Source organism: Paenibacillus sp. J22P169, from assembly GCF_059691995.1.
This window is the reverse complement of record NZ_JCAUAO010000019.1, coordinates 1-57,381: the sequence shown is the minus strand read 5'-3', so window position 1 is coordinate 57,381 and position 57,381 is coordinate 1. Positions and strand designations below refer to the sequence as shown.

Sequence of the window (57,381 nt, the reverse complement as noted above, 5' to 3'; positions counted from 1 at the left end):
TGACTCACCATTTGCCTTATTTACAGCATGCGCGTATGGCGGAATTGGCAGACGCACTAGACTTAGGATCTAGCGGGCGACCGTGGGGGTTCAAGTCCCTCTACGCGCATCAAACATCCCCAAGTCGTAACTTACGGCTTGGGGATCCCTATGCGGAAGTGGCTCAGCGGTAGAGCATCGCCTTGCCAAGGCGAGGGTCGCGGGTTCGATCCCCGTCTTCCGCTCCATTTTTAGTAAGCGCCCTTAGCTCAGCTGGATAGAGTATTTGACTACGAATCAAAAGGTCGGGAGTTCGAATCTCTCAGGGCGCGCCATTTTTATCACAATTGTATCGGGACGTAGCTCAGCTTGGTAGAGCACCTGCTTTGGGAGCAGGGGGTCGCATGTTCAAATCGTGTCGTCCCGATCAAGAAAGAAAGCATAGACTGTCAGCTTCATGCTGATGATGTCTATGCTTTTTTTGTGCATCCTAACTGCTAATAACTGGGATTCAAGGATCTGTTGGTGTATAGTAGACAAGGAGGAGGGGCTACAACATGGAAATACGCTGGAAACGGAATCTATTTATTTTATGGATTGGAGCATTCTTTTGCGCGATGGCGTACACACTCTCCATCCCGTTCATCCCTATCTTTTTACAAGAGGACTTGGGCATACACAGCGGTTTGGAGGCATGGTCGGGGATCACATTCTCGGTGAGCTTTCTGGGAAGCGCGTTAATCGCACCTTATTGGGGCTCCCTGGCTGACAAGTATGGCAGAAAGCCGATGCTGATTCGCTCAGGACTAAGCTTAAGCGCAGTCTATTTTCTTAATTATTTTGTGAATGATCCCTATATGTTTATTGTCGTCCGTGTTCTACAAGGACTTATGGCGGGCTATATTCCCGCATCGATGGCTTTAGTAAGTACGAATACCCCAGAGAAGCACGTAGGTTATGCTTTAAGTGTCATGTCAACAGCGACAGCGGCGGGAAGCATCCTAGGACCTTTGTTTGGCGGTGTTCTCAGCCATTGGGTAGGAACTAGAGAGTGTTTCCTAGCATCAGGTTTCGTCGTACTTATTTCTGCGGTGATAGCGGTAGTTGGTGTGAAGGAAGTGCATCACAAGAAAGCGGGTGCGCGTCCAAGTGTGCTTCAGGATATTAAGCAAGCGACAGCTAATAAGCGATTGTTATCTATTTTTGGATTAACCGTATTGGTAGCAACCTCGGTGATGATTCTTGAACCGCTATTAACAATCTATGTAGTTCAAATCGGCGGAAGTGCGAAGGGAGCATCATTGAGCTCGGGTATTATTTTCTCCGCTGCAGGCGTGGCGACCGTCATCATGGGCTCAAGATGGGGTATTATCGGGCAACGCATCGGCTACGACAAAACGCTGCTCATTGGCTTAATCGGTGGCGGTATTGGGAATCTGTTGCAGTTAACTGTGTATAATCTAGTAGCTTTCGGTGTGCTTCGTTTCAGTTATGGATTGTTCTTCGCTGCCGTGTATCCAGCACTCAGTGCACTTATTGTGAAATATTCAGACGCAGACTTCCGAGGACGGGCAATGAGTTTAAATCAATCGTCGAATCAGTTGGGAATGATGATCGGTCCATTGATTGGGGGATTCCTAGGCGGCTTAGTTGGGATTCATTCCGTATTTTTACTAACGGGGTGCGCGCTACTATTAGCAGCTGGCTTGTTGCAGGTTAATCTTCGGAAGCAGACGAAGCAAATATCGGCAGACTGAGGTTTTAAGGGGCAAAGATTTGTAAATAAAGAGAATACATAACTCGGTTACAGAAGGAGCGAATCTAAGGATGTTGAAGAGAACAGTAGGCCGTTTGAATAGGGAAACCTCTGTGTTGATGTTTGGTGCTGCTAGTCTAGGTCAAGTAACGCAGGAAGAGGCAGATGCCTCGATCGCTTTCGCATTGTCCCATGGTGTGGATCATTTTGATACAGCGGCGAGCTACGGCGATGCCGAGATACGAATGGGCCCGACGATTAGCCGGGTGCGGAATGACATTTTTTTAGCTACCAAAACAGGTCAAAGAACGAAGAAAGAAGCAAAGGAAGAAATATACCGCTCCTTGGAACGAATGAAGGTGGATTCGGTCGATCTGCTCCAGCTGCATGCGGTGGGATCAATGGCGGAATTAGATCGCTGTACGGCAAAGGGCGGAGCGTTGGAAGCAGCTTTAGAAGCGCAAAGCGAAGGTATTGTGAAAGAGATTGGGATTACAGGTCATGGGCATGAGGCGCCTGCTGTACATTTGGAAGCCTTGCGCAGGTTCCCATTCGCTACGATCCTATTTCCACTGAACTACTATATGTATGGCTTACCGGAATATCGTGAGGCCGTAGATGCTCTGATGGAAGAAGCGAACAAGCAGCAGACTGCGATTCGGGTCATTAAAGCCATTGCGAAGGCACCTTGGATAGAAGGGGCGGAGCGTCCGTATGCGACGTGGTACGAGCCTTTTGATCAGCAGGAGATTATCGATGCTTGTGTGCACTTCGTGTTGTCGTTCCCAAGCGTATGTGGATTTGCGAGTGCGGGGGATGTGCATTTATTTCCCAAAATCGTGAATGCCGTAGAGCGCTATGGTACGATGAGCAAGGAGGACATGGAACGGATTCTGAGTGGGATTAGCGGGTATACGAGTGTTTTTGGAGCGCCGACGTCGATAGCTTAATGTGATTAATAGGAGGAGCCTTCACCCGATTGTGGGTTGAAGGCTTTTTTGTGTCCATTTGCACGCATACGACGCTTAGTGGAAGAAACCTACGAATAACTATGAGGTACGTTAGGAGGCATGGAAAATATGTTGAAACTAAAAGCAATACCTCGGCGCTTCTGGCAAGTTGGTGTTGGTGTAGTCCTAGTCATGAGTGTTGGCGTGACGTTAATGAGCTTTTTTTACATAAAAGGACTTGATGTGTCGCTGTTAAATCAGCCGCTTCCAGAGGCATCCGTCGTGCTCGATAAGAATGGTCAAATAGCTTCCCAGTTGTCGGCGTCAAAGATCGATGCTGTTCCTTTTAAGGACATCCCACAGGTGTTGGTAGATGCCATTGTCGCGGTGGAGGATAGACGTTTCTATGAGCATAAGGGCGTAGACATGAAGTCGATCTTCCGTGCTGTAGCCCGTGACGTGCTCAAAGGGAGCTACTCCGAGGGGGCCAGTACCATTACGCAGCAATTAGCTCGTAACATTTTTCTTACTGCGGATAAAACGGTGGGACGTAAATTGCGGGAAGCTGCTTATGCCATCAAAATAGAGAGCAGCTACAGTAAGGATGACATTTTGGAAATGTATCTGAACAAGATTTATTTCGGAGAAGGCAGTTGGGGTGTGCAGGGGGCTGCGAAAATGTATTTTAATAAAAATGTGACGGACCTCACCTTGCCAGAAGCTGCGGTGTTAGCGGCTTTGCCTAAGGCACCAAGTCACTACTCCCCTTTTCAAAATGAAGATCAGGCACTGGAAAGAAGGAATACGGTCCTCAAGCTGATGCAGAAGGAAGGTAAAATATCTCAACAGGATTACGATAAAGCAGCTGCTTCAGCGCTTGGAGCCGTGAAGACGGTCAATACAGATGAGGCAAAAGGGAGAAACCGGGCTTATGTGGATGCTGTGATAGATGAGGCTGTAACTCTATATGGGTTTACAGAAGAACAATTGTTAACCGGCGGCTTGCGTATTACGACAGAGCTAGATCCTGCGGTGCAGAAAGCAGTTATAGATGTGTTTAAGAATGATAGTCTGTTCCCAGAAAGCAAGCCAGACCAGCTAATTCAAAGCGGAGCTGCTATAGTCGACCAGCAGACTGGAGGCGTTAGAGCATTAGCCGGTGGACGCGGGGAGGGGGTATTTCGGGGCTTCAGCCGTGCGACCCAGTTAAGAAGACAGCCAGGATCAGCCTTTAAGCCTGTCGCTGTGTATGGACCTGCTCTGGAAATAGGCTACAAGCCTTCAACCATGCTGTTTGATGGTCCGTTGAATATTGAAGGCTATCAGCCGCAAGATTGGGATCACCAGTCAAGGGGGCAAGTATCGATGCAAGAGGCCATTACTTCGTCCTGGAATATTCCTGCTGTATGGCTTTTACATGAGATTGGCATTGATAATGGCATGAAGTTTGCGAAGTCTTTGGGGATAACGCTACCAGCACAAGACCGGCAGTTGGGTATCGCACTTGGCGGGCTTTCTGAGGGGGTATCTCCGCTGCAGATGGCGCAGGCCTTTAGTACTTTTGCAGCGAAGGGAGTCCTAAACCCTGCACATATGATCGCCAAAATAGAGACAAGTGACGGGCATCTTCTTGTGCAAGCGAAAGCAAAGGGTCAATCGGTGATGCGTGTGGAAACGGCCAATACGATGACGGCGATGCTGCAGACGGCAGTAGCGCAGGGGACAGGGAAGAATGCGGCTATGAATCGTCCCGTAGCAGGGAAATCAGGTACAACACAGCTACCCGGTACGAAGGAGTTCGAGGGAATTGGCAGCGGAAGTGCCAAGGATGCTTGGTTTGTTGGCTACACGCCGGAGTTAACAGCAGCCGTATGGGTTGGTTATGACCGAACCGATGCGAAGCATTATTTAACAACCTCAGGTGGGGCAGTGCCTGCAGTATTATTCCGTGAGATGCTGAGTCGTGCGCTAGCTCAAACACCTGTTGTTCCTTTTGACATTCCGAAGAGTATCGAGGGACCTCAGAAGGAAAATCAGTCTGAGACTCATGCCGCTGGCCCCCCAGGGAAGCCTGAGAAAGAGCCGCACAAGCAAGCTGATCAAGGGCATGGACATGGGAAAGAGAAGAAGAAATAAGTAGGAAAGCCCTCGAAATCCGATTAAGGAGGACGAGGGCTTCATTGTTGTTCTAGTTAGTCTTGCTTATTGTCATGCTTATTGTTGTTATCGGACTTTTTCTCATTATTTTTCTCTTTCTGAGGTTTCTTGTCATCCTTTTCGTCGTCATCTTTTTTGTCTTCCTTTTTGTCATCCTTATTGTCTTCGGAATGGACGTTTAAATGAACATTCAACTTGCCGGCATCTAGATTGTATTGTTTGGCGAGTTGCTGGCTCAGTACCTGCCGTGCACCTGGTGCGGATAGGTCAACAGAACCCAGTAGTTTGGAGATCCAAGCTTGGGCTTGTGAACCCGTGAGATGAATCCTGCCGGCATGAGGAGACTGGATGCTCAGATCATATTGAGAACCATGCGCTCCTCTGGTTTGCTTCAAATGAAAGTTGAAATGCTGCCCATCTACGCTAAGATCCACATCCTTCAAGTCAGAACGACCGCCTGGTTGAGAAGCTTCTGGCTTATTCTCCACTTTGGTAGGAGAGGATGTTGGCCCCGCAGTTGAGCTGGGAGCTGTAGCTGCCAAATCAGGGACAGGAACAGGTACAGGCGATTGGCTCGGAACGGGAGATACGGACGGTTCTGGTTTAGAAGCGATCGGAGTCTCTGAAGATCCCTTCACATATGCAGCCTGTTTCTTGTTATTCAGAATGACCTCAATCTCATTCCCCGTGTGTAAATCACGTAACTGAGCTTTCTCGTCATTCAGATACACCCAGACGGATGCAGCTAAAGGAACGGTCTGATTACCAGCATCCGTATGTAAAGTAATCGTATCCGCCGTCAGGGCTGTCAGCTTACCCTGGATGGTTGTTGACGTTGTCACGCTGGATGACGTTGCAGCATAAGCGGTCCAACCACAGAGCGTCAGGGTAGCTATTACAATAGCCATAATCGTTATTTTCTTTCTTGTGAACATATAAAACACCTCCGCTAACAGCTTTCGAGCCGAAGGGAGGTTTTAGGACGGTATACAGTTATCTATCTAGCTGAAAGAAGAACCAACTAGTCTGTGTCAGACTGCAGGCGCTGCATGAATTCTTCAACTGCACTGTAGCCTTGCTGGCGTAAATACCAGCTGTTGGCGGCGGCTTCAATAAGTCCAGCAACATCGCGGCCGGGCTGTAACTGGATCTCAATATGGGGAATTTGAATGTCCATATAGTCGGTGAACGTGGGTTCTAGCTCAAGATCATTGTTCAGCGCATGTTCCTGCCACTTCGTAAGCTCGATATCGAGAACGATACGTGTTTCATCTTGAAAAGCCTTGCGGCCATAAAGCCGCGAGACATTGATGAGTCCGACGCTTCGCAGCGCGAGGAATTCCTTCGTTTTGCCATTATGCGTGCCGAGCAGTGTCTCAGGGCTAATCTTCTTGAGCACCACGATATCATCGGCGACTAGACGATGCCCTCTGCGGATCAGCGTATGGGCGGTTTCGCTTTTGCCAACACCGGATTTCCCGCGCAGCAGGATGCCGATCCCCGAAACATTGACGCAAACCCCGTGGACAGCGATCTCCTGGGCAAGTGATTTGCTCAAGAATAAATCGACTAAGTCTTGAAATTTACTCGTTGGGGCACTGGTGCGGAGAAGGGGGATTCGTTCTTCTTCGCAGTATTTGGTTAAGTATTTCAAGCCTTCTTGGTTTCTCGTTACGACGAAACAAGGCGGGTGATATTTCACAATATTACCAATATGCAAATTTCTTTCATTTTCGCTGAGCTTATGTAAATAAGTGATTTCTTTGCGACCTAGGAGCTGTACATGTGCTTGTGGAAAATATTCAAAATAGCCGACGAATTCCAGACCAGGGCGGTGTGCCTTCGTTTTGGTTATAGGACGGTGGAGCTCCGAATGGCCAGCAAGAATTTCGAGCGAAAAGCGTTCAACTAAATCTTTCACAATGACGGACTTCAAACGGGAGATCCTCCTTCGAGTTAAGCGGTAGTAAAGTAAACCTAGCAGTAAAGATAAGCTCTACATGATATGCCTATCTATCTTAATAAATTCTCTTTAACCTAGTAACAATCCTTTATTGAAAGCGCTTGAACACGGGATACGGAAGCATTTCTTGCCAATGACAAGCTTTTCGTTACTTTTGGATGTTATGTTGGTATGATGAAGGGAAAAGCTTTAGGGGGATTGAATGAGATGGATGTTGCCTATAAGAACTGTCAGAGCTGTGGGATGCCTCTTGCTCGGGATGAGCAAGGTGGCGGTACGGAGAAATCGGGTGTCAAGAGCAAGATGTACTGCAGTCATTGCTTTAAGGATGGGGCGTTTAAGATGCCTGATCTAACAGTTGAACAGATGAAAGAATTAGTTAAAGGGAAATTAGTGGAGTTCGGCTTCCCAAGATTTCTAACGGGGCTATTTACGAGAAATATCCCTAAACTGAAAAGGTGGTCTTCTCATGAGTAAACCGAATAATGTGCAATCTTTTGCTGCGATGAAAGAATGGCTAGCGATTCCGGAAGCAGGTCGAGCGCGCCTGTTATCGAATGTTTTTTGCGGGAATTGTGGGGACGTAACGACAATCATCGACTATGCGGTAAATCTCAATAAGGCAGGCATCGTGCTGGAAGGCAAATGTAAAAAGTGTCTTCAAAAAGTAGCCCGTGTCATAGACTAAAAATAAACAAATAACGCTCTGCACCTCGTGGTGTAGAGCGTTTTATAGTTAATCCTTGTCTTAAACCACCTCTCTGTATGTAAAAGCAGCTATCTGTGAAAGCCGCATTTTTTGGCAAGTGTTGGCCATGTCGAGAGAAACATGCTTTCCCACCTGTCTTCAGGTAATACGAGGATCCATCTAGCGATTTGATCCAAGCCCATTTCGTAAAGCGTGTGAAGCACTTCTTCTTTTTCAGAACCGGTTTTTAATGCTAACATCTCAAAACCACCTCAATCGAATGTATTCAAACAATTATGTATATGCGAATTTTTGAAAATATGTGACGGTTATTTTCAAAATGCTCGTTCGTAAGCCTAGGGACAAGCACGTTCTTTGTACCATTTGGAAATAAAAGGGCATTATTTAGGATAGGCTTGTCAAAGAACTGGAGGAGAACGCGGGTATGATACACATTAGAATGGAGCAAAGTTCTGATTACGAGCAAGTGTTTCAGTTGAACTATGAGGCATTCGGGCATAGAGAAGATGAATCCAAATTGATCGAAAGAATCCGATTGTCTGCTGGCTTTATTCCGGAATTATCGCTTGTTGCGGAAGAGCAGGGGCAGATTGTTGGGCACGTTGTATTGAGTAAAGCGGAGGTTGTTGAAGGCGGGGATAGGCAGGAAGTCATTGTGTTAGCACCGATTGCTGTACGACCGAGTCATCAAAAGCAGGGAGTAGGAACTAGACATATTCAAGCCGGATTACAGCGTTGTGAAGATCTAGGGTATGGATATGTTTTCTTAATCGGACATCCTTCGTATTATCCCAAATTCGGATTTAAGCCAGCGAGAGCATGTGGTTATGAGTTGAAGCAGTTCCAAGTGCCGGATGATGTGTTTATGGTATGTGAATTAAAACAAGACGATCCTGCCCAACCGATCAGGGGTGAGTTGGTATATCCGAGGACTTTCTTAAACTAGGATGCTTCACTTAAAGGAGCGATCAACACAAAAAGGTATCCTCGTGGGTGAGACGAAGGATACCTTTATTAAGATCACTTCAACTGATTCCGAATCGTCGGATCAAGGGTTTGGAGCACTTGAGCAAGCTCTTCGTCAGTAACCTTCTCACGTCCGTATCGCACCCGATTATACGCCTTGGTAAGCGCGTGGACGGAAGTTTCTGCAATCTGTGTTTGATGCGTGAGCTCCCAGCCTGTTTCGTTGGGGGTTAATGCGCGTTTGAAGGTGTAACCGCTCTTGCTCGCCTGCCCAATCAACACACGGTACAGATAGCGGATACGCTCCTGATTATTTGGTAATTGTGACCAAGACCGCTCGCGATTGGACGTTGGCCACAAGGATGAACTTGCTTTGCGCCACCATAGATGAGGAAGCCCTCTCCAGTCGAGTAGGGTTTCTTTCTCATCGGTATACCCCTCGGCCGAATCTCCTTGTTGACGCCGCAGCGACTGCTTCCAAAAGCGCCGAAGGAAGGAGAGAAGAGCTGGTGCTAGCTTCATCAGGAGCAGATAGAGGCAGCAAAGCACGAGTGCAATGACCAGCACATAGCCGATAACCTGCACGATAACACTCATGAGCACACCAAACCAACCGGGTTCATGCGGTGTAGCTGGCGGGAGCCCCATAGGAGGGGGGGCCGATGGGCTGGCCTCGGGCACATCAGGTGGTGCATCGGAGCTCATGAGTCCTAACAGCCAAGCAATGATGCCAAGTAGAAGGTGCGTTAGGCCTTGCTTAACTTGCTGAAAGTAACCGACAGCAGCGATAACCGCAATGAAGGCGATTAACCAAATGCGACTGGAGCGTTTCACGGTTTGCGACAGTGACGAGGCGGCAGCACGATCATTGCCTGCTAAGGTGGCGATAAGGAGCTGCGCGCGATTCGTAACAAAGAAGTAGAGGATCAGAGTAGCGAATCCGAGCCCGTTTAAGGCTATTTGGTATGGATGCATAAGCTCCGCACGGGTCATGATGGGTACACCAATGAAGTACATCACGCCTGAGATCACGAAAATACCAGGTGTATAAAGGGAAAGCCATCCGTCCTTGGTGTACCGTATTCCCCGATAGACGAGAAGTGCTCCTATGGCCGCACATAGCGCAACGTGCAAAGGAGACAGTTGAAATAAATAGGATAATCCATAACCCGCAGCTAGACAGACAAGGAACTCGTACCCTTTGCGAGAGAGCCATGTTAATTGTCCGAAATAGGCACCGATCACAAAGCAGAGCAGTAGTTGTATACAGGTCAAACCAAGCGCGCTATCGGACACATAGACCTGAGCTAACGTAACGAGCGGGGCAAAGATAACAAGCTCGACGATACCAAATAAAAGTGCAAGGCTGTATGTACGTAAGAAGTCGTATAGACGATTAGGCCCAGAATTCGTTTGATTAAGCAAGGGCTTGAGCATCGGATGGAGCCACCTCCTTATCGCTGAGGTTCAGAAGGTTGTGCTGTAAGGGAACGATGAATACGGAATGTCCTAAGGCTTCTAGTCGTTCGATGCTGCGCGCGATCCCCTCAGAAACAAAGGCTGTCACTAGAATGATATCTAGAGCCTCGCCTACCGCTTCAATGCCGTAATCGAGAAAATCCTCACAGGAGCGGGCACAAGAGATGGCGAGCTTCGCCATCGTTTGATAAAGATGCTCTAATTGTCCCCAGCCGCCATCTGGTGCACAGTACACGGGAACGCCAGGTTCATTCAGCAACCAACCGTTGTAGCCAAAGCCGACAGGGACACCTCGGCTGACAGCATGTTCGGCTAATGTTGCTGCGTAGGAGAGAGCTTTCTCGACGAGCTCGGGATCGGTTACGGCATCCCACATCGTTTCGGTGACTTGGCTGTTAACAACGATAAGTAATCGGGGATCTGCGGTGAATTCCCGGTTGTAAACCTGAAGCCGCCCACTCCGAGCCGTCGCTTTCCAGTGAATACTGTTCATCGTATCGCCATAGCGGTATTCCCTTACACCGGATACAAGAAACGGATCCGGCATGATCCAGCGTTGAACCGTCACGTCACCTTGCCACCGACTGGAAAGGAGTGGTATGTCCTCGCGATTAACCAAACGTGGGTACACCAGTAGCTCGACTTGAAGGCGATGGGTGGTGGATGCTGCTTGCACACCGACGAAATCACCTATAGTCGCCGCAATGGTTTCCAGCTTGTACCAACCGCGTTTCGCTGCACGTACCCCATGGCGTCGGACGATACGGGTATAGGGCATGAGGCTGAACAGGCTGCGGTGATTTTGAAAAAGGGAGCCGCTGCTCACTTCCAGATTATTCATCCGAGTGAAATGAAGCCCCGCATGGATTGTTGATTCCAGGCGCAGCCAGGGAATCGGTGCGAGCTTACGATTCACGATGGTCTCTATCATCTGAATATCATCGCCGACATGGCAATGTGTTTGGTTGAAGGTTCGTTCGATACGAAGTCCGCGAAACCCCCAGCGGGCAAAAAACTGAAACTGGAGGAAGAAGAGAGCGGCAGCGATAATCACAATCCAGCTTATGCTCATCGTTACCCCAGCTTCACTTCCGTAGGAACGGGGGTAGCGGCAAGTATGCTAGTCAGCAGCGCAAGCACTTGCTGATCCTGCTGGCGCGAGCGCGTGCGCAGCATAATGCGGTGCGCCCAGACGGGCGCAAGCAGCGCCTTGACGTCGTCCGGCAGCACATAATCGCGGCGGCGCAGCGCTGCATAGACCTGCGCCGCCTTCATCAAGGCGCGCACACCGCGCGGGCTGACGCCGAGCGCGGCATCCGCATGCGTGCGCGTCGCTTCCGCGAGCTGCACGATGTAGTGCAGCAGCTCATCGCTGACGCGCACCTGCGTGAACAGCAGCTGCGCTTCGAGCAGCTCCGCGCGGCTCACGACCGGCATCAGCTGATCCAGTGGATCCTGCTGCTGGTAACGCTGCAAGATCAAGACCTGCTCGGCTGCCGTTGGATAGCCCAGGGACAGCTTCATCAGGAAGCGGTCGAGCTGTGCTTCCGGCAGGGGAAAGGTCCCCTGATTCTCGACAGGGTTCTGCGTGGCAATGACGAGGAACGGCGCTTCCAGCTTGCGCGTTTCCCCGTCGATGCTGACCTGGCGCTCCTCCATGCTCTCCAGCAAGCTGGACTGCGTGCGCGGCGTCGCGCGGTTAATCTCATCGGCCAGCACGATATGTGCGAAAAGAGGGCCGGGGCGGAATTCGAATTCGCCCAGCTTCTGATTGTAGAAATTGATGCCGCTTACATCGGAAGGCAGCAAGTCGGGCGTGAACTGGATGCGCTTCATGGAGCCGTCCAGGGAACGGGCTAGTGCTTTGGCAAGCTGAGTTTTACCTGTGCCGGGGACATCTTCGAGCAGCACATGTCCTGATGCAATCAGCGCGATGACCATAAGCTCGACGGTGTCGTCCTTGCCTATAATAACGTGACCAACGTTTTCTTTGATGAGGGAAGCGATGCGTTCGATAGGTGCGATATTCAAGTGATTAACCTCCTAAATAATGAATGATATGAATGAAATGATACAGCAGAACAATAAGGGTGCTAATGAGATGATGTGAGGCTTCAAGGAGGTTGGCTTATGCATCTGGGTTCACCAGACTAGAGGTGTCAAGATTTACATATGCTCTCTTCTAATTTTAACACTCCGCAGGGGATTTTTACCAATGTTTCCTTGGACAGCTATCGATGCTATTTGTATGTTTCCTCGGGCAGTGATCAATTCCATTTGTATATTCGATGGGCAGTGAGTACAATGGTGGTGATATTAGAATTGCTACGAGAGATGCTTCTAAATTGGGGAGCCCTAGGAGGTCAGGCATGTACAAGCTGCTGTTAGTGGATGACGAAGAGGATGTGCGCGAAGGCGTCGTCCGTGAAATAAATTGGGAAGCCATTGGCTTTGAAGTTGTCGACAAGGCGGAGAACGGAAAAGAAGCGCTGGAGATGGTCGAGCGTTTGCAGCCGGATGTGGTTGTGACGGACATTCAAATGCCTTTTATGAATGGCTTGCAGCTAGCTGAAGCAATTAGAGAGCGCTTTCCCACCATTAAGCTCATCATCCTGACAGGGCATGATGAATTTGAGTACGCGCAGCGGGCGATTAAGCTGCATATTGATGAATATGTGCTCAAGCCTTTTTCAGCACAGGAACTCGTGAATGCCTTGTTAAAGGTGAAAGCCCAAGTGCAGGAAGAGGTGGCTCATCGCAAGGATGTGCAGCTGCTCAAAGAGCATTACCGCAAGAGCATGCCCGTGCTCAAGGAAAATTTCTTAGCGACATTAATGAATCGTAAGCTCCCGCGGGACGAGGTGTTTGAGAAGGCGGCGAATTACGGGATCGAGCTTAGCGGTAATAGCTATGTGGTTGCTGTATTGAGCATCGATGGGGTCTTTATTTCGGAGGAGGATTCGGAGAATCGGGAGGAGCTGTCGAAGTCGCTCTCTTTGAAGTACTCGGAGGATCAAGCGCTGAAATATTTCGCTCTCTTAAATATTACCGAAGAGATAGCCAATAAGCGGGGGCTCGGACTCGTTTTCATGCATGATGATCAGGTTGTCTTGTTAGCGGCGAGAGAGACTAGAGACAAGGAAGTAGCGCTGCAAGAAACGATGCGAGTACTGGAAGAAATTCGGCAGAGTGTGGAAAAATATTTGAAATTCACCCTGACTGTCGGGGTAGGCAGTGTGATGAAGGATGTCACGAAAATCAGCTATTCCTATGAAGATGCTGTGCTTTCCCTTGACTACAGACTTATTCTGGGCAGCAATCGCATGATTTACATTGATGATGTGGAGAAGCGCAGCGTTGATAAGATTCGATTTGACGATGTGAAGGAACACGCGTTGACTCGGTGTATTAAGGTAGGCACGGTGCAAGAGATTAGGGAGACGATGGATGAGTTATTCCAGGGTATTGAGGCCGGCGTGTCGGTCAAGGATTATCAGATTTATTTGCTTGAAATTCTTACGTGCATTCTGAAAGCAGCGAAGGATTCGAGCCTGAATGTCGACGAGGTGTTTGGCGAAAGTTTCATTCCTTTTACGGAGATTAATAAGTTCACCTCCTTGGAGGAAGCGAAGCATTGGTTGGCCGAGCTGTGTGCAAGCATGATGAATCATATTGCAACGGATCGTCAGTATACGTATAAAAACCTTGTCGAGCTGGCGAAAGATTATACGAAAAGCCATTATCACGAAGGCGATATTACGATTAATAAGGTGTGCGGACATTTACATATTAGCGCGGGGTATTTCAGTTCTATTTTCAAAAAAGAAACCAAAATGACCTTCGTTAACTATTTGAACCACATTCGGATGGAAGCAGCGAAGGAGCTCTTGCGCTCTACGGACATGAAAGCGTTGGAAATCGCCGAGAAGGTGGGCTATGCCGATGCGAATTATTTCAGCTTCTCATTTCGCAAAAACGTTGGCGTTTCCCCAAAGGAGTATCGCAATAACAGCGACAAAGGGCTGTAGGAACTAGAAAAGGGGAGAATCGCTTTGAAACGCAGAGTGAGCACGCTGCTGAAGGCTTTATATAACGTTTTGCTCGATACGATGCGGGTAAAAAGTATTCAGTTTACGATTACAATGTCATTTATTTTTATTACCGTAACGGTCATGCTTATCGTTTCCTTGGTCCTTTATAATAAATTCGCCAAAACGGCAGAAGAGAGCGCCTTTCTGAATACGGCACAGGTGATTGAGCAAGTGCAATTCAACTTGGAGCAGTATATCAAGGGGATGTCGGATACATTTGAGGTCGTGGATGCCAAAATTGCGAGAAGCCGCGGCATCCCGTCGGACAAGCTGCTCGAACAGCTAGACACTATCGCTAGTACGCGTGAGGATATTGTGTCTATCCATCTGTTTACAGCGGATGGCGGGTTAGTCACAGGTGTGCCAACGACAGAGATGCGCAAAAATACACGGCTGCTCGAGCAGCCGTGGTTTCGGTCTGCCCTCGATAATCCGAACCATCTTACTTTTTCCTTACCGCATATCCAGAACCTATTCAAAGATCCATACAAGTGGGTGGTTTCCATGAGTAAAGGGGTCACGATCGAACAGAATGGGACTATGGTGGATGCGGTTATTTTGGTGGACATTAATTTCAAGACACTGGACGATGTGTTCCGTACGGTTTCGCTAGGGAAGAAAGGCTATGTCTATATCATTGACGATTCTGCTGGCAGCATTGTGTACCATCCGCAGCAGCAGCTTATTTATATTGGTCTAAAGTATGAAAATGTGGAGCAGGCGCTCAAATTTTCGTATGGCCGTTATATGGATATGAGCGAGGGGGAGTCGCGGTTAAACGTAGTGCGGACGGTCAATAACATCGGATGGAAAATTATTGGGGTGTCCTACCTCGATGAGATGGTGACAACACGCAAGGAAATCTCAACCTTCATGATCTGGCTGCTAGTGATCGTACTACTGTTTATTTTGTTGATTTCCGCCTTCATGTCTGCGCGTATTTCTCAGCCCATTAAACGATTGAAGAAGTCGATGGAGATGGTGGAGAAAGGACATTTCGACACCTATATTCATGTACGAGGAGCGGACGAGGTCGAACAGCTGTCACGGCGATTTAATTTGATGGTTTCCAGAGTCCGCGAGCTGATGAATCAGAGTATCGAGGAACAAGAAATAAAGCGGAAAAACGAGTTAGAGGTTCTCCAATCGCAGATTAATCCGCATTTTTTATACAATACACTCAATTCGGTCGTACGTATGGTTGGCAATGGGAGGAACGAAGAAGTTGTGACGACGATTACGTCGCTGTCGAAGTTTTTCCGTATCTCGCTGAGCAAAGGTAAAAACATTATTACCATCGGGGAAGAGATCGAGCATATTCGCAACTATTTGATCATCCAGAAGATGCGTTATAAGGACAAGTTTGAATACGAGATCCGCGTCCCAGAAGAGGTGCTTCCGTATAAAACGCTAAAGCTGATTCTTCAGCCTTTTGTGGAAAATGCGCTCTACCACGGGATCGAGTATATGGTCGATGAAGGATTGATTGAGATCATTGTCACGATGGAGAAAGGGAAGATTCTCTTCGAGATTCGAGATAATGGTGTCGGAATGTCAGAGGAAACCCTCAAGAGCATTTTGTCCGGGCAGGTAAAAAGTGAAAAGGGCTCCGGCGTCGGATTGCGAAATGTCCATGAGCGTATTCAGCTTTATTTCGGCATGGACTATGGGGTCCACGTGACTAGTGAGCTTGAGGAAGGAACCGTCGTTCAAATTACGATTCCAGCCTTACTGGATGAGGAAGGGGGAAGTGAAGGATGAAATTGAAACCACTAATGATCGCAATTCTCGTCGCTCTTCTTTCGATTTCCTCCTGCACCGAAAGTGTGGAAACCTTGCCAACCGAGCAGAAGAAACATCTGGAGGTCGTTCTCCGAAGTCAGGAAGGCGACTATTGGAAGACAGTAAAGTTGGGTGCAGAGGTCGCGGCGAAGGAATTTGATGTTGCACTGGATTTTCGGGCACCTGGTGATATGGCGGATGTGAAAGGGCAAATTGCCCTTATGGAGCAATCCATCTCGAGCGGTCCAGATGCAATTGTATTGGCAGCCAACGATTATAAAGAGTTATCTGCTGTCGTTGATGAAGCGGATAAAGCGCAAATTCCCGTCATTACGATCGATTCCGAGGTCGAGACGAAAAATGTACAGAGCTTCATTGGCGCAGATAACTATGAAGCGGGTCAGTTAGCGGGGAGGCAGCTGATCAAATTGATCGGCAAGAGCGGGCAAATTGCGATCGTTAGCTTTAAGCAAGGGGAGCGTAATACCGAGCTGCGGGAGAAAGGCTTGCTGGACGAAATTTCGAAGTATCCCGATGTCCAGGTGATCGAGAAGGTGTACAGCTTGACCGATCGTGAGCTTGCCGCTCAACTCACCTATGAGATTATCGATAAACATCCGGAGTTAGACGGGATCGTAGCGATGAGTGAAATTTCATCAAGTGGCGTCGCTAGCGCGGTTCAGAGTCGGGATTTGCAGGAAAAAGTGAAAATCATTACTTTTGATAGCACCTCCGAAGAACTTGAGCTTCTGCAAGAGGGTGTTATTCAAGCGACCATTATTCAAAATCCATTTAGTATCGGGTATTTGGGAGTGAAGAGTGCTGTTGAAGCTGTCCATGGTAAAAGTGTTCCAAAGCGTGTGGAGACAGGGATTAAGGCGATTGACCTAAGCAATATGTTCTGGTCGGACAATCAAAAGCTGCTATTCCCATTTATTAAGTGATTAAAAGTGATGAGAATTTCGATAGAAGACATGAGGATATTGCATTTGTTTATGTTCTTTGAACCATTATAGTAAGGAATGTAAACAAACAACATACCTTTTAGGGAGGGTCTTATCTTGAAAAAATTACTTACACTTGCCGTAGCAGGCGCATTGGTTGCAACCGTTGCAGGTTGTGGAAATAAAACAGAAACTCCAGCAACAACAACTTCCCCAGCAGCTTCCACAGGTGCAGCAGCAACAACAGCTCCAGCCGCTGGTAAAAAACCAACAATCGGTGTTGCGATCTATAAATTTGACGATACGTTCATGTCTGGTGTTCGTGCAGCAATCTCCGATGCAGCAAAAGATAAAGCGACTGTTGATATCGTAGATAGCCAAAACTCCCAACCAACACAAAACGATAAAGTTGACCTTTTCATCACGAAAAAAGTAAATGCACTTGCGATCAACGCAGTTGACCGTACAGCAGCTGGCGTTATCATCGATAAAGCAAAAACAGCAAACATTCCAGTTGTCTTCTTGAACCGTGAGCCGCTTGCTGACGACATGAAGAAATGGGACAAAGTTTACTACGTAGGCGCTAAAGCTGAGCAATCCGGAACTATGGAAGGCCAACTATTGGTTGACTACTTCAAAGCTCACCCAGAAGCTGACAAAAACAAAGACGGTAAAATCCAATACGTCATGCTTAAAGGCGAACCAGGACATCAAGATGCTGAGCTTCGCACGAAGTTCTCCATCCAAGCGATCACAGATGCTGGTATGGGTGTAGAAAAAGTAGCGGAAGATACAGCTATGTGGGACCGCGTTAAAGGTCAAGAGAAAATGGCAGCATTCCTAGCTTCCAGCGAAAGCAAAATCGAAGCTGTTCTTGCGAACAACGATGACATGGCGCTTGGTGCAATCGAAGCTTTGAAAGCAAAAGGCTATTTCAAAGACAACAAATTCCTTCCAGTTGTTGGTGTAGATGCAACAGCTCCAGCTATCCAAGCACTTACGGATGGAACGCTTCTAGGAACAGTTTTAAACGATGCGAAAAACCAAGGTGCAGCAACGACAAGCGTAGCAGCAGCTCTTGCAAATGGTCTTGTACCAAGCAAAGAAACAACTGGCTATGATGTAACTGATGGTAAATATGTTTGGATTTCCTACAAAAAAATCACAAAAGCTAACATGAACGAAGCGAAGTAATTGTGAGAATGGGCAAGAGAGGCGATATGTGAGTAACAATCGCGCTTTTGCCTTCCTTTTTTGGAAACCCGTGCAAAGATAAAGAGAAATAAGCTTCGAATTAAGGCTTCACTTTGTGGGGATTATCGTGAGCTGTAGGGGGAGTTACCATGACTGTACATGACTATTTATTGGAAATGAATCAAATCTCCAAAGAGTTCCCCGGCGTCAAAGCGCTGGATAACGTCACCCTCAAAGTTCGTCCAGGAAGCGTACATGCGCTGATGGGAGAGAACGGTGCGGGTAAATCGACGCTCATGAAATGCTTGTTCGGCATTTATAAGCCCGATGGTGGAGAAATTAAGCTTAATGGAGAAGTAGCTTCGATCACGAACTCCAAAGATGCATTAGCGAATGGTATTTCCATGATTCATCAAGAGCTACACCCCGTTCCACATCGCAATGTGATGGAGAACATTTGGTTAGGCAGATTCCCGCTAAAAGGTATCGGACCTTTGAAATTAGTGGACCACAAAAAAATGCGTACAGATACAGAGAGTTTGTTCAAACAACTCCAAATGGACATTAAGCCGGATACACTGGTCGGTACCTTATCGGTATCTAAAGTGCAATCCATTGAAATCGCCAAGGCTGTTTCTTTCAATTCGAAAGTCATTGTTATGGATGAGCCGACTTCATCACTTACGGGTAACGAAGTTGAGCAGTTGTTTCGCATCATTCGCGATCTGAAGAGCCGCGGTGTTTCGATCATCTATATTTCACATAAAATGGAAGAAATTTTGGAAATTTCGGACGAAGTAACGATTATGCGTGATGGTACCAAAATTGGTACATGGGCATCTTCCGAACTTACTACAGATATGATCATCTCGAAGATGGTTGGACGTGATTTGAAAGAGCGTTTCCCTGAGCGCAGTAATGTGCCAGAAGGCGTATTGATGAAGGTAGAGGACCTGACTTCGGTCGTTCCTAAATCGTTCAAGAATGTGTCTTTTGAGTTGAAAAAGGGTGAGATTCTCGGTGTTGGAGGCCTTGTTGGGGCACAACGGACTGAGTTGATTGAATCCTTGTTCGGGATGAGAGGTATTGCTTCAGGAAGTATCTCCATTCACGGAAAGCCGGTGAAGCTGAAATCGCCGATGGATGCGATCAAGCAGAAGATTGCTTTGCTGACGGAAGAGCGCCGAGTGACAGGTATTTTCCCTGTTTTATCGGTTTTGGAGAACACGGTCATTGCCAATTTGGGACGATACATGAATCCATTAGGCTTCATTCAGGAAGCAAAACGCAAAGCAGAAGTTAAACAAAGCATCGAAATGCTACGCGTGAAAACGCCGAATATGCATGCGCTGATTAAGAATTTGTCCGGTGGTAATCAACAAAAGGTTTTGCTGGCCAGATGGCTGTTAACAGAACCTGATGTACTTCTTCTCGATGAACCAACTCGGGGAATTGACGTAGGAGCGAAATTTGAGATTTACTCCATCATTGCTGACCTTGCGAAGCAAGGAAAAAGTATTATCATGATCTCTTCTGAAATGCCCGAGCTTCTTGGGATGTCAGACCGAATTATGGTTATGTGTGAGGGACGTCTTACGGGCATTGTAGAAGGAAATAAAGCAACAGAAGAAGAGATTATGCGCCTTGCTGCACAGCATATGGCATAATGGAGGGGGCCTAGAACCATGACTACAAAAACAGAAACATTGAAATCCAGAGACCTTAGCGGGTTCATTACCAAATACGCAATCTACATCGTACTAGTTGTTCTAGTTATTGGGATCGCGATTTATGATCCACGCTTTTTATCCGTAAGTATTCTGCGTGATATCTTATTGCAGTCTTCCACACGTGTCATTATCGCGTTGGGTGCAGCGTTCATTCTTATCACGGGCGGAACGGATTTATCCGCAGGGCGAATTGTTGGTTTAACCGCGGTAATCTCCGCTTCCATGCTACAGACGCAGGAATATGGCAGAAGATTTTTCCCAGACTTGCCGCACTTGCCATTGTTTGTTCCAATCATTATCGCGATTATCGCAGGTCTTGCAATCGGTTTGATCAACGGGATTGTCGTTGCGAAGCTTCGCGTTCCACCGTTCATCGCAACACTAGGAACGATGGTAGCCGTTTACGGAGCGAACTCCTTGTACTTCGATATGAAGCCGAACCAATCACAACCAATCGGTGGTCTTCGTCCTGACTTCAGTAGCCTAGGAACAGGTTCCATTGGTTCAAGCGCCACTTACTCGATTCCATACATCGTAATTTTCGCGATTGTTGTTTCGATCATTGTGTGGGTTGTATTTAACAAAACAAAACTTGGCAAATACATGTACGCTATCGGCGGAAACATTCATGCTGCAGTCGTTTCTGGTATTAACGTAAACCGTTACTTGATCTACATCTACGGTATTGCTGGTGCTCTTTACGGACTAGCAGGGGTGTTGGAAGCAGCTAGAACGGGCGGAGCTACGAATAACTACGGAAACATGTACGAGCTTGATGCGATCGCGGCTTGCGTAGTCGGCGGTGTGTCAACTTCCGGTGGTATCGGAACGGTGCCAGGTGTTCTTGCAGGGGTATTGATTTTCAGCGTTATTAACTACGGTTTGACGTTCATCGGAATTAGCCCATACTGGCAGTTGATTATCAAAGGTGTGATTATCGTTGCTGCGGTAGCGTTTGATATGCGGAAATATATGAATTCGAAGTAGGTTATGGAGGCTGTCGATTTTCTCGGCAGCCTTTTTTACTGAAAATATTGTAAGCGTTTACGTAAAAGTGGGGGGATTGACTATGAATACAAATCACAACAGGCCTGACTGGAAGAAGCGCCTTTTATTTATTTCGTTACAAACGAAGCTGGTGGGGGCTTTTGTTCTCGTCTCCTTGCTGGTTGGGATCACGAGCGGATTATCTTACATGTACATAAAAAAAGTGGACAACTCTTACACGGAGCTGCTCGATAAGAATGTGAGATTGCTCCAAGATGTATCAGAAATTAAAGAAAAAACACAAATGCAAACAAGTTTATTGTTTGGTTATGTGCTCGATCCGACGAAAGACAGGGAAAAGCGTCTAACGGATATGAACGCGACGCTCACTTCGATCATTACCAAAATGAAAGATACAGATGGAAATGAGGAGGAGCAATCCGCTGTTGGGTCCATGCTGGAGGCGAATCAAACCTTCGCTAGACTGGTTCAAAAGGTGATTGCTTACGGAGAAAAAGGCGATGCCTCCCTAGCGAAAGCGGAAGCTATGCAGTGGGCGATTCCAACAACGGAAACGCTGACACAGGCAGCGGCTAAAATAGAAGAGCTAGAGGCGGTCATCCAGGCTGATGCTTCTGCTCAAAATCATCAAACCGTTGTATCCACGATAAAGACGCTGATTTGGGTGAGCGGAGCAGCGTTAGTATTCGCATTAGTGATAGGTCTCTTGGTCTCGCGTTCTATTGTGGTGCCAGTGCGCTCCATGGTGAGAGCGGCAGAGCGAATCGCGAATTGCGATTTATCTGTCGGTGATATTGGGGTGAAAAGCCGTGACGAGCTGCGTGATTTGGCGACTGCGTTCAATCAGATGAAGGGCAATCTACAGGGCTTGATCCGCCAAGTTGGCAGCAGTGCGGAGCAGGTCGCTTCGGCTTCGGAAGAGCTTAGCGCAAATTCCAATCAGGTTAGTGAGCTATCGGAGCGGATCACGGGAACGATACAGATCATCTCGCAAGGGACCAATGCGCAGGTAGGCAGTGTACATCAAGGTGTTGCTATCATGGAGGAAATGTCAGCAGCGGTTACGCAGATTGCAAGTGTGACGCAAACGGCGAATAAGCAGTCTTTGTTTGCGCAGCAGGAGGCTGGGGAAGGTACTGCGGCGATTGAAACTGCAGTAACGCAGATGCAGGCTATTTATGGAAAGATGAAGGAGCTCGCTATCTCGGTCGATCGTTTAAGCGGTCGTTCGGAGAAAATCGTGAATGCGAACGCGATGATTGCTGGTATTGCGCGGCAGACGAATATGCTGGCGCTCAATGCTTCGATTGAAGCGGCACGCGCAGGCGCTGCAGGCAAGGGGTTTGCCGTGGTTGCGGAGGAAGTCCGCAAGCTCTCCATGCAGACCGGCGCAGCGGCGGAGGAAGTGGCTTCTCTTGTGACGAGTATCCAAGAGGAAACGAGGGGCGTTATGCGCTCCACCGAAGCGGGCAGCCGCGAGGTGGAGACGGGGCTTGAGGTTGTCGGCGAAGCGGGAGCGACGTTCCGCCGTATTCGTTCTGCGATGGACGAGGTCGCTCGTCAGATCGAGGAAGTGGCAGGCTGCTCGGAGGCTATCTCCGAGAAGACGCTCGTCGCTGTTGGCGTGATTCGCGCCATCGACGAAGTGGCGGGGCAGACCGCTGCGGGGGCGAAGAACGTCTCCGCTAACATCGAGGGGCAGTATGCGAGCATGGAGGAGATCGTGTCCTCTGCGACTGTGCTGAGCAGCATGGCTGCGGAGCTGCAGGGGTTGATTGGGCGGTTTCGGGTGTAAGGTAGGGGCTTAGAGGGCGTAAGAGCTGGAGTTCTTCCAGTTAATTTCCATGCAAGCTAGACTGCTCGGCTCAGTGAAATAGGCCAATCATAGACACGAAGGAAGTGTTGTGCAACAGGAAAAAAGGGCTGTCCTCAAGTAGATTAAATCTACTATTGAGGGACAGTCCTTTTTTCAATTTGTTGGTACAAAAGCGCTTGTTAGCTTTGGGGAAGAGAGTTTGGGTTGAGGCTAAATCACTCATGCAAAGCTATTCTTAGCTCTTTAGAATGAATAATCAATCCCGCAGATTGAATGAAATCAAATCCAAGAATGCCATCAATCGACATGCCGTAGTTCATCTCACCAATCTCAACTTCGAATCCTTGTAATGAAATATCCCCAATTCGAACAAAATCAAAACGTTTGGAATAGACAACCTCTACACCATCAACGCCTCTTATTGTACTTAAGAAATCTCCAGGTTCCACGTTAACTCCAATTGCATCTACAATATCTGCATTGAAAATAGTTCCTGCAGAGCCTGTATCCAGTAAAACATGCTTTAATATAAGCTCTTGACCTTGATAGCAAATGGTCACCGCTACAAATGGTAATCCATAGATCAGATCAATATTCATCTAGGTCCTCGTATGCCAGACCATTTTTCACGTAGTTGCAAATTTTCTCGTGAGGTGTGAAAAAAACCATATTCGCGATTGGGTTTCTCCCGATGAAGCTCGTAGTAGCGTTTCATAGCGATTTTTGAATCATCAAATCGGTCAATAACGGCTACTTCATCAATATACCAATAGCCTTCTTTTGAATGTGATACCAAAGCTTCACAGACTACCCATTCATCTGGGTATCGTTCTCGCACTTCTTCCCAACGCATCGTCCACACCTCCATTACATTCTCTTTTTTCATTATATCATAACTAAAAACGCATTTGAGATATGAACAAGAGTAAACAGATATGTATCATATGTTCTGCATATAATCCTATATGAATGGAGAAGAGAGGAGTTATTCCCTTTGATGGAAACCGCAAGTAAACTAATGAAATTATTTGTGATAACGAGTGGGGTCGTTGTATTTGATATTTTCATGCTTTCACCCGGATTTCTAGGCTTAGGAATCGGACGGAGTCCACTGCAAACGGCGTTCGCCGTATCCATTCTACTGGCAAGTACCCTAGTATTACTATTTGGCATTTACAACGTAGTCATGAAGCCAAACGTTCGACTCCCTGCGAAACAGATGAAGAGTCCAGAAGATCTGGAGGGTGCATTAAAACAATGCAAAGGTGTGAAATCTCTGGCCCAAGAAATCGCACTTGCCTTACACCAATTGGAGCGAATGCGCAAGAAACAAGAGACGCTACGCAGTGTTATCAGCCAGAGATTTGAACCGAGCGGACTCAGTTTTCAGAAATTTGCTTATACAACACAAGAGGTGGAGAAGTTATTTTTTCACAATATCCGGAGTATGATAAACCGTCTCCATGTGTTCGACGAAGAGGAGTTTCAAAGTATCGCCAAACAGAGCACAAGTCAGCTATCCCCCGAGCTTCTTCAAGAAAAACGAACCGTTTATAAAGCACATATTTCATTTATTAGAAGCGCCTTACATATGAATGAAGAAATTCTGCTCAAATTGGATAAGTTGCTGCTAGAAATGTCTCGATTGGATAGTTTAGAGGTTAAAGATATTGGGCAAATGCCAGGTATGCAAGAGATCGACGCTTTGATAAAGCAAACACAATTCTACAAATCGTAGAGGTGGTGCTCAAAAGATGAACAAAATGAAGTTCTTCCTGATCTCGTGCCTTTTTGTGGTTATTGTATTTATCGCCGTCTACGCTGGCGTTGCTTTCACGGCTAATTTGGGCAAATCCCCAAGTGAAGTTACAGCGGAGAATGCTGCAAAGCAATTGAACAAGATTTATGAGAAGATCTCAGTGGTGAACGGAACCCCGGTCAAAGGCCAAATTGATATTAATCCTGCAGATGTTGCTTCATCCTTGCCGGATATTTCGAAATTTCCAATAACCGTGAGTAATACGACAGATAATTTTGTGGAAATTTTCTCATCAACGGAGAAATCAGGCAGCGGTGTGGATGGTTGGTTAACGGATGTAGCCAATGAATTTAATAAAGCGCAAGTACTGGTAAACGGAAAGCCCGCATCTGTGAAAATACGAAATATTGCCTCAGGGACAGCGACGGACTATATCAAGTCAGGGAAATATGTGCCGGATGCATTTACACCTTCAAATGAGCTGTGGGGAGAGATGATTAAAGCAGGTGGACCGAAAATACAACTTGTCACGAAACGTCTTGTCGGTAATGTGCCAGGCATTGTGATTTCGAAGAAAAAATATGACGCCCTCGTTGCAAAATACGGATCGATCAGTGTAACTACAGTAACTCAAGCTATTTCAAATAATGAATTTGCTATGGGCTATACGGACCCTTTCGCGAGTTCAACCGGTCTCAATTTTCTTGTAACGGCACTAAGTACATTTGATAATAAAAATCCAATCAGTGAGAAGGCTGTTCTAGAATTCGAGAAATTCCAAACGAACGTGCCTTTTATCGCATCTACGACGATTCAAATGCGAGATGCGGCTAAGTCAGGAATGCTGGATGGCTTCGTGCTGGAATATCAGACCTTCCAGAATGCAGCGGAGCTCACGAATGACTATGTCTTTACTCCTTTTGGCTACAGACATGACAGTCCGCTCTATGCCATCGGTGATCTACCGGCAGCGAAGCTTGATGTAATTAAACAATTTGCAGAGTTTGTTACACAGGCAAGATATCAACAAGCAGCCAAGGATAAGGGGTTCAATGGGCTCGAAAATTACAAGAGTGAGCTCGCTGCCATAGATGGAAACACACTTTCTTCAGCGCAAAAGGTCTGGAAGGAAAAGAAGAATGGAAGCAAACCATTGGCAGCTGTTTTTGTCACGGATGTATCAGGCAGCATGGATGGCAAACCACTTAGTCGATTGAAAGAATCCTTGCTCAAAGGTCAGAAATACCTTGGAAAAGAAAATAGAATTGGTCTTGTGTCCTATGCCAATGGGGTGACGATCAATTTGCCAATTGCCAAGTATGATACCAATCAGCAATCGCTGTTTGTAGGTACCGTAGGTACTCTCCAAGCGGGAGGAGGTACAGCAACATTTGATGCTATCGTCGTTGCTATGAAAATGCTGGAAGAGTATATGACAGCAGACCCTAATGTTAAACCACTTATTTTCGTATTAAGTGATGGGGAGACCAATGCAGGTCATTCTCTGAAAGACATTAGATCGTTGATTGAGAAGTATCAAATTCCCATTTACACGATTGGTTACAATGCCGATATTCAAGCACTTCAGAGTATCTCGAGTATTAACGAGGCAGCGAGTATCAATGCGGACACGGATGATGTTGTTTATAAAATCAGTAATCTGCTTAACGTCCAGATGTAGGTTAACTTACCTTTTGAGGGGGAGCTACGATGTCATTCTCGATGGAAATTGCAGGCGACGAGGTGCTTAAAGCGGTTGTAGAGGAACAAGTGAAGCCAGTGCCAGAAGAAGTTGTGAAACTGAAAGCACAAGCAGAACATAATGTACAAACGATTATGGGGTTAGATTTGGATTCGCTGGAGAAGAAAAAGCATATTTTGGCGACAGTCGAAAATTTCGGCATCGAGACCATGCGAGCATCCTCACAGAAAAACGCTTTGCTCCAAGTAACGATTGGGAAACTTTCGAAGGCTGGCGATGAGGGAGGGATTGTTGCCAAAGGGCTGGGTGAACTTCAGCTGCAAATGAAGGATCTCGATCCTAGCGGGATCGACTTCGTTAAGCGCGGGTTTCTTGGAAAGTTTTTCAACCCACTGCGTTCCTATTTCCATCAGTTCGATAAGGCTGATATGGTTATCGCTGAGATCATCGAAACGCTGAATCAAGGGAAATTGGGCTTGAAGGATGACAATACAACACTACTTCTCGAACAGCATGCACTTCGCGAGCTTACCAAAAAGCTCCGTAAAGAGATTCAGTTAGTTTCCTTTATGGATGAGTCCATTGAGGCTCAGATCGCGCTCGCCAAAGCACGAAATGATGAACCTGAGAGGATTCAATTCATAACAGAAGAGGTGCTATTTCCACTTCGTCAGAGGACGTTGGATATGCAAGCGATGATGGCGGTCAATCAGCAAGGTTTCATTACCTTTGAGGTTGTCATCCGGAATAATAAGGAACTTATCCGTGGTGTGGATCGTGCAAGTACGGTAACGGTAGCAGCTCTACGCGTCGCAGTTACAGCAGCGAGTGCATTAGCCAATCAGCGAGTGGTGCTGAAACAACTTAATGCCTTGTACAATACTACAAATACGTTTATTGAACATACTGGGCAAATGTTGAAGCAACAAGGTGTGGATATACAAAAAGGCGCCATTGAGGCCAGCATTTCAGCAGAATCACTCAAAAAAGCATTCGCTGACAGCTTTGAGGCCTTGCAGGCGATCAGTACCTATAAGCAAGAAGCGCTTCCGAAAATGCGTGAAACGATTACCCAATTCCGAGAATTAGCGGAAACCGGAGAGAAACAGATTCTGCGGCTAGAAAGAGGCGCCGCTGTGGGGCTATAAGGGAACAAAAGGAACCTCAGACTTATAAAGTCTGAGGTTCCTTTTTGTTGTTTGAGATACTTACTGTGGATAACTTGAGTTATCTTTTAAAGAATTGAATCCTAGTCGCGGATTTCAACGATCAATTCAATTTCCACAGGCGTGTGGAAAGGAAGATCACTAGTACCGATCGCGGAGCGGGCATGTTTGCCGTTTTCGCCAAAGATTTCAACGAGGAAGTTAGACGCGCCATTGATGACATAAGGCTGGTCGCCAAAGCCAGGAGCGCTGTTGACGAAGCCGAGCATTTTTACGATTTTGACTACACGATCTAAATCACCTAAATAGCCTTTCATAACAGCCAAGCAGTTGATGATCGTTTGACGAGCTGCCTCTTGACCTTGCTCAATCGTGATTTCGCGGCCGAGTTTACCTTCATACATCAGCTCTCCGTTGATACGGCAATCTTGGCCAGACAAGTAAATCAAATTCCCTGTTTGGTTACATGGGAGATAAGTGAAACGTGCTTCTGGTGATGGGGGAAGCGTGATTCCAAGCTCTTGCAAACGTTGTTCAATAACGGACATATGAATGACCTCCAAGTCAAAGTTAGGTTTAAGTTTCGTTCTCATTTTCGTTCAAAAGATTAATGCCGGCAGCAATGCTGGGCGCGAATGAAACTGCCTTCCCGAGCATGTGTGTGGTGACCGCCGGTCAAAGATAAGGCGCCATTCACGACAACTTGCGAGATGCCATCCGGATATTGTCTCGGATTCTCGAAAGTCGCATGATCCTGAATGGTATCCGGATTAAACACCGCCACATCGGCGATGTAGCCAGGCACAATCAGCCCCCGCTTACCAAGCTTGAAGCGCTGGACAGGGAACGATGTCACTTTGCGCACCGCCTGTTCCAGGGTCAAGATGCGATTCTCGCGAACATACTTTGCAAATACACGAGGGAACGTCCCATATAAGCGTGGGTGCGGCTTCCCGGTATCACAAGTGAGACTATCGGATGCGATGAGCGATTTATCGTAAGCAACAACTTGCTTCACATCTTCGTTAGACATATGGAAGTAGACGATGGAGATTCGACCTTCTTCTTCCAAAAGGAGATCCATCATACATTCCGCTGGGTCTTGCCCGCGAATTTCGCTGATCTCGGCAAGGTGCTTGCCTTCGAGATGGCGATTGCGCTCCGAGTGCATAGCCGAAAGGAAAACACTTTGCCAACCTGTGGAACAGATCAGATTGTCCCACGTCGTCTGCTCGTGGCTCAATTCTTCGCGAACACGGGCGCGAAGTGAGGAATCGCGAAGCACTTCAAGCGCGCTCTCAATCCCGCCTTCGAGTACCCACGGAGGGAGAATCGTCGTTAATGAAGTAGATCCAGCGTTATACGGATACACATCACAAGTGACATCCATGCCACGAGAGCGTGCATCCTCAATCAGCTCCAGCGCATCAGTGATTTGGCCCCAATTGCGCTTGCCGGCTGCTTTGAGGTGAGAGATGTGAAGGGAAACGCCAGCTTTTTCGGCAATCCAGATAACTTCCTTTACAGATGGGAGCAGGTTGTTCCCTTCGCCACGAATGTGCGTGGAGAAAAGGCCGTTATACTTCGGCAAAACGGAGCATAGCTCCGCAATTTCTTCTTTGCTCGTGTAGCTGCCTGGCGCGTAGAGCAGCCCGATAGAGAAGCCAATTGCACCAGCCCGCAGGCCATCTTCGAGCATAGCCTTCATCTGTGCGATTTCTGGCTGGGTTGCTGGCCGATTGGCGAAGCCCATCACCGCAATACGCAATGCGCCATGCGCCACATAGGTAGCCATATGCTCAGATGGACGCGAGTTCGCGACAGCATCCATATATTCGGCAACCGATTCCCATGGCCATTGCCATTTGGTTTGACCTAGCACCGGCTGGACATAGCTTTGGAGCAGCTCAGCTTGAGAAGGAACGAAGGGAGCAGGAGCAAGTCCGCAGTTGCCTACGACCTCGGCCGTAACGCCTTGACGCATTTTGATTTCACTATGCGGGTAATCGAAGATCATCAGATCGGAATGGCAGTGACCATCTATAAAGCCAGGCGAGATCACTTGTTTGTTCACATCGATGACCTTCAAAGCATCCTCATGAAGCTGACCAACAGCGACGATCTGGTTGCCTTGGATGCCGACATCACCAGTAAACCAAGGATTTCCAGTGCCATCGACGATGCGTCCGTTTTTCAAAATAAGATCCAACATGATGGGGCACCTCCCAAATTTATTCCAGCTATTCCAGCATGCCTCGTGCAAGCACAGGCACGCGTTCAAATGTGTCTCCACGCTGCATGACAACATGATTATGCAGGTTAACCGTACTGCAAATATGATTCGGAATAATACGCAGCTGGTCGCCGACTTGCAGGTTGGCCGCTTGAGCCAGTGGGCCAAGCTCTACCATGCCATGCTCTTCGGTCATCCGCACGAGCAGGGCATCTTCCATGCCATGAATATGGCCGAACCCGCGCAGCTGCAAGGGATGCGTACCTGGCTGCACGTCGGTCGCGAAGGTTTTGCTGCCGCCGTCCACGATCGCTAGATCCACCGAAGGGCGGCTCACGACCGTGACAAGCATGCTGCCGGCGCAGTCCTCGAGCTCGCAGATGCCAAGCTGCGCCTGCATCCGGTCTTGATAGACGTAGGTGCCGGGGCGGACCTCCGTCACGCCTTCAACAGCCGCGGCATACAAGGCCGTCGGTGTGGAGCCTACGCTGACATCGGCGATGGCGATGTCAGCGGCTCTAAGGCGGTCAGCGAGGTCAACCATGAGCTGACCTTCTTCCCAGCCGGCGGCCGCCACGTCGAGCGTGGGCTTGCCGGCCAGCAAGGCGCCGCGGAACGTGTAGATGCCGGTAAGCCGTAGGTGCGGCATTTCCGCAATCTCCGCGGCGAGCGCGACTGCCGCCTCGTAAGGCACGCCGGTTCTGCGCAGCCCGGTGTCGATCTCGAGGCGAACCTGGAGCGTATGCCCATGCTTGGCCGCGGTCTGATCCATTAGTTGGGCGCCAGCTAAGCTGTCTACCCCAACAATTAGCTCGATCTGCTCGCTAAGGCGAATGGCGCGTTCAATTTTGCTCGTGGTCACGAGGGGATAAGCGATGAAAATATTGTGAATCCCGTACGCAGCCATAACCTCGGCTTCTGACACTTTTGCCACGGTTATGCCAATCGCACCGGCGTCAATTTGTTGCTGAGCAACAGAAGGGAGCTTATGTGTTTTGGCATGTGGACGCAGTTTTACACCATTTTGCCGAACACGTTCTGCCATGGTTGCTATATTCCGTGCCAAGATATCTGTATCAATAAGGACGCAAGGCGTTTCTAGGGAGATAGTCATAGGGATTCACTCTCTTTCGCGTTACTTTTTCCTTCTTCCAGATGGCTGTATAGGGTGTATTTGGAGATGTTGAGATACGTGCAAATTTTCTCGCCGCCTTTTTTAATCAGAAAAGCACCCTTGGCATCGAGAAGCTGAATCATGCGCATCTTATCCTCTTTGGTCATGACAGCAACGGGTTTGCCGATGACTTCCTGCGCTTCTTGAATAAGGGCATCCAGCAGGTCACTAACACTCGTAACGAAGGATTCTTTGATCTCCGTTTGCTCACCTGGGTTGATGAGGTTTTTCAATGTTTTCTCGGCGACCATGAGATCCGTGATGTCCATGTTGATGCAGAGTGAACCGATGATTTTGCCTGCTTTATTTTTCATATACATCGAGCTGGAGCGCAGAATGCGGCCGTCCTTCGTTTGGGTCAAATAGTTAAATTTGTTGCCGTTTACATGATTGCCTCGCAGCAGCTCAAGACCTAGATTCGTGCCGGGATCTCCGACTTTGCGTCCAGTGATGTGACCGTTTGCAATAGCCACGATGGTGCTTTCGTAAGAACCTGTCAAATCATGCAGTACGACCTCGCAGTTCTCACCGAATTGAGCGGCAAGCCCTGTCACCAGATCGCTCAAAAATCCGAATTCATCCTGAATGGATTCCATATTGGTTATCCCCCCTTACAGGTTGTAGGTTATTCTGAGCAAAATGGTAACACAAACTTTTCGATTGTCAAACAAAAAGTTTGTTAGACTAAAAAAAAGTATGATTTTCAAGTAGGGCTCATGATACTATGTTAAAAAGATCATGGTGTGTGGCATGCTAAGTGTTGCCAGAAGATGGATGACTAGAAGAATGGAGGATCTCCCATGAAACGGTGGTTTGCCAAATCACTTAATCGCAAGCTCTCATTGCTAATTTTATTCGCTGTTGTTTTGCCACTTCTTACGATGGGAACGGTCTCCTATCGGATTGCAACCTCGGTGACGGAGGATAAAGCGAAGCAATCAGGGATGAACACCCTGAAGCAGATGACAGATAAGCTTGACTTTGTTATTCAGGACGTCGAGAACATGTCGATCTTTCTGATCGGACAGCGGGACGTCCAGGCCTACTTGGGCAAAGAAGAAAGCGATATCAATCTGTATTCGCAGCTTATCGGGACCCTATGGAACTTATCCTATTCCAAAAAGTATATTGCGAACATTACGATTACGCCGAAAAACAGTAATCCTGTGTTATATACAACGACGATTACGAATTCAGGCTTAGCGCCCCTTTTGCAACAGTACGAAACTACGAATAAATCAGCACCCAAATGGTGGTCGCCGCTCTATGACATTCAAACCTCCGACGGTTTACGAAAGGTGATTTCACTGGTCAGACCGATTCGGGATTTCAGCCTATTCAAAACATTGGGCATCGTATCGTTCTCCCTAGATCAATCGGAGATTGAGCATTATTTGACGGATGCAGGCTGGGAAACGAGCGGATTTGTGGTCTTGGTAGACGCGAATAATCGCATCATTGCTGGCGGTGATCCGAAATGGTTAATGAAGAATATGGCCGATGTATTCCCCAACCTGCAGGGACTTACGGATACAAGCGGTGTGTCGAGTGTTCTGCAAGGAATGCATCCGTATACGGTCCTCTACAACGGACTACCACGTGTGGGTTGGAAATTAGTCGGATTCATTCCGACTGAAATTTATCAAAAGCAAAATGGATTCGTTCTGACCGTAACGGCTGTCACCATCATCATTGCGCTCTTGCTGGCGATGGCTCTAGTCATTTATTTCTTGCGATGGGTAACGAATCCGCTCATGAAATTGACCAAATATCTAAAAGATCTGAATCCTGACGAGATGATTCCGACGTTTGAAGTGAAAAGCGTGGATGAGGTGGGTCTGCTTGTTCACAGTTACAATAAGCTAAGTGACCGTATCAGCCGTCTGAAGGACCAAGTCCAGCTCAATGAGGCGATGAAGAAGGAAGCGGACATTATGGCGCTGCAAGCACAGATTAATCCGCACTTTTTATATAACACATTGTCGTCTATTCACTGGATTGCCTTGATGAATAAGGATCGACAAATTGCCGAGATGGTCGGTGCACTCAGTGATTTCTTGCGTTTTAGCTTAAATAAGGGGGAAGAGTATTGTGTCGTTCAGCAGGAGGTTTCCCATGCACGGAATTATGCGTACATTCAGGCGATTCGATTCCCTGATCAGTTCGAGATAGAATTCTTTATCGACCCTGAAATGACGCAAAATGTGATGTTGAAGCTGCTGCTTCAGCCCTTGATAGAGAACAGCTTGATTCACGGCATTCAGAAGAAGAAAACGAAAGGACACATTTATGTGCACGGCGAGCTGCGGGAGCATGATATGAAATTCGTTGTGGAAGATACGGGGATCGGGATGGATGAATTGAAGCTGAGAGATATACATGGACAGCTGGCTTTGGCTAATCAGAAGCTAGGTATCCGAAGTGAAGCGGATGAAGAGAGGAAGAAGGTTGTGACCAGTTATGGACTCATTAATGTGCATCGCAGGTTGCTGCTGCATTACGGTGCGGGGTCGGGCCTTGTTCTGGAGAGTACGCTGGGTACAGGTACCCGCATTACATTCACTATTCCTCGTGAGATTGGAGAGTCATCAGTATGAGAATTTTAATTGTGGATGATGAGGTTATTATCCGAACGGCCCTATGTACCGTTATCGATTGGAAAGAGCTTGGCTTGGAACTGCTGCCTGCCGCTTCTTCCGCGGAAGAGGCTTTAGAGCGCATTCCGCAGGAGAAGCCGCATATTGTATTAACCGATATTCGGATGTCAGGGATGGACGGCATCGAGCTTGCCCGGGAAATAAAACTCATTTTACCGGATACGGAGATCATTATTCTCACAGGGTATGACGACTTCAGCTATGCACAGCAAGCTTTGCGCGGCGGTGTAACGGACTATTTGCTGAAAACAAGCCGTCCTGAGGAGATCATCAAAGCGGCTTTGAAAGCGAAGCAGAACATCATGGATAAATGGGAGTCGGTGAAGCAGGATAACCTCCAGCAGGCTGCTCTTCGTTCACAATTGCTAGATAGGGCTTTGAATCGTGGCTTACACGATGATGAGGAGTCGCGCACACAGCTTCACCAATGGTTTCGCAAAAATGGCGTCGACCCCTCAGAGGATGATGGTGCGGGGATTGCAAGGCAGATGCTTCTCGTATCCTGTTCAGGCTGGGTGACGTTCGCTGATCTTCTACAAGGAGCCGCAGAGAATATGTTGTACGAGCTTCTCCCTTGTGTGACGCTGATGAATAAGGATCATTTCGTCTTGGTCATCCGATACGAAGCGGGTGTAACGGATGCCGAGGGACTAAGTAAAGCGCTCCAGCGTGTCACCGAAACGCTGAAATGTGCGGTTTTTGCATCGCTTGGGCCTGTTGCACACGATGATGAAGGGCTGCGTGAGTCCTATCGCGCCGCCAAGGAGGTTTTCGCCTACCAGGGTCTGTTAGGCTCAACAGGGCTTTACACCCCCCAAGATATTCGAGATCGAAGCGGGAGCCGTACGGTTTGCACGGAGAAAGAGGAGACGGAGCTTGCTGCGATCCTTATGAATGATAACGCGACGGACCTTAGGCACTGGGTTAATCTAAAGGTTCGTACACAGCTCGAGGATACTGCGGCTACACCGCTTTCTGTGCAAGGATACTTACAGTCCATGGTGGTAGCCGGACATCGTTGGTTAGAGAGAGCCAGTACTTCACAGCAGGACCTGTCGGCACTAAGCGCACTATCCAAGCTTGATGGAGAGGGACGTCCTGAAGAAGAAGTATTCAAGGTGCTGTCAGCGATTATGAGCATGTTCCACCAGGGGCTCGATCAGAATAAATATGCGTACATCCATAAAGCGATTGCTTATATTCGAGATAATCTACATCAACCGATTTCACTGCAGCAAGTGGCAGGATTCGTGCATATCAATCCTAATCATTTCAGTGAGGTATTTAAGCGGGAAACTGGTTGCACGTATCTAGAGTTCGTTACACGGGAACGTATGAAGTTAGCAACGGACATTGTGCAAAGCACGCAAATGAAAGTAAGCGATATTGCTAGACGAGTGGGCTATGAGGATATTAAATACTTTACCCAACAGTTCAAAAAGCACACGGGAAGAACGCCGTCAGAATATCGACAAGGAGGTAAAGACTGAAAAATGTCCCCCTTCGCGCCGAAGTCTCTCCCGTACCTCATCAGTGGAATGTCCCCTATACTGAAGGAGTAACGAAGAAAGCTTGCAAGATGAGGGGCTAGTTGCTACGAAACTTTTAGGAGGTCCGAACGAATGAAAAAGTCATTTATCGTTACAATGGCGGCTGCGATGTCACTTTCGCTGTTAGCAGGTTGTGGGTCGAATGGAACAGATGGGGCGAAAGAAAGCACGGCACCAACTAAAACAGAAACAGCGAAACCTGGTGAAAAAGTTAAGCTATCTATCTGGCACAACTATACAGGCGAAGATACACGTGCCAAAACGATGCGCGAATATATGGAAAAGTTCAAGAAGGATCATCCGAATGTGGAGCTGGATATTCAAGGGATTCCACCCGATGGGTACCGTCCGCGTCTTAAAACCGTAGCAGCAGCGAATGAAATGCCGGACCTATTCGTTATGTGGCCAGGTGTGATGACGAAGGAGTTCGTCGGTGGCGACTTGATCCAACCGATCAATGAGCTGCTTGATAGCAAAGCGGAGTGGAAGGGCAACTTTATGCCAGGTTCCTTCGATGATTTCACGATTTCTGGCAAAACCTACGCAGCACCAATGGCCTTATCGCCAACATCAATTCTTTATTACAACAAAGAAATCTTCAACAAATATAACGCACAACCACCGAAAACATGGGACGACATGATGAAGCTGGTGGATACGTTCAAAAAGAATAACGTAACGCCAATCGCGCTTGGTAACAAAGCGGCATGGGTTGCACAATCCAGTATTCTAAGTTCACTAGCGGACCGTGTAACAGGAACGGAGTGGTTCTTGAAGGCTGTTGATCAAAATGGTGCGAAGTTTACGGATCCTGAATTCGTTCAATCCTTAACGTACCTGCAACAGCTTGGCAAAGCTGGCGCTTTCCAAGAAGGCTTCAACAGCATTGATAACACACAAATGGAGCAAATGTTTGCGCAAGGGAAAGCAGCGATGATGATCGATGGCGGTTGGGCACTGCCTAACTTAGCAGCGAGCGCCTCCAAAGAAGCACTAGCGAACATGGCAGTTGTGGTATTGCCATCCGTACCGAATGGTAAGGGTGATCCGAACACACTATCCGGTGTTGTTGGAACAGGTTTAGGCATGAGTAAAAAAGTAACTGGCGCGAAAAAAGCAGCTGCTTATGAATTGATCTATGCTTTGTCAGGTCCTGAAGCACAGAAAGCTATTTTGGAAGGCAATCAGCTTGTAAGCTACAAAGTAGCTTTGGATACTACGAAAGTAACTTCCCTTTTCGCAGAGGTTTACAAAATGATGGGCACCGTGAAAATGACGCCTGTATATGACGGCAGACTGAGCTCATCAAGTGCAGACGTGGTGAACAATGGACTTCAAGAGCTTCTGATGGGCGCTAAGCCAGAGGATATTGCTAAGAAAGTACAAGAAGCACAAGCGAAAGCTATAGGTAAATAAAGAAAGGCCAAAGGACTCCAGCCTCAGTTCGGCTGGAGCCTTTTTTCCAAAAAAAGCTTACAAGGAGGGGCATCATGAACGTGTCCGCAAGAATGAGAGGATTCATCACCATAGGGCTCCTTCCAGCCTTAATCATCTATTTGTTTTTTGTTGTCGTTCCACTGTTTTGGTCGGCGTACTATGGCTTTTTTGATTGGAAAGGCATTGGCGCAGCGAAGTTTATTGGTATGGATAACTATTTCGAAGTATTTACGGATCCGATCTTCTGGAAAGCTTTTAAAAACAACATGCTTATCGTTGCCGCTTCTGTCTTTGGGCAAGTACCGATAGCCATGATTCTAGCGCTTCTCTTGATGCGCAGCACGCCATTTCAACGTATTATTCGAGCTTCTGTCTTCATGCCCATGGTATTGTCCTCTGTCGTTGTCGGGATTATCTGGGGATACATTTACCACCCGCAAATCGGTATTCTGAACTTCTTGCTAGATGGTGTCGGCCTTGATAGCTGGAAGAAAGCTTGGCTTTCCGATCCGAAAGTATCGATGTTCGCGCTCATGGTGCCGATCATCTGGAATTATATTGGTCCTTACATGATTATGTTCATTGCTGCATTACAAAATATTTCTCCTGAAATTGAAGATGCTGCCCAGCTGGATGGCGTCGGACCGGTACGTAAACTTTTTGCTGTCACACTGCCTATGATTTGGGATACGGTGAAGGTGGCGATCGTGCTTTGTATTTCGGGGTCCTTGAAGGCGTTCGATCTGATTTATGTCATGACAGGCGGAGGCCCTGCACATTCCACGGAATTGCTGGCTTCCTATATGTATAACAGTACCTTCAATGTGTATCGTTTCGGATTCGGTAGTGCCCTTTCCACGGCGATTATTATTCTTAGCCTGCTCTTGATTGTGGGCAGTCAGTATCTAATGAAGCGAGACTATCGTTAATACCAATAATTCGTTCAGGAGGGACATCTATGAAGCAGGTTGTAGTGATGCAAACGGGTTTTCCCGCTGGAGCTAAACAACGTAAAATATGGACGCGCGGTGCCATCAATGCCGTTCTTTCCTTATATGCACTGGTCACGTTGTATCCATTAATATGGTTATTTATTAGTGCCGTTAAATCAAATGAAGAGTTCTATTCCCGGCCTTTTCTGCTGCCAACCGTATGGAAGTGGGATAACCTGGTCCGCGCATGGAAAGTTTCGGGAATGGGACTCTCCTTATGGAATTCTACCGTAGTTACGGTGGCTTCCTTAGTGCTAACGCTGATTCTAGGCGCATTGGCGGCCTTTGTTATCGCGCGGTTTGAGTTTAAATTGAAGGCATTTTTCACCGGCTTGTTCCTGCTAGGCATGCTCATTCCGATTCATAGCACGCTCGTACCACTCTTTATTATCATGAAAAAAATAGGGCTGTTGAATACGTATGGTGCACTTATTTTGCCTTATGTCGCATTTGAATTGCCATTAGCAATCTTCATTGTAGCTGCATACTTAGTCAGTATTCCAAAAGAAATCGAAGAGGCAGCGCTGATTGATGGTACGGGCTACTGGGGCATTTTCTTCCGCATGATGCTACCGCTAAGTGTACCTGCGCTATCAACTGTTGCCATTCTGGGCTTTTTACGGTTTTGGAATGACTTCGCATTTGCCCTTGTCTTCATTAGTAAGCCTGCACTCAAAACCGTACCACTTAGCTTATCCGCCTTTGCAACGGGCTACATGACCGATTACGAATTAACGATGGCTGCACTAGCGATTGCTGTGCTTCCAACGATTATTGTGTTCTTGCTGTTCCAAGAGCAGATTATGAAGGGCATGACGGCTGGTGCTGTGAAAGGGTAAAGGGCAACCACCGGCATCTCGATGCCGGAAACTCCGGAAATCATGGGAACACGGTGACTCTGGTACCCCGGCAACCCAGGCAACCCAGGAAACCCGGTGACCTCGGCAACCCGGAAACCCTGGCCTCCCCCCCGCCAAAACCCACTCTGTGGTGATAAAATTCATCACTACAGAGTGGGAAATGCGAAGAACGTTACGTTAGTGATGTCAAACAGGCATACAGATGCAACATTGCATCTGTATGCCTGTTTTTTTGAAGTAGAAGAGGTGGCAAATAAGAACATGGAACACAAGTGGAGCAGAAGAGCGAGAGTGCGGTTAGAGTAGAAGGTAGAAGGAGAATAGAAGAGTAGCAAGTAAAGTAGCAAAAACAACAAGAATAAGGGACAGTCGCTAGCCACGAAATAACTGGAAAATATCCAGCTATTTCTCCCCAATTTCATCGAAAAAGCAAAATAACTGGAATTTCTCCAGTTATTTTTACCGTTTTCGATGAAATTCCAATAATCGAATAAATTAGATGTACTTTTTCCATTTATTTCACTTTTTCAGCCAAATCGCATGAAATTAGATGTAGTTTTTCCAGTTAATTCGCCAAACGAGTACTTCCGCAGGGGATCGATGTGACCCGAGTTAGTCGGAGAAATCGACTAACTCACGTGCCGGAGTAGCAAGCTGCTAACTGCTTTAGAGCTACGATTTCCCCTTGCGAGTCATCTCCGCAAGCGAAACCCACTGCTCATCGGTCACCTCGAGCAGGTCGTTGAACTGCCCGGCGCCTTGCAGCCACTCGCCGCCGTCAATCGTGATCACTTCGCCGTTAATATAGGCGGCGAAGTCCGAAATCAGATAAGCGGCGAGGTTCGCCAGCTCATCTTTTTCCCCAACGCGCCCCAGCGGAACGCGGTTCAAGAGCTTCTGCGACAGCTCGGGCGTGGGAGCCAGTCGGCTCCACGCGCCGTCGGTCGGGAACAGCCCCGGCGCGATGGCGACTTGCCGGATCCCGTACCGCGCCCACTCGACGGCGAGTGAGCGAGTAAGGGCAAGCACGCCGGCCTTCGCGGCGGCGGAGGGCACAACAAAGGCGGATCCGGTGGAGGCGTAGGAGGTGACGATGTTCAGCATCGTACCGCCTACACCTTGCTCGATCCACCTTTTACCCAGCTCCAACGTGGTGTAGAACGTCCCGTGGAGCACAATGTTCAGCACCGCATCGACCGCTCGCGGTGACAAATTCTCGGTCGGGCTGGCAAAGTTGCCCGCCGCATTGTTAATCAGCACGTCGATGCGGCCGAAGTGCTGCTCCACCGCAGTGATCATGGCAGCAACCTGCTGCGGATCACGCACATCACAGGGATGGTAGAACACATCCCCGCCGCCAACGCTCATTTCTGCCGCGGTTTTCGCGAGCACTTCTTCACGTCTACTCGTGATAGCCAGCTTAGCTCCGAGCGACAAGAATTTCTCACCCATCGCGCGGCCAAGACCCGTGCCGCCGCCAGTAATCAGTACAACTTTATCCTGGAGTAATGCTCCATCGAACATAGGACTCACGCTCCTTTTTACCTCATGGATATGGATATTAAGCTCATGAAGGGTTTATACCATTAATGATTGTAGATAATAGTCTATATCTTTAAATATAGACAGCGCTTACATTAAAGCTGATAACTCATGGTCGCATACAAATAACCCTACTGTCTAGTACTAATAGAAGCATTGGGATGCTGCACAATCAATGGACTTCATGTTGTGCGGAATCCCAATAACAGTTGAAATTGACCGTTGTAATGTTGTATTCTAGTGAATAAAAATTAGAGACAGAGGAGTGGCCAGCGTGGAGATTAAAGTGGATGATTTATCGGGTCCTGAAGTAGTAGCGCTCATTATGGAGCATCTTCTACATATGCAATCATTATCACCACCGGAAAGTACACATGCCCTAAATTTGGATGGGTTGAAAAAACCAGATGTGACATTTTGGAGTGGTTGGGAACAAGGAGAATTAGTTGGTTGTGGAGCACTCAAAGAGCTGGATAGTCAACATGGCGAGTTAAAATCAATGCGAACTTCCTCTGCGCATCACAGAAAAGGAGTCGCTAAGCGAATTCTTGAACACATTATTAATGAAGCGAAGCGACGCGGCTATACGCGAATAAGCTTGGAAACGGGCTCAGATGAAGCTTTCAAACCTGCAAGAAAGTTATATGAAAATTTTGGGTTTACCTACTGTGAGCCGTTCGGGGATTACACCCTAGACCCGAATAGTTCCTTCATGACATTGGCATTATGAGATCATTTTTAAACGGAGACCTTCAGCGCGTTGCTGGTGGTCTTTTTTCATTCCCTTGGAATAAAGTGTGATAAGAAACGGAATCCGAAAGGAGGAGTGAAGGGATGACTTATTTTATTTATCCATATATCGGCTGGAAGCAACAATGTACCAACGTTCCTATCGTCTTTCCGCCACAGCATCAAGATCGACAGCCAGGTTTTGAATACGTCATGAACCCGCGCCCATTATTCGAGAATCCTACCTATGTAGGCAGTGGTAAGTTGAAAAATAAGGTGGCGATTGTGACCGGCGGAGACAGTGGGATCGGACGGGCTGTTGCGATAGCTTTTGCCAAAGAGGGGGCAGATCTAGCCATCGCTTATCTCGACGAACACCAGGATGCGACGGAGACGAAGCAAATCATTACCAATCTAGGTCGGCAGTGTTTGCTAATTCCCACGGATCTAAGGGAGGAGGCAAATTGTCATGCTGTTGTGAACACAACGATTCAAACCTATGGGAAATTAGATATTTTAGTTAACAATCATGGCGTACAGTTTCATCAAAAAAGTATTATGGATATTACCAGAGAGCAGCTAATGAATACGTTTCAAACGAATATTATTTCTTTTTTTGATATGACCAAAGCAGCATTGCCTCATCTTCGTGCAGGAAGCGCCATCATTAATACGACTTCAGATACCGCCTTTTCTGGAATGGGCTTCATGATTGATTATACGGCTACCAAAGGAGCTATCGTTTCGTTTACACGTTCTTTATCCCTCTCGCTGGCCGATCAAGGCATTCGAGTTAACGCTGTAGCGCCGGGACCGACTTGGACGCCATTAATCCCCTCCGCATTTACAGCTGAAGAAGTAACGACATTCGGAACCGAGGTGCCCTTGAAACGCCCAGGGCAGCCATTTGAATTGGCTCCAGCTTATGTACTGTTGGCTTCTGATGATGCTTCCTACATATCTGGTCAAATTTTTTTCGTCAATGGAGGCTCGATCGTTACCTGAGGTTTGTAAATCAATTCTTTTCCGCCAAAATGAAAAAGAGGAGGTCTTATTCGACCTCCCCTCATCGCATTCCCTTCACTTACTCCGCCAAAACAAACGTCTCCAGCACATGCCTCACGCCATCCTCGTTATTGCTCTTCGTCACGAAGTTCGCCAACGCTTTAAGCTCGGGCAGCGCATTCTCCATCGCCACACCAAGGCCTGCGACTTCAAGCATTTCACGGTCATTCCATGCATCGCCGAGTGCAATTACTTCATCTAATGTACAACCGATGTGCTCAGCCAGGAACGTGATCGCATGCCCCTTCGTACCTTCCTTATGCATGAACTCCAGATAGTGGGGCTTGGACTTCGTAATGTGCAATTGGTCTCCCAGTAGAGGGAGCAGCTCCTCACGGATTTGGTCACAAACCTCAGGCTTATCAACAATCAGCATCTTAGGCTGCGGTATATGGATCCACTGACGAAGATCCCCAATGATATAAGGCGTCTTGGACAAGCTTACGTAGTTTTTAATCTTATCGTTATCTTCAGCTGCATAAAGCTCGTCCCCATGGTAAAGCTGAAGATGATAGTTGTTTTTCTCACAGTAATCGAGCAGGAAGCGGGCGCTCTCTACAGGGACCGTGCGCTCATAGAGCACTTTTTCGTCTAGCAAAGTTTTGATCAACGCCCCTTGGTAAGTAATAATGGGCACGTTGAGTCCGATACGATTGGCAATCTTAGCAGCGGAAGGGAAGCTTCTTCCCGTGGCGATGGTGACCATAACTCCTTTGGCAACGGCTTTATGCATAGCATCAACCGTCTCTTGTGAAATCGTCAAATCATCACGCAGCAGCGTATCATCTAAGTCAGCAGCAACTAATTTATACGTCATGTTTCTCACCGATCCTATTCGTCATCTCTATTAAAATTCTGCTAATAGCATACCCGAATTGCTAGAGAATTGCTACAATAAAGCGCATAGAAGATAGCTAAAAGGAGGCATTTTCACGATGACATCAGCTTACACGAATGACTTGGAGAAATGGCTTAGAGCCCATGCGAACGCGGAGAATGCACCTAGCATGGAAGCTTATATGAAGAATCATTTTCCTTTCCTTGGTATCCGTAATCCGGAACGTGTTGCACTGACCAAGCAATTCACGAAGGAGCATGGCTTTCCGAAAGGGGAGGAGGCAGTTCGTGTCGCCCAGGAGCTATGGGAATTGCCCGAGCGCGAGTTTGCCTACACGGCTATTATGATGCTGTTGCAAGTGAGGAAAACAGTAGATGCTGAGCATATTGAGGTGTTGGAGCATTTCGTCGTAACGCAATCCTGGTGGGACACCGTAGACACGATTGCTGATCATTTGATCGGTTTTCATCTGCAACGATTTCCCGAGCTAATTCCCGCTTATGTGGAGAAGTGGTTGGCTTCGGATAACATGTGGCTGCAGCGTACCGCGATCTTATTTCAGTTGAAGTATAAAAAGAAAACCGACGTCCCCTTGCTGTTTCATTGCATCACGACGATGGCTCACTCGAAGGAGTTCTTCATCCGCAAAGCGATTGGATGGGCGCTGCGCGAGTATTCCAAGACAGATGCGACAGCGGTACAATCCTTTGTTGCTAGCCATGAATTATCACCTCTAAGTGTACGGGAAGCATTGAAGGTAATTCAAAAACAACCAAATGCTGGAACGTAGCTGAAAGTTTCCTGAAAACGTTTGACATTGATAATCATTTTCATTATTATGTACTGAGAATCAATATCATACATAGATATTCAGGAGGGTCCACCATGTTTCATTTTAACAAACAAAAAACAACTAAAGTCTCGTTCACTGTCCTTTCAGTGTGTATGGCAGCACTACTCGTAACAGCTTGCGGAAGTGATAAAGATGCAGCAAGCACAACAACACCAGCAACTTCAACTGCCCCAGCAGCTACGGCAGCGGCTACAGCAACACCGGCTCCAGCTGTTGATAAAGTTGTTAAAGATAGCATGGGACATGATGTTAAAGTTCCTGCAAGCCCGAAAGCCGTTATCGCTTCCTACTTGGAGGATCCGCTTCTTGCACTTGGCGTTAAACCAGTTGTTCAATGGTCCGTGAAAGGTTCAACTGTTCAAGACTACCTACAAACACAACTTGCTGGCGTGCCAACGATTGGTTATGATCTTCCAGTTGAATCTGTCTTGAAAGCTACTCCAGACTTGATGATCGTAGGCAGTGAGTCTGCTGTTGAAAAAGGTCTTTACGAGCAGTACTCCAAAGTCGTACCGACATTCGTATTAGGCAGCGAGGTAACAGCTGACTTCCGTAAGACGCTTTTGAAAATGGGCGAAATTCTTAACAAGTCAGATGCAGCGAATGCCGCTTTGAAAAAATATGATCAAAAAGTAACAGATACAAAAGCGAAACTTGCAGCAACTGTTGGCGATAAAAAGGTTGCGATCCTTTGGCTAACAAACAAATCATTCTTTGTTGTTAACGGTAAAGTAGCCAGCGGCGCAGTTGCTTACGGCGATCTTGGTTTGAAAATGCCTAATATTCTAGCTGTCTTGCCAGATGCGAAAGCGAACTGGACACCAATTTCCCTAGAGAAGCTTGCACAATTGGATGCAGACTACATTTTCTTGGTTAACAGCGATAAAGGTCAAGCTGGGAACCTGGAAGATCCGCTATGGAAGAACGTTCCGGCTGTTAAAGCAGGGAAAGTATTTGAAATGGATACGAAGAGCAGCTGGTTGTACAACGGTGTAATCGCTGGCGAGCGCGTGATGGACGATATCGTTAAAGTCATTAAGTAATTGGGGGCTATGGTATGACGGGGTCAAAAAGCCAAGTTCCCTTAGCCAATCCCTCATTGAAATCGCGTCCGCTAGCTGCGTTAGTCATTATTTTAGGCGGTTTGGCCTTGTTGCTGATTAGCTTGGTTGCCTCTATTTCGGTAGGGGCAGCTGATATCTCCTTCGGTGAGGTATGGCAAGCCATCTTTCATTTTAATGCTGATTCGACAGAGCATTTAATCATTCAACAACTAAGACTTCCGCGAGCAATCGCGGGAGCGTTGGTTGGGTCTGCATTTGCTGTAGCAGGAGCGATTATGCAAGGTGTAACACGCAATCCGTTATCCGACCCGGGTATTCTCGGTATCAACGCAGGTGCAGGCTTTATGCTTGCCCTGTGTTTTGCCTTTTTACCGCAGCTGCCGTTTCATTATGTCATTCTATTTTCTTTTCTCGGTGCTGCGATAGGAACGGGGCTCGTATATGGGGTTAGCGCGATGGCTAGGGGAGGCGTTACGCCTGTTCGAATCGTCTTAGCGGGGTCAGCTGTCAGTGCTTTGCTGCTGGCGCTTAGCGAAGGGATTGCGATTTCCTATCATATTGGTCAGGATCTCGCTTTTTGGTTTGCAGGAGGGATTGCGGGTACGAAGTGGTTACAAGTTGATATTATGGCACCATGGATTCTCGGTGCTTTACTATGCGCTTTTTTCATCTCACCTTGGATTACGCTGTTAAGCATGGGGGAAGATGTTGCAACAGGCCTCGGATTACGGATAGGGCTTGTTAAGCTAGCGGCCTTCGTGCTAGTTCTGGTCCTGGCGGGTGCGTCTGTGGCAACGGTAGGAGCGATTGGATTCATTGGTCTTATTATTCCGCACGTTGTTCGCTATCTAGTTGGCGTTGATTATCGTTGGATTATCCCAACCTCAGCCGTATTAGGCGGGTTGTTGGTTGTGGCGGCTGATATCGGCGCCCGTATGGTTAACCCTCCTTTTGAGACGCCAATAGGTGCTATCATCGCGCTGATTGGTGTACCTTTCTTCCTCTATCTTGCGCGTAGAAAGGGGAGGGACTAGGTATGACAACCATGCAGCATGGAAGCATAAAGAAACCGAGATTGTCTAAAGCAATTACGGTTATGTCGATTTTAACGGTACTCATTGTTATCGTTTTTATTATTAGTATGAATACAGGCGTGATTCGGTTGACTCCGCTTGAGGTAGTGCGAACGTTCTTTGGAGGCGGGACAGCGAAGCAGGGGATTATCCTCTTTGATTTTCGGCTTCCGCGTATCGTGATTTCGATTTTGGTTGGAGCGGGGTTAGCGGTTTCCGGAGCCATCTTGCAGGGAATTTCGCGAAATATGCTGGCTGACCCAGGCATTCTGGGCATTAATGCGGGAGCGGGACTTGCGATCATTCTGGTCGTATCTTTTTATCCTAATAATGCTGCGGGTCCATTGTTCTTCATGCCCATGATTGCTATGTTGGGTGCTGGCTTGGCCGCTCTGCTGATATATACCCTTTCGTATATCAAAGGCAAAGGCATCTCGTCATCTCGTCTTCTCCTTGTGGGGATCGCGGTATCTGCGGGCATTGCTTCACTGATGATGGTATTAAGCATTCGCTTAGATCCGACTGATTTTCAGTTCGTACAGATCTGGTTAGCAGGCAGTATTTGGGGAACGAATTGGAAGTTCGTTCTCGCTTTATTACCGTGGATTGTTGTCCTCATTCCTTACGTCATGTTCAAAGCGAATGTGCTGAATGTGTTGAATCTAGGGGAGATGACGTCCATCGGTTTGGGGATAAGGATGGAACGGGAACGGCTTGGTTTGCTGGCTGCAGCTGTTGCGCTTGCTGGCGCTTGTGTCGCTGTCGGCGGCGGGATTGGTTTCGTAGGATTGATAGGTCCCCATCTAGCTAGAAGGTTAGTTGGACCCAAGCATCAATATTTGATTCCAGCCTCAGCACTTACCGGCGGCTTACTTCTTATCGTTGCGGATACGATAGCACGGGGGATGTTTCAGCCAACGGAGGTTCCAACAGGCATCGTGGCCGCAGTTATCGGGGCGCCATATTTTCTGTATTTATTAGTTCGAACGAGGGCTTCGTAAGAGGCCGTACATAGACATCCACAATGGGCTCCATAGCCTGTTGTGGATTTTTTTATTTGTGGCTGTTTATTTGTAAATGTTAGATAATGTAACGCATATACTAATAAAATAAAATAATTGTCATATATATTGACATAATACTTACATTGGTTTAAAGTAATTAAAATTCTTCTCGAGCGCGCTGGCGCCATGGAGAGGCAAAGGGAGAGATGGGAGATGGCTCACATGCGAACAAATGATTTGTTAGCTAGATTACCAAAGGTGGATCTTCATTTACACTTGGATGGCAGTGTGAAGCCCGAGACGATTTTGGAGCTCGCTCTCCAACAAGGCATATCACTTCCTGTTTACGATACAGATGGGCTGATCCCACATATGCGAGTGACTGACAATTGCGGCAGTCTGATTGAATACTTAGGTAAATTCGATTTTACAACACGCTTCCTACAAACAGGAGCAGCTTTAGAACGTGTAGCCTATGAAGTCGTTGAACAATCCGTTGAGCACAATTGTCGGTATGTGGAGGTCCGTTTTGCGCCACAATTGCACCGCAATAGGGGGTTAACACTGGAGGATACGTTCCACTACGTCACTCAAGGATTGAAGCGTGCGCAACGCGATTTTGGAACGAGATTCGGTGTTATTGCCATTTGTATGCGAAATCACGCTTGTGCAGATAATTTGGAAGTCATTGAAGCAGCGGCTAAGTTTGTAGGAAAAGGTGTCGTTGCCGTTGATTTAGCTGGGGATGAGGCGAATTATCCACCGGAATTTTTCCGTGAAGTGTTCGCTAGATCACATAAACTAGGTATTCCTGTTACCATTCATGCTGGTGAAGCCGCAGGTGCGGTAAACGTCTACGAGGCGGTTACAAATCTGGGAGCTACGCGAATCGGGCACGGTGTAAGACTTCGGGAGAATGCGGATATATTGGGAATGATCAAAGATCGCCGTATCCCACTGGAAATGTGTCCAATCTCTAATATCCAAACGAAGGCTGTGGCTTCGTGGGAGGCGTATCCGATCCGGGAATATTTAGATCAAGGACTGATTGTAACGATTAATACAGATAATCCTAGCGTGTCAGGTACTAATATTACGAAGGAGTATCGGGCGATCGCCGATCGATTCGCCTTTACAACACCAGAGCTAGTGAAGCTGATCATGAATGGTGTGGAAGCCGCTTTTATGGAGGAACAGGATAAGGTGATATTTAGACAAGAGATGGAAGCTGAGCTTAGCAGATTGGGTGTGTATAATTGAATTTGAAGATAGGACCTGTTGCGATGCGCAGCGGGTTCTTTTTTTGTTCAAATATAAGCGTATAAGTTTGACATGACCGCATAGCCGTTTATTTTCTTCATAAGAATGCCAGAAATATGTTAAAATTAGAGATATTTTCAATTTCTTTCGGTCGGAGGCATGGCTATTATATGGAGTATTATAAGCAGCTTAGGCAGTTCGTTGGACACAAGCCGATCATTTTACCTGGCGCAGTTGTGATTTTAGTAAATGAGCTTGGACAGGTTCTCTTACAGCAAAGACCGAATGAGATCTGGGGGCTGCCAGGAGGACTCATGGATTTGGATGAGTCTCTCGAAGATACAGCTAGGCGCGAATTTTTTGAAGAAACAGGTCTTGCGCTAGGAGATTTGGCATTAGTCGATGTGTTCTCTGGCCCTAAGTATCATTACACCCTTTCGAACGGAGATGAGTTTTACGCTGTAACTGCTGCCTATATGGCAAGTGAAGCAACAGGTGAGTTAGTTATAGAAGCTTCCGAAACCAGGGATTTGCAATATTTTGATATACACCAGTTGCCTGAAGCGATGGGTGAAGTATATAGGGATTGTGTAGCGGCTTATGTGACAAGAGTATTAAATCGCTAAGCTTTTTTAACAGGATAATTACAGGGGAGGAAAGGTACTAGTAGGAGGAGGCGAACAACGTGATGGTCCCGTATATGATTGTGCTTGTGTATGTCATATATATGTTATTGAAGTGTTACAGATCTAATAAAGCTAAGAAGCGGATTGGAACCGTTACGCTCGTTGGATTTAGTGACTACAAGAAAATATTTATGACGCTGCTGAATCTTTTTTTCTTTCCTTTTGTTATCACGCTGGAGAGTAATGGCAAGTATGCCTTGCTATTCGTTCTTATTTTACTTGTAGCCATGCTTGATCGTGTTTATATCGGGGATAAGGGGATTAAGGTGCATGACGAATTTATCCCGAAAGAGGATATCCTGCATTACTATATGGTCGATGGAAGAGTCAATCAATTCGAGCTCTTTGTTAAAGGGAAAGTAGACGTATTAAGAATCACCATCAATAAGCGGAAATTGGGAAGTCAGTTCAATGAGATTTTAGCGGAATGGAAGTCTGTGAGCTAGCATCATGAATAGGAGTGTTGAAATGAAAAAGTTTATTTTGGGCTTAGCATGCGGGATTGGATTGACTGCGGCCACTGGCGTGTATGCGTCGGATATGGTGCAGACATATCTTTTTCCAGCGAAGTTTGTCATCAATGGTGAAGTGAGAAGCGCGGAAGGTTACCAAACATTAAACTATGAGGGACATGTGTATGTTCCTGTACGTTTTATAGCAGAAAACACGGGAAATAAAGTGGTCTACGAAGAGGCAACACAAACCATTGTCGTTGATGACGGTTTTCATATTATGGATATTAATAATCCTGGAATGAGTGCGGGGCACGTATCTGTTGAGAAAGAGGGCACCCACTCGGTCATTAAGGGGCAACTCTTTATTGGACATGATGCATGGGACTACAAGTTTATTACGGCCTATCAGTCCATAAATCCAAGTCTCGACTTGACCAAAACAGATGCAGCAGGTAACCTTGCTTTCTGGAACGATAAGGGAGAGTTGATGGAGAAAGTGCCCTATGTGATTAACCAGATACCGACACTCACGGAGCAAATCATCTCGTTCCAAACAACGAGTCAAACAGATATTTCTGGTTATAAAATGGTTACCTTAGAAAGCAACACGCCATCACCTGCACGTATGCCGGGGTATACGGCGCCAACATTCATACAGGATGCAACCAATAAGGTCGCCTTTGGTCTCGTTGATGTGCTGCGAAGTGGGGAATACACAATTGTCAGAGGCTTTTTAGATAGTGTGGTGGAAAAGGAAGTGCCTGCAAATACGCCGATCGTTGTTACTTTTTATGATGAAAAGGGCGGTGTTTTGGGTACAGCAACCACGAAGCTTGGAGTGGAGAAACCTCGGGGTATTATGCCTTTTGCGGTGTTTGTGGGCAAAGGGGATTTCACTACGTATAAGTCAGTTAAGGTTGCATTGGGTTCGTAGTGAAGGGGGAGATACACATGGATACTTACATCATTACTGGCGGTTCCAAAGGCCTGGGCGCTGCCATCATCCGGCAGCTGCTAGAGCAAGGTGCTGCGGTCCATTATATTTCCCGCAGCGAGAACGAGACCTTGCGCCAAGAGGCGCTGCGCGTGGAAGGTCAGCTGACCTTCCACGCTTACGACTTGGCGCAAACGGAAGGTCTAGATTCGCTCCTAGAGCGAATCCTCTCGAAGCCCGATGGCGTGGCCTCGGTCACGCTCATCAACAACGCGGGCATGCTCGAGCCGATGACGTCGATCGGCCGAGCAGCCCCTGACGACCTGCAGCGCAGCCTGCAGGTCAATCTCGTCGCACCCGCGGTGCTGACGAACAGCTTCATTCGGCTCACGCAAGCGTGGCCGATACTGAAGCGGGTCGTCGGCATCTCCTCGGGCGCGGGGCGCAAGCCCTACCCCGGCTGGGGTGCGTATTGCACCGCCAAAGCCGGGCTGGACATGCTCACGCGCTGCGTCGGCGCCGAGCAAGCGCGTGAGCCACACCCTGTGCTGATCTGTTCGGTGGCACCGGGTGTGGTAGACACGGATATGCAGCGGGAGATTCGCGCTGCATCCGAAGAGGACTTCCCGCAGGTGAGCCGGTTCGTCCAGCTCAAAGAGCAGGGCGAGCTGCGCTCACCCGAAGATACCGCGAAGCAGCTGCTTCGCCTGCTGCAAGCGAATGCGTTCGAACAAGGCGAGGTCGCCGACTTGCGTACGAAAGAGCCCGTGTCGTAATCCGACACGGGCTCTTTCTATCAGCGATCTATTGAATGCTGCCGCTAACCTTGCCTCCAGCTGAAAGCTCAGAGGTACAGAACTTGCAGCGTGAAGCCTGTGCAGGTATTTCAGATAAGCAATGAGGACAATCTTTGGTTGTTACCGCCTTTTCCTTCGGTGCTTCCTTCTTACGGAATTTGCCGATTTGACGAACAACCATGAAGATAACGAATGCCACGATCAAGAAATCCAAGAAGGTTGATAGGAATTGGCCATACCTAAAGACAGCGGTGGCCTTGGAAGCTTCATCAAATGTTGCGTAATGTTTCCCATCCAAGGCAACATACAAATTATTGAAATTCACTTTTCCAATGAGCAAACCAACGAGCGGCATGACCAAATCATTCACAATGGAAGTAATGACTTTACCAAAAGCGCCTCCGATAATAACCCCGACAGCAAGGTCGAGCATGTTCCCTTTGAAAGCAAAATCTTTGAATTCTTTTAGCATGATGTACCCCCATGAGACTATGATTGATAGCATTGTACCATAGTTGATAGAGCCCAAACAAATGCGATCTCACCGCTTAAAGGGATGATTTTATTTAAAGCAGAGTGGGGTTCATTTGTGCCTTATCTATATTTTTACTGTGCCTTATCTATGCTTTATCTGTGTTTTAGCTCTGCCTTATCTACGCCCTCACAGCAATAATCTCCTTCAAAGCTTGAACAAGCACCGCATTCTCTTCGGAAGTTCCAATTGAAATCCTTACATGGTTCGGTAGATTCCAACCTCCGCCGTAACGAACAATCACCCCACGACGCATCAAATTATCATAGATGAGTTTAGCTTGTGCCCCTAGATCGACGAGTACGAAATTACTCATACTTGGCGTGAAGGGAAGTGCAAGGGTACGCAATTCGGTGTAAAGCTCTTCCCGCACCTTGGCATTATTAGCACGTGTTGCCTCAAGATGCTGATCATCCTGGATAGCAGCAGCGGCGCCAACCTGAGCGAGTGTATTTACATTAAAAGGCTCTTTAACCTGGCGAATCCGTTGCAGGATACCAGCATCTGCAATGCCATAACCTACGCGAATGCCTGCCAAACCGTAGATTTTAGAAAAGGTTTGCAGGACGACAACGGGATAGCCTTCTCGGACTAGCGCAAGACCATCACAATAATCATCAGCGGTAACGAAATGGCTATACGCACCATCGAAGATTACGAGCACGTGCGAGGGGAGACTCTTCACAAGTCGGTGTAAGTCCGTTTTGGTCATATAAGTGCCCGTCGGATTGTTTGGTGAGCAAATATAGAGCATTTTGGTGCGTTCCGTTACTGCATCGAGAATAGCTTCTACTTCGTAGCGGTAGTTCTCCCCTAGCGGCACGTTAACAATATGGGCTCCAAGTAAATTGGCTCCGAATTCGTACTCGCTGAACGTCGGAGAAGGCACAATGACCTCATCACCAGGTTCTAAGTAAGTTTCGGAGAGGAGTGTAATCAGCTCGTCGCCTCCATTGGTAACAAGGATTTGATCAGGCGAGAATCCGCGTTTCTTTGCAATAGCTTCTCTAAGATTGACTGTCTCTGCATCTGGGTAGCGATGAATTTCTGATATATAAGCTTGAATCGCCTCCAGAGCAAGCGGGGAAGGGCCTAATGGATTTTCATTGGATGCCAATTTGGTAACCGCTGTGAGCCCGAATTCGCGTTGAACCTCCCAGATGGGTTTGCCGGGTGTGTAGGGCTTCATGCGTGATAAAATGCTGCGTGGATTGATATTTTCAACACCTGGACCTTCCATATACAACACTCCTTATCAAAAACACTTTATTTAAATACTACATTAACTTGGTAAAGTAGTAAAGTGAAAAGTTTGCGTACCCTGTGTATGATAGTTTGGTATATGATACAAATGATAAGCGTTTACATAATAGAGGGGACGGCAGTTGGATGAAGAAAATGAGATTCGGTATTCGTGCCAAAATTATGATTGGATATGCATTCATCATTTTCTGCTTAACCCTTTCATTTTTACTTGTTAATCAGCAGTTAGCCGCTATGCAGAGAGATCGCAATTATGTAATTGAGCACGACTTCGCCGTGAATAGGGAGTCGAATCTTCTTGAGAAATATGTCATGGATATGGAAAACGGGCAAAGAGGCTACTTACTCACGGGGGAAGTCAAATATTTAGAGCCCTATACGACTGGACAGACCAAGTGGAGAGATTCCTTTAATCATCTGAAAGAATTAACGAATGATAATCCTGTGCAGGAGAAAAATTTGGTTACTCTTAAGCAATCTATCGAAAGTTGGCTTGTACAAACAGGCGGCACGATGCCAACGATGAGGAATGGTCTCGAGAATGAGAGTTATTTTAATTTCTCCTTTTTTATCACTCACCAAAATATTCTAGATATTCGCTCGCAATTGAGTCGATTTCGCAGTCTTGAAATGGGCTATGTGAAGGAGAGAGCGGCCCATCTAGATGCTCAAAATGAAATGCTGACCAACTCCTTATTTGTCATGCTGGGTGTGGTGCTCATCTTTTCATTGCTTGCAGCACTACTTATTTCGAGATCGATTGTTGGGACCATTAAACAGGTTACCAAGAGCATCATCAAGCTGAGCTCGATGAAGCGAGATCGTTCAAAGCGCATTCATGTCACGATGAATGATGAAGTAAAGGATTTGGCTGATGCAACGAATGTTTTATTGGAGAGCCAAGAAGAGATCGAGTGGCAGCAGCGGAAGCTGACGGAAGTGGTCCATATGCTGCAAGGCATTTCCAATTTAGAAACGCTAGGCACTTCCTTTATTCGCAAAGCGGCTGAATTGTTTGGAGCTTCCTTCGGGGTTTTTTACATAAGAAGTGTACACGAATCTAAAGATTGCATGATGAGGTTGGCGACTTATGCGGCAATGGGGGAAAGTGCGCAGGCGGGGAAAGCTTATTTTCTGCTTGGGGAAGGCTTACTTGGTCAATGTGTGATTGAGAAGCGAATTGTACATCTTACCCATGTTCCTGAAACATATATCTCTTTAACATCAGGACTGGGGTCAGCCGGCGCGCAAAGTGTACTCATCGTTCCGATTATTCATAATCAAGAAGTCATTGCCATCATGGAGCTGGCTTCTTTTGATAAATTCACGTCGCTTCAACTAAGTCTATTGGATGATATTTTAGAAGTGTTAGGCACGATCGTACATAGTGTGCAAACGCGTGTTGAGGTTGAGCGTCTGCTAAAAGAGTACCAAGCTATGACAGAGGAGCTTCAAAGTCAACAAGAAGAATTACATTTAACCAACGAACAATTAGAAGAAAGAAATCGCTATGCGGATGAAAGGTCGCGGGAGCTGGAGCATATGAAAGTTTCCTTTGAAGAACACGCCATTCAATTGGAGATGAGCTCACGGTACAAATCGGAGTTCTTGGCGAACATGTCTCATGAGCTGCGAACGCCGCTGAACAGCATATTGATCCTTTCCCAGATGCTTCTGGAGAATAATAACCAAACCCTAACGCATGATGAGCAAGAATATGCCCGTGTTATTCATTCTTCAGGGAATGATTTATTGCTCCTCATCAATGATATTTTGGATTTGTCCAAGGTTGAAGCGGGTAAATTGGATATTCACATTGGTGAGTTGCATACAGATTGGCTCCCCGAGTTGTTGCAAAGTCAATTTGAGAAGGTGGCTGAACAGCGAAAGCTTGCTTTTCGAATCGAGATGGATGCTCAAGTGCCGACCATTTTCTATACAGATGAACAGAGGCTTAGTCAAATTATCAAAAACTTACTTTCTAACGCGTTTAAATTCACTCATCACGGCTCTGTACAGGTGGAATTTAGCATGTGCAAGGTTGAACAAATTGTGGAGCTATTGCCTTCAGTTACCCATACGCAGGTTATGGCAGTTTCCGTTAAGGATACCGGTATAGGTATACCGAAAGACAAGCAAGAAGTCATATTCGAACCATTCCGGCAAGCCGATGGGACCACGAATCGGAAGTATGGAGGGACTGGACTTGGCTTATCGATTAGTCGCGAGTTAGCTCGACTCCTTGGAGGCTGCATCCATATGCATAGTGAGGAAGGCAAAGGGAGTGCCTTTACCTTATATGTGCCGTCATTACCTCATCTGATCGGAGTAAGCAATACGATGCACAAGGAAGCAGCTGCGGCATCGACTAACACAGTTAATGAATATTTCCTGCGAGAAATAAGTAAGAAAACCCCTGAGCTGGAGGTTGGCAATAGCATTCTTTTTAAGGATAGAAAAGTGCTTGTTGTAGATGACGACGTACGTAACGTATTTGCGCTATGCAATGCTTTTGAGCAAGAAGGCATTATCGTGAGTGTTGCTCAGAACGGACAAGAGTGCTTAGACCTGTTGGCAAAGGATTGTCATATTGAGCTTATCCTCATGGATATCATGATGCCGGTCATGGATGGTTATGAAGCTATGCGTCTCATTAGGAAAAATAGTCGATACGCGGATGTTCCGATTATTGCGCTTACCGCGAAAGCGATGAAGCAAGACAGGGATATCTGCTTGCAAGCGGGAGCATCCGACTATATTAGCAAGCCGTTGCATGTCAGTCAGCTTCTCGCGCTTATGCAGGTTTGGCTGAGCAAATAAAGCAGAAAGACCTTTGACTACCTTCCAATAAGGAAGACGTCAAAGGTCTTTTGCGTCATAGGACATTTCGTTCTGTATGAACTTCAAAATGGTAAATGGTGTTGCGCGTTAATACACGGAAATCCACGCCGTCTTGATCAATCGCTTGCACACGTGTTGTTTTGAATGGTGTATGTTGTCTAACCCCTGATAACGTCATTGGACATCCTACTTCGGTCGGGTTCACTTCGCGAAATGTTTGCCCTTGAATCTCATCGAAATCGAATCGATCTGATCGATGTTTAGGGGTAATCCCATCCACCTCATAGATTTGCAGTAGCTTTAACAACCTCATTCTGGACCCTCCCACCTTTACTTTCGTATTCATTATACACGGACACCTCAAATTTGGCGAAGTCTACAAACCTAACATAATCCTAAAGAAGTCTTCATACTTTCCTAGCTTCCCAAAGATACAATTGTTATATCTGAATCGGGGGTGTTGCGAATGCTGCACACGAAAGTTGTAATCGGGGAAAAAGAAGTTCTTATTTTCTTTGAATCCATGCACCAAGAGTATTCATATCGAGCGATTGAAACGATAACGAAGCATTTAAATAATGCTCAGGTCAGGGAAGTATTTGATAACCTGGGATTAGTTCATACAACGAATACAGAGGTAACGCTCTTCTCGTTAAATGGAGAGATGGAGACAATACTCATGACCTGATCCGCGGTCTAGCCCTTTCCTTTATTTTTAGCTAAAATGGAGGATGTTAGAACAAGGAGGTAGATACATATGGCAGTTGTGAAATTGGAACATGTAGGTGTCATGGTAGCAAATTTAGAAGCATCTATTGCATTCTATGAAAATGTGATCGGACTTAAGCACAAAGGTACGTTGCTCCATACGAATGGCGTCATTCGGCTTGGCTTTCTTGGCTTTGGGGTGGGACATGAAACAGAAGTTGAATTAATTGAAGGCTACAATTCGAATTTGCCTCAAGAAGGTAAAGTGCATCACTTGGCTTTTACCGTAGATGATGTAGAAGCCGAATTCGCAAGAATTCAAGGCCTTGAGGTTGAGCAGTTGGATACGGAAATTACAACACTCCCGAACGGCTCCAGGTATTTCTTCTTTAATGGATTAGATGGCGAGCGAATTGAATTCTTTCAATCTACGCGTGGATAGGTTTAACATTTGCTAGATACGGGCATCCTTTTACTAGAGTCATAGATTCTAGTGAAGAGGTGCTTTTTTAATGTCGAAGCGGTGGACACAAATAATGATAGGTGTACTCATACTTGGCTTATTCTTCGGGTGGATTCGTCATGTGGATGCACAGGCCGAACAAGATGCACAGCTATTATTAAATGTGGCAAAGCCGGTTATTCAAACTAATCAAAAAATCACCTTCAAATATACAGGTTATTTTGGTGCATGTGGCGGTGTGGATACCAAGGTTATGGCAGCCGGCGAAAGCTTATCGCAAGAGCTGGGCTTCAAATCTAAGGATAATGAGCAAATTTCCTTACAGCAGGGTATCTATACAGTAAAATCAGAAGTAGCCGCTGGCGCAGTCATGACATTAACGGTTGCCAGTCCGGTGGGCCAGTCAGCTTGTTATGCCGTAATACGATTGGATGCTTCAGGAAGTGCCGAACAAGACCTACTGTTGAAATGGCAGGAGCAAATGAACACGCGGCTGACAAAACAGGGTATTCAAGGCAAGTGGAATGTGATGATCCAAGGTGTTGCTGCTGATGACCTCATTTTGAGCAATAGCCCCAAGGAATTCTTAACGGACCTAGTTCGTTCTTATAAAGGATATGTCGTTGAGAGTTATGAAGATACGACAACATTCAGTATATCGCTGGCATCATCTGAATTCGAAGCTTCTATACTTAGCGGCAGTCAAAAGGTGAATGTCCAAATCGCGCTTCATCTAGATACGACTTCTGGCCTCTGGCGCTTGACTGTAGGAACACCGATTATCACAATGGAATATTAAGTTGAAAGAGGGTGCAGTGGATGCATCCTTTTTTTTGTTGTGTACTTGTAGGAACAATTCAAAACAATGGCAATAATGGAACTTTTCCAAAGGGGTTGTAATTGATTTCTAGGCATGGTACATTAGTCCTCGTTGTTCTGAAGCAAACAACCACGAACGAAATGAAAGTGGACTTGCTTTCCGGCAATGAGGTATGGTAAGATGACTTTCCGACAGACACCGACTTAAATAGACAAGAAAAATAGTGCTTGCAATTGAGAAACGATCTGTGGTATATTACTTCTCGCTGCTTCGGTAACACGGCAGTGAGCGAAAGAAATTGATCTTTGAAAACTGAACAACGAGTGAGTAAGCACAGTCGAGTAATCGACTATAAAAGAGATTGCAAAATCTCGCTAGCTTCAAATGAGCAAGTCATCTT

52 protein-coding genes, 4 tRNA genes and 1 pseudogene are annotated in these 57,381 nt (G+C 46.9%); 40 read left to right on the top strand and 17 right to left on the bottom strand.

The features are described 5' to 3' along the window. Nucleotides 1-29: 29 nt before the first annotated feature. The 7 genes from AC58QG_RS35875 to AC58QG_RS35845 all read left to right on the top strand — a co-directional run bounded on the left by AC58QG_RS35875 (nucleotide 30) and on the right by AC58QG_RS35845 (nucleotide 4,821). Nucleotides 30-109, top strand: a tRNA-Leu gene (locus AC58QG_RS35875). 43 nt (nucleotides 110-152) lie between these two features. Beyond that, nucleotides 153-227 (top strand) — tRNA-Gly (locus AC58QG_RS35870). 10 nt (nucleotides 228-237) lie between these two features. Further along, nucleotides 238-314, top strand: a tRNA-Arg gene (locus AC58QG_RS35865). Between the two features lie 18 nt (nucleotides 315-332). Further along, nucleotides 333-406: transfer RNA gene (locus AC58QG_RS35860), tRNA-Pro, on the top strand. Between the two features lie 130 nt (nucleotides 407-536). Further along, nucleotides 537-1,736, top strand: coding sequence for an MFS transporter (locus AC58QG_RS35855; RefSeq protein ID WP_497366730.1), 1,200 nt, complete (start codon nucleotides 537-539; stop codon nucleotides 1,734-1,736). 70 nt (nucleotides 1,737-1,806) lie between these two features. Beyond that, entirely contained in the window at nucleotides 1,807-2,685 is an 879-nt protein-coding gene (locus AC58QG_RS35850) for an aldo/keto reductase (protein ID WP_497366729.1), read from the top strand. 129 nt (nucleotides 2,686-2,814) lie between these two features. Further along, entirely contained in the window at nucleotides 2,815-4,821 is a 2,007-nt protein-coding gene (locus AC58QG_RS35845) for a transglycosylase domain-containing protein (RefSeq protein ID WP_497366728.1), read from the top strand. 56 nt (nucleotides 4,822-4,877) lie between these two features. Here AC58QG_RS35845 and AC58QG_RS35840 read toward each other — a convergent pair whose 3' ends face one another. Both AC58QG_RS35840 and hprK read right to left on the bottom strand, forming a co-directional pair. Further along, nucleotides 4,878-5,777 carry a hypothetical protein gene (locus AC58QG_RS35840; RefSeq protein WP_497366727.1) on the bottom strand — a complete coding sequence of 300 codons (900 nt, stop codon included), beginning with the start codon at nucleotides 5,775-5,777 and terminating at the stop codon, nucleotides 4,878-4,880. A gap of 86 nt (nucleotides 5,778-5,863) precedes the next feature. After that, nucleotides 5,864-6,778: an HPr(Ser) kinase/phosphatase gene (gene hprK, locus AC58QG_RS35835; protein ID WP_497366726.1), complete on the bottom strand. Its 915-nt coding sequence runs from the start codon at nucleotides 6,776-6,778 to the stop codon at nucleotides 5,864-5,866. A 198-nt stretch (nucleotides 6,779-6,976) separates the two neighbouring features. Here hprK and AC58QG_RS35830 point away from each other — a divergent pair, with 198 nt between their 5' ends. Together AC58QG_RS35830 and AC58QG_RS35825 are read left to right on the top strand one after the other, a co-directional pair. Continuing rightward, nucleotides 6,977-7,282, top strand: a complete 306-nt coding sequence (locus AC58QG_RS35830) for a zinc ribbon domain-containing protein (RefSeq protein WP_497366725.1) — start codon at nucleotides 6,977-6,979, stop codon at nucleotides 7,280-7,282. Beyond that, nucleotides 7,275-7,493, top strand: coding sequence for a hypothetical protein (locus AC58QG_RS35825; RefSeq protein ID WP_497366724.1), 219 nt, complete (start codon nucleotides 7,275-7,277; stop codon nucleotides 7,491-7,493). Before AC58QG_RS35830 ends, AC58QG_RS35825 begins: the two co-directional genes overlap by 8 nt. A gap of 89 nt (nucleotides 7,494-7,582) precedes the next feature. Here the strand turns inward: AC58QG_RS35825 and AC58QG_RS35820 are convergent, their stop codons facing one another. Continuing rightward, the gene (locus tag AC58QG_RS35820; protein ID WP_155993910.1) at nucleotides 7,583-7,753 is read right to left on the bottom strand and encodes a hypothetical protein; all 171 of its coding nucleotides are present in this window, start codon (nucleotides 7,751-7,753) and stop codon (nucleotides 7,583-7,585) included. A gap of 185 nt (nucleotides 7,754-7,938) precedes the next feature. On the opposite strand from AC58QG_RS35820, the gene AC58QG_RS35815 reads away from it, so the two are divergent. Beyond that, nucleotides 7,939-8,460, top strand: coding sequence for a GNAT family N-acetyltransferase (locus tag AC58QG_RS35815; protein WP_497366723.1), 522 nt, complete (start codon nucleotides 7,939-7,941; stop codon nucleotides 8,458-8,460). A 74-nt stretch (nucleotides 8,461-8,534) separates the two neighbouring features. On the opposite strand, the gene AC58QG_RS35810 is transcribed toward AC58QG_RS35815, so the two are convergent. The 3 genes from AC58QG_RS35810 to AC58QG_RS35800 form a co-directional block, all read right to left on the bottom strand. Next, nucleotides 8,535-9,917: a DUF4129 domain-containing protein gene (locus AC58QG_RS35810; protein WP_497366722.1), complete on the bottom strand. Its 1,383-nt coding sequence runs from the start codon at nucleotides 9,915-9,917 to the stop codon at nucleotides 8,535-8,537. After that, nucleotides 9,898-10,890 carry a DUF58 domain-containing protein gene (locus tag AC58QG_RS35805; RefSeq protein ID WP_497366721.1) on the bottom strand — a complete coding sequence of 331 codons (993 nt, stop codon included), beginning with the start codon at nucleotides 10,888-10,890 and terminating at the stop codon, nucleotides 9,898-9,900. The genes AC58QG_RS35810 and AC58QG_RS35805 overlap by 20 nt, the downstream gene beginning before the upstream one ends. A 143-nt stretch (nucleotides 10,891-11,033) precedes the next feature. Next, nucleotides 11,034-11,990: an AAA family ATPase gene (locus tag AC58QG_RS35800; RefSeq protein WP_497366720.1), complete on the bottom strand. Its 957-nt coding sequence runs from the start codon at nucleotides 11,988-11,990 to the stop codon at nucleotides 11,034-11,036. A 338-nt stretch (nucleotides 11,991-12,328) separates the two neighbouring features. Between AC58QG_RS35800 and AC58QG_RS35795 the strand changes: the two genes are divergently transcribed. The 7 genes from AC58QG_RS35795 to AC58QG_RS35765 all read left to right on the top strand — a co-directional run bounded on the left by AC58QG_RS35795 (nucleotide 12,329) and on the right by AC58QG_RS35765 (nucleotide 22,503). Beyond that, nucleotides 12,329-13,987 carry a response regulator gene (locus tag AC58QG_RS35795; RefSeq protein ID WP_497366719.1) on the top strand — a complete coding sequence of 553 codons (1,659 nt, stop codon included), beginning with the start codon at nucleotides 12,329-12,331 and terminating at the stop codon, nucleotides 13,985-13,987. 81 nt (nucleotides 13,988-14,068) lie between these two features. Beyond that, the gene (locus AC58QG_RS35790; RefSeq protein ID WP_497366733.1) at nucleotides 14,069-15,811 is read left to right on the top strand and encodes a sensor histidine kinase family protein; all 1,743 of its coding nucleotides are present in this window, start codon (nucleotides 14,069-14,071) and stop codon (nucleotides 15,809-15,811) included. Continuing rightward, nucleotides 15,808-16,776, top strand: a complete 969-nt coding sequence (locus tag AC58QG_RS35785; protein ID WP_497366718.1) for a substrate-binding domain-containing protein — start codon at nucleotides 15,808-15,810, stop codon at nucleotides 16,774-16,776. The genes AC58QG_RS35790 and AC58QG_RS35785 overlap by 4 nt, the downstream gene beginning before the upstream one ends. 117 nt (nucleotides 16,777-16,893) lie before the next feature. After that, complete coding sequence (locus tag AC58QG_RS35780) at nucleotides 16,894-17,970, top strand: galactose ABC transporter substrate-binding protein (protein ID WP_497366717.1); 1,077 nt, start codon at nucleotides 16,894-16,896, stop codon at nucleotides 17,968-17,970. A 149-nt stretch (nucleotides 17,971-18,119) separates the two neighbouring features. After that, nucleotides 18,120-19,637, top strand: a complete 1,518-nt coding sequence (locus tag AC58QG_RS35775) for a sugar ABC transporter ATP-binding protein (RefSeq protein ID WP_497366716.1) — start codon at nucleotides 18,120-18,122, stop codon at nucleotides 19,635-19,637. A gap of 18 nt (nucleotides 19,638-19,655) precedes the next feature. Next, nucleotides 19,656-20,687, top strand: a complete 1,032-nt coding sequence (gene mglC / locus AC58QG_RS35770) for a galactose/methyl galactoside ABC transporter permease MglC (RefSeq protein ID WP_497366715.1) — start codon at nucleotides 19,656-19,658, stop codon at nucleotides 20,685-20,687. Nucleotides 20,688-20,769: 82 nt separating this feature from the next. Further along, nucleotides 20,770-22,503: a methyl-accepting chemotaxis protein gene (locus AC58QG_RS35765; protein ID WP_497366714.1), complete on the top strand. Its 1,734-nt coding sequence runs from the start codon at nucleotides 20,770-20,772 to the stop codon at nucleotides 22,501-22,503. Nucleotides 22,504-22,739: 236 nt separating this feature from the next. On the opposite strand, the gene AC58QG_RS35760 is transcribed toward AC58QG_RS35765, so the two are convergent. Next, nucleotides 22,740-23,123, bottom strand: coding sequence for a retropepsin-like aspartic protease (locus AC58QG_RS35760; RefSeq protein WP_497366713.1), 384 nt, complete (start codon nucleotides 23,121-23,123; stop codon nucleotides 22,740-22,742). After that, a complete protein-coding gene (locus AC58QG_RS35755) occupies nucleotides 23,120-23,377 on the bottom strand; it encodes a hypothetical protein (RefSeq protein WP_497366712.1) in 258 nt (85 codons plus the stop codon). The genes AC58QG_RS35760 and AC58QG_RS35755 overlap by 4 nt, the downstream gene beginning before the upstream one ends. Nucleotides 23,378-23,518: 141 nt before the next feature. Here AC58QG_RS35755 and AC58QG_RS35750 point away from each other — a divergent pair, with 141 nt between their 5' ends. The 3 genes from AC58QG_RS35750 to AC58QG_RS35740 are packed head-to-tail and all read left to right on the top strand — an operon-like array spanning nucleotide 23,519 to nucleotide 27,133. Continuing rightward, nucleotides 23,519-24,262, top strand: a complete 744-nt coding sequence (locus AC58QG_RS35750) for a hypothetical protein (protein WP_497366711.1) — start codon at nucleotides 23,519-23,521, stop codon at nucleotides 24,260-24,262. 16 nt (nucleotides 24,263-24,278) lie between these two features. Further along, nucleotides 24,279-25,964, top strand: coding sequence for a vWA domain-containing protein (locus tag AC58QG_RS35745; RefSeq protein WP_497366710.1), 1,686 nt, complete (start codon nucleotides 24,279-24,281; stop codon nucleotides 25,962-25,964). 29 nt (nucleotides 25,965-25,993) lie between these two features. Beyond that, the gene (locus AC58QG_RS35740; protein WP_497366709.1) at nucleotides 25,994-27,133 is read left to right on the top strand and encodes a toxic anion resistance protein; all 1,140 of its coding nucleotides are present in this window, start codon (nucleotides 25,994-25,996) and stop codon (nucleotides 27,131-27,133) included. Nucleotides 27,134-27,234: 101 nt separating this feature from the next. Here AC58QG_RS35740 and AC58QG_RS35735 read toward each other — a convergent pair whose 3' ends face one another. The 4 genes from AC58QG_RS35735 to AC58QG_RS35720 are packed head-to-tail and all read right to left on the bottom strand — an operon-like array spanning nucleotide 27,235 to nucleotide 31,154. Then, nucleotides 27,235-27,699 (bottom strand): RidA family protein, encoded by a 465-nt coding sequence (locus AC58QG_RS35735; RefSeq protein WP_497366708.1) that lies wholly within the window; start codon nucleotides 27,697-27,699, stop codon nucleotides 27,235-27,237. Nucleotides 27,700-27,758: 59 nt separating this feature from the next. Beyond that, nucleotides 27,759-29,363, bottom strand: a complete 1,605-nt coding sequence (locus tag AC58QG_RS35730; RefSeq protein WP_497366707.1) for an N-acyl-D-amino-acid deacylase family protein — start codon at nucleotides 29,361-29,363, stop codon at nucleotides 27,759-27,761. 28 nt (nucleotides 29,364-29,391) lie between these two features. Next, nucleotides 29,392-30,498, bottom strand: coding sequence for an alanine racemase (locus AC58QG_RS35725; RefSeq protein WP_497366706.1), 1,107 nt, complete (start codon nucleotides 30,496-30,498; stop codon nucleotides 29,392-29,394). After that, nucleotides 30,495-31,154 carry a helix-turn-helix transcriptional regulator gene (locus AC58QG_RS35720; RefSeq protein ID WP_497366705.1) on the bottom strand — a complete coding sequence of 220 codons (660 nt, stop codon included), beginning with the start codon at nucleotides 31,152-31,154 and terminating at the stop codon, nucleotides 30,495-30,497. Before AC58QG_RS35720 ends, AC58QG_RS35725 begins: the two co-directional genes overlap by 4 nt. Nucleotides 31,155-31,358: 204 nt before the next feature. Between AC58QG_RS35720 and AC58QG_RS35715 the strand changes: the two genes are divergently transcribed. The 5 genes from AC58QG_RS35715 to AC58QG_RS35695 all read left to right on the top strand — a co-directional run bounded on the left by AC58QG_RS35715 (nucleotide 31,359) and on the right by AC58QG_RS35695 (nucleotide 38,033). Beyond that, on the top strand, nucleotides 31,359-33,155 hold the full coding sequence (locus AC58QG_RS35715; protein ID WP_497366704.1) for a cache domain-containing sensor histidine kinase: 1,797 nt from the start codon (nucleotides 31,359-31,361) through the stop codon (nucleotides 33,153-33,155). Beyond that, nucleotides 33,152-34,705, top strand: a complete 1,554-nt coding sequence (locus AC58QG_RS35710; RefSeq protein WP_497366703.1) for a response regulator — start codon at nucleotides 33,152-33,154, stop codon at nucleotides 34,703-34,705. Before AC58QG_RS35715 ends, AC58QG_RS35710 begins: the two co-directional genes overlap by 4 nt. 132 nt (nucleotides 34,706-34,837) lie before the next feature. After that, nucleotides 34,838-36,181, top strand: a complete 1,344-nt coding sequence (locus AC58QG_RS35705) for an extracellular solute-binding protein (RefSeq protein ID WP_497366702.1) — start codon at nucleotides 34,838-34,840, stop codon at nucleotides 36,179-36,181. A 74-nt stretch (nucleotides 36,182-36,255) separates the two neighbouring features. Beyond that, entirely contained in the window at nucleotides 36,256-37,131 is an 876-nt protein-coding gene (locus tag AC58QG_RS35700) for a carbohydrate ABC transporter permease (protein ID WP_497366701.1), read from the top strand. Between the two features lie 47 nt (nucleotides 37,132-37,178). Then, entirely contained in the window at nucleotides 37,179-38,033 is an 855-nt protein-coding gene (locus tag AC58QG_RS35695; RefSeq protein ID WP_497366732.1) for a carbohydrate ABC transporter permease, read from the top strand. A 693-nt stretch (nucleotides 38,034-38,726) separates the two neighbouring features. On the opposite strand, the gene AC58QG_RS35690 is transcribed toward AC58QG_RS35695, so the two are convergent. Continuing rightward, nucleotides 38,727-39,578: an SDR family oxidoreductase gene (locus AC58QG_RS35690; protein ID WP_497366700.1), complete on the bottom strand. Its 852-nt coding sequence runs from the start codon at nucleotides 39,576-39,578 to the stop codon at nucleotides 38,727-38,729. A 292-nt stretch (nucleotides 39,579-39,870) separates the two neighbouring features. Here AC58QG_RS35690 and AC58QG_RS35685 point away from each other — a divergent pair, with 292 nt between their 5' ends. Then, nucleotides 39,871-40,326, top strand: coding sequence for a GNAT family N-acetyltransferase (locus AC58QG_RS35685; RefSeq protein WP_497366699.1), 456 nt, complete (start codon nucleotides 39,871-39,873; stop codon nucleotides 40,324-40,326). A gap of 104 nt (nucleotides 40,327-40,430) precedes the next feature. Continuing rightward, entirely contained in the window at nucleotides 40,431-41,330 is a 900-nt protein-coding gene (locus AC58QG_RS35680) for an SDR family oxidoreductase (RefSeq protein ID WP_497366698.1), read from the top strand. 79 nt (nucleotides 41,331-41,409) lie between these two features. Here the strand turns inward: AC58QG_RS35680 and AC58QG_RS35675 are convergent, their stop codons facing one another. Beyond that, nucleotides 41,410-42,207: an HAD family hydrolase gene (locus AC58QG_RS35675; RefSeq protein ID WP_497366697.1), complete on the bottom strand. Its 798-nt coding sequence runs from the start codon at nucleotides 42,205-42,207 to the stop codon at nucleotides 41,410-41,412. A gap of 118 nt (nucleotides 42,208-42,325) precedes the next feature. Between AC58QG_RS35675 and AC58QG_RS35670 the strand changes: the two genes are divergently transcribed. The 9 genes from AC58QG_RS35670 (at nucleotide 42,326) to AC58QG_RS35630 (ending at nucleotide 50,333) form a co-directional block, all read left to right on the top strand. Next, nucleotides 42,326-43,018, top strand: coding sequence for a DNA alkylation repair protein (locus AC58QG_RS35670; RefSeq protein WP_497366696.1), 693 nt, complete (start codon nucleotides 42,326-42,328; stop codon nucleotides 43,016-43,018). A gap of 95 nt (nucleotides 43,019-43,113) precedes the next feature. Beyond that, entirely contained in the window at nucleotides 43,114-44,124 is a 1,011-nt protein-coding gene (locus AC58QG_RS35665; protein ID WP_497366695.1) for an ABC transporter substrate-binding protein, read from the top strand. A gap of 14 nt (nucleotides 44,125-44,138) precedes the next feature. Continuing rightward, entirely contained in the window at nucleotides 44,139-45,179 is a 1,041-nt protein-coding gene (locus AC58QG_RS35660; protein ID WP_497366694.1) for a FecCD family ABC transporter permease, read from the top strand. A gap of 11 nt (nucleotides 45,180-45,190) precedes the next feature. Next, nucleotides 45,191-46,219, top strand: coding sequence for a FecCD family ABC transporter permease (locus tag AC58QG_RS35655; protein ID WP_497366731.1), 1,029 nt, complete (start codon nucleotides 45,191-45,193; stop codon nucleotides 46,217-46,219). 225 nt (nucleotides 46,220-46,444) lie between these two features. Then, nucleotides 46,445-47,482 (top strand): adenosine deaminase, encoded by a 1,038-nt coding sequence (gene add, locus AC58QG_RS35650; protein WP_497366693.1) that lies wholly within the window; start codon nucleotides 46,445-46,447, stop codon nucleotides 47,480-47,482. Between the two features lie 170 nt (nucleotides 47,483-47,652). Continuing rightward, nucleotides 47,653-48,108, top strand: coding sequence for an NUDIX hydrolase (locus AC58QG_RS35645; protein ID WP_497366692.1), 456 nt, complete (start codon nucleotides 47,653-47,655; stop codon nucleotides 48,106-48,108). A gap of 59 nt (nucleotides 48,109-48,167) precedes the next feature. After that, nucleotides 48,168-48,614, top strand: coding sequence for a hypothetical protein (locus tag AC58QG_RS35640; protein WP_497366691.1), 447 nt, complete (start codon nucleotides 48,168-48,170; stop codon nucleotides 48,612-48,614). 22 nt (nucleotides 48,615-48,636) lie between these two features. Continuing rightward, on the top strand, nucleotides 48,637-49,557 hold the full coding sequence (locus AC58QG_RS35635; RefSeq protein ID WP_497366690.1) for a stalk domain-containing protein: 921 nt from the start codon (nucleotides 48,637-48,639) through the stop codon (nucleotides 49,555-49,557). Nucleotides 49,558-49,574: 17 nt separating this feature from the next. After that, a complete protein-coding gene (locus AC58QG_RS35630) occupies nucleotides 49,575-50,333 on the top strand; it encodes a (S)-benzoin forming benzil reductase (protein ID WP_497366689.1) in 759 nt (252 codons plus the stop codon). Nucleotides 50,334-50,361: 28 nt separating this feature from the next. Here AC58QG_RS35630 and mscL read toward each other — a convergent pair whose 3' ends face one another. Both mscL and hisC read right to left on the bottom strand, forming a co-directional pair. Beyond that, nucleotides 50,362-50,826, bottom strand: coding sequence for a large conductance mechanosensitive channel protein MscL (mscL, locus tag AC58QG_RS35625; protein ID WP_497366688.1), 465 nt, complete (start codon nucleotides 50,824-50,826; stop codon nucleotides 50,362-50,364). 181 nt (nucleotides 50,827-51,007) lie between these two features. Continuing rightward, entirely contained in the window at nucleotides 51,008-52,126 is a 1,119-nt protein-coding gene (gene hisC / locus AC58QG_RS35620; RefSeq protein ID WP_497366687.1) for a histidinol-phosphate transaminase, read from the bottom strand. 149 nt (nucleotides 52,127-52,275) lie between these two features. On the opposite strand from hisC, the pseudogene AC58QG_RS35615 reads away from it, so the two are divergent. Continuing rightward, nucleotides 52,276-54,933 (top strand): annotated as a pseudogene (locus AC58QG_RS35615) (ATP-binding protein); the annotation flags it as partial. 91 nt (nucleotides 54,934-55,024) lie between these two features. Here the strand turns inward: AC58QG_RS35615 and AC58QG_RS35610 are convergent. Beyond that, nucleotides 55,025-55,303 (bottom strand): hypothetical protein, encoded by a 279-nt coding sequence (locus AC58QG_RS35610; protein WP_497366686.1) that lies wholly within the window; start codon nucleotides 55,301-55,303, stop codon nucleotides 55,025-55,027. 153 nt (nucleotides 55,304-55,456) lie between these two features. Between AC58QG_RS35610 and AC58QG_RS35605 the strand changes: the two genes are divergently transcribed. From AC58QG_RS35605 to AC58QG_RS35595, 3 genes are all read left to right on the top strand, one after another. After that, nucleotides 55,457-55,678, top strand: coding sequence for a hypothetical protein (locus AC58QG_RS35605; RefSeq protein WP_497366685.1), 222 nt, complete (start codon nucleotides 55,457-55,459; stop codon nucleotides 55,676-55,678). Between the two features lie 69 nt (nucleotides 55,679-55,747). Next, nucleotides 55,748-56,140: a VOC family protein gene (locus AC58QG_RS35600; protein WP_497366684.1), complete on the top strand. Its 393-nt coding sequence runs from the start codon at nucleotides 55,748-55,750 to the stop codon at nucleotides 56,138-56,140. A gap of 70 nt (nucleotides 56,141-56,210) precedes the next feature. Continuing rightward, on the top strand, nucleotides 56,211-56,960 hold the full coding sequence (locus tag AC58QG_RS35595; RefSeq protein ID WP_497366683.1) for a YwmB family TATA-box binding protein: 750 nt from the start codon (nucleotides 56,211-56,213) through the stop codon (nucleotides 56,958-56,960). Nucleotides 56,961-57,381 lie beyond the last annotated feature (421 nt).

What these genes read in the sequence shown, in the direction of transcription:
- AC58QG_RS35855 (WP_497366730.1), top strand. Translation starts at nt 537, where the DNA reads ATGGAAATACGCTGGAAACGGAATCTATTTATTTTATGGATTGGAGCA.
- AC58QG_RS35850 (WP_497366729.1), top strand. Translation starts at nt 1,807, where the DNA reads ATGTTGAAGAGAACAGTAGGCCGTTTGAATAGGGAAACCTCTGTGTTG.
- AC58QG_RS35845 (WP_497366728.1), top strand. Translation starts at nt 2,815, where the DNA reads ATGTTGAAACTAAAAGCAATACCTCGGCGCTTCTGGCAAGTTGGTGTT.
- AC58QG_RS35840 (WP_497366727.1), bottom strand. Translation starts at nt 5,777, where the DNA reads ATGTTCACAAGAAAGAAAATAACGATTATGGCTATTGTAATAGCTACC.
- AC58QG_RS35830 (WP_497366725.1), top strand. Translation starts at nt 6,977, where the DNA reads ATGATGAAGGGAAAAGCTTTAGGGGGATTGAATGAGATGGATGTTGCC.
- AC58QG_RS35825 (WP_497366724.1), top strand. Translation starts at nt 7,275, where the DNA reads ATGAGTAAACCGAATAATGTGCAATCTTTTGCTGCGATGAAAGAATGG.
- AC58QG_RS35820 (WP_155993910.1), bottom strand. Translation starts at nt 7,753, where the DNA reads ATGTTAGCATTAAAAACCGGTTCTGAAAAAGAAGAAGTGCTTCACACG.
- AC58QG_RS35815 (WP_497366723.1), top strand. Translation starts at nt 7,939, where the DNA reads ATGATACACATTAGAATGGAGCAAAGTTCTGATTACGAGCAAGTGTTT.
- AC58QG_RS35810 (WP_497366722.1), bottom strand. Translation starts at nt 9,917, where the DNA reads ATGCTCAAGCCCTTGCTTAATCAAACGAATTCTGGGCCTAATCGTCTA.
- AC58QG_RS35805 (WP_497366721.1), bottom strand. Translation starts at nt 10,890, where the DNA reads ATGATAGAGACCATCGTGAATCGTAAGCTCGCACCGATTCCCTGGCTG.
- AC58QG_RS35795 (WP_497366719.1), top strand. Translation starts at nt 12,329, where the DNA reads ATGTACAAGCTGCTGTTAGTGGATGACGAAGAGGATGTGCGCGAAGGC.
- AC58QG_RS35790 (WP_497366733.1), top strand. Translation starts at nt 14,069, where the DNA reads ATGCGGGTAAAAAGTATTCAGTTTACGATTACAATGTCATTTATTTTT.
- AC58QG_RS35785 (WP_497366718.1), top strand. Translation starts at nt 15,808, where the DNA reads ATGAAATTGAAACCACTAATGATCGCAATTCTCGTCGCTCTTCTTTCG.
- AC58QG_RS35775 (WP_497366716.1), top strand. Translation starts at nt 18,120, where the DNA reads ATGACTGTACATGACTATTTATTGGAAATGAATCAAATCTCCAAAGAG.
- mglC (WP_497366715.1), top strand. Translation starts at nt 19,656, where the DNA reads ATGACTACAAAAACAGAAACATTGAAATCCAGAGACCTTAGCGGGTTC.
- AC58QG_RS35765 (WP_497366714.1), top strand. Translation starts at nt 20,770, where the DNA reads ATGAATACAAATCACAACAGGCCTGACTGGAAGAAGCGCCTTTTATTT.
- AC58QG_RS35760 (WP_497366713.1), bottom strand. Translation starts at nt 23,123, where the DNA reads ATGAATATTGATCTGATCTATGGATTACCATTTGTAGCGGTGACCATT.
- AC58QG_RS35755 (WP_497366712.1), bottom strand. Translation starts at nt 23,377, where the DNA reads ATGCGTTGGGAAGAAGTGCGAGAACGATACCCAGATGAATGGGTAGTC.
- AC58QG_RS35745 (WP_497366710.1), top strand. Translation starts at nt 24,279, where the DNA reads ATGAACAAAATGAAGTTCTTCCTGATCTCGTGCCTTTTTGTGGTTATT.
- AC58QG_RS35740 (WP_497366709.1), top strand. Translation starts at nt 25,994, where the DNA reads ATGTCATTCTCGATGGAAATTGCAGGCGACGAGGTGCTTAAAGCGGTT.
- AC58QG_RS35735 (WP_497366708.1), bottom strand. Translation starts at nt 27,699, where the DNA reads ATGTCCGTTATTGAACAACGTTTGCAAGAGCTTGGAATCACGCTTCCC.
- AC58QG_RS35730 (WP_497366707.1), bottom strand. Translation starts at nt 29,363, where the DNA reads ATGTTGGATCTTATTTTGAAAAACGGACGCATCGTCGATGGCACTGGA.
- AC58QG_RS35725 (WP_497366706.1), bottom strand. Translation starts at nt 30,498, where the DNA reads ATGACTATCTCCCTAGAAACGCCTTGCGTCCTTATTGATACAGATATC.
- AC58QG_RS35720 (WP_497366705.1), bottom strand. Translation starts at nt 31,154, where the DNA reads ATGGAATCCATTCAGGATGAATTCGGATTTTTGAGCGATCTGGTGACA.
- AC58QG_RS35715 (WP_497366704.1), top strand. Translation starts at nt 31,359, where the DNA reads ATGAAACGGTGGTTTGCCAAATCACTTAATCGCAAGCTCTCATTGCTA.
- AC58QG_RS35710 (WP_497366703.1), top strand. Translation starts at nt 33,152, where the DNA reads ATGAGAATTTTAATTGTGGATGATGAGGTTATTATCCGAACGGCCCTA.
- AC58QG_RS35705 (WP_497366702.1), top strand. Translation starts at nt 34,838, where the DNA reads ATGAAAAAGTCATTTATCGTTACAATGGCGGCTGCGATGTCACTTTCG.
- AC58QG_RS35700 (WP_497366701.1), top strand. Translation starts at nt 36,256, where the DNA reads ATGAACGTGTCCGCAAGAATGAGAGGATTCATCACCATAGGGCTCCTT.
- AC58QG_RS35695 (WP_497366732.1), top strand. Translation starts at nt 37,179, where the DNA reads ATGCAAACGGGTTTTCCCGCTGGAGCTAAACAACGTAAAATATGGACG.
- AC58QG_RS35690 (WP_497366700.1), bottom strand. Translation starts at nt 39,578, where the DNA reads ATGTTCGATGGAGCATTACTCCAGGATAAAGTTGTACTGATTACTGGC.
- AC58QG_RS35680 (WP_497366698.1), top strand. Translation starts at nt 40,431, where the DNA reads ATGACTTATTTTATTTATCCATATATCGGCTGGAAGCAACAATGTACC.
- AC58QG_RS35675 (WP_497366697.1), bottom strand. Translation starts at nt 42,207, where the DNA reads ATGACGTATAAATTAGTTGCTGCTGACTTAGATGATACGCTGCTGCGT.
- AC58QG_RS35670 (WP_497366696.1), top strand. Translation starts at nt 42,326, where the DNA reads ATGACATCAGCTTACACGAATGACTTGGAGAAATGGCTTAGAGCCCAT.
- AC58QG_RS35665 (WP_497366695.1), top strand. Translation starts at nt 43,114, where the DNA reads ATGTTTCATTTTAACAAACAAAAAACAACTAAAGTCTCGTTCACTGTC.
- AC58QG_RS35660 (WP_497366694.1), top strand. Translation starts at nt 44,139, where the DNA reads ATGACGGGGTCAAAAAGCCAAGTTCCCTTAGCCAATCCCTCATTGAAA.
- AC58QG_RS35655 (WP_497366731.1), top strand. Translation starts at nt 45,191, where the DNA reads ATGCAGCATGGAAGCATAAAGAAACCGAGATTGTCTAAAGCAATTACG.
- add (WP_497366693.1), top strand. Translation starts at nt 46,445, where the DNA reads ATGCGAACAAATGATTTGTTAGCTAGATTACCAAAGGTGGATCTTCAT.
- AC58QG_RS35645 (WP_497366692.1), top strand. Translation starts at nt 47,653, where the DNA reads ATGGAGTATTATAAGCAGCTTAGGCAGTTCGTTGGACACAAGCCGATC.
- AC58QG_RS35635 (WP_497366690.1), top strand. Translation starts at nt 48,637, where the DNA reads ATGAAAAAGTTTATTTTGGGCTTAGCATGCGGGATTGGATTGACTGCG.
- AC58QG_RS35630 (WP_497366689.1), top strand. Translation starts at nt 49,575, where the DNA reads ATGGATACTTACATCATTACTGGCGGTTCCAAAGGCCTGGGCGCTGCC.
- mscL (WP_497366688.1), bottom strand. Translation starts at nt 50,826, where the DNA reads ATGCTAAAAGAATTCAAAGATTTTGCTTTCAAAGGGAACATGCTCGAC.
- hisC (WP_497366687.1), bottom strand. Translation starts at nt 52,126, where the DNA reads ATGGAAGGTCCAGGTGTTGAAAATATCAATCCACGCAGCATTTTATCA.
- AC58QG_RS35610 (WP_497366686.1), bottom strand. Translation starts at nt 55,303, where the DNA reads ATGAGGTTGTTAAAGCTACTGCAAATCTATGAGGTGGATGGGATTACC.
- AC58QG_RS35605 (WP_497366685.1), top strand. Translation starts at nt 55,457, where the DNA reads ATGCTGCACACGAAAGTTGTAATCGGGGAAAAAGAAGTTCTTATTTTC.
- AC58QG_RS35600 (WP_497366684.1), top strand. Translation starts at nt 55,748, where the DNA reads ATGGCAGTTGTGAAATTGGAACATGTAGGTGTCATGGTAGCAAATTTA.
- AC58QG_RS35595 (WP_497366683.1), top strand. Translation starts at nt 56,211, where the DNA reads ATGTCGAAGCGGTGGACACAAATAATGATAGGTGTACTCATACTTGGC.